This is a genomic window from Xenorhabdus sp. TH1 (assembly GCF_037260955.1).
In the GTDB taxonomy this organism is placed as follows: domain Bacteria; phylum Pseudomonadota; class Gammaproteobacteria; order Enterobacterales; family Enterobacteriaceae; genus Xenorhabdus; species Xenorhabdus griffiniae.
Map to the genome: position 1 here is coordinate 1,817,365 of NZ_CP147734.1, position 57,671 is coordinate 1,875,035.

47 protein-coding genes, 2 tRNA genes and 2 pseudogenes (2 of these 51 only partly in view) are annotated in these 57,671 nt (G+C 42.3%); 31 read left to right on the forward strand and 20 right to left on the reverse strand.

The window, feature by feature from the left end; genetic code table 11:
- The 3 genes from prmC to kdsA all read left to right on the forward strand — a co-directional run.
- Nucleotides 1–134 carry the final stretch of a peptide chain release factor N(5)-glutamine methyltransferase gene (prmC, locus tag WDV74_RS08110; RefSeq protein WP_338885454.1) on the forward strand. 727 nt of this gene lie to the left of the window's left edge, so the window shows 134 of its 861 coding nt (coding positions 728–861); its start codon lies off the left edge, out of view; the stop codon is at nucleotides 132–134.
- Nucleotides 118–927 carry an invasion regulator SirB1 gene (sirB1, locus tag WDV74_RS08115; RefSeq protein ID WP_338885455.1) on the forward strand — a complete coding sequence of 270 codons (810 nt, stop codon included), beginning with the start codon at nucleotides 118–120 and terminating at the stop codon, nucleotides 925–927. The genes prmC and sirB1 overlap by 17 nt, the downstream gene beginning before the upstream one ends.
- Before the next feature lie 190 nt (nucleotides 928–1,117).
- Nucleotides 1,118–1,972, forward strand: a complete 855-nt coding sequence (gene kdsA / locus WDV74_RS08120; RefSeq protein ID WP_273570881.1) for a 3-deoxy-8-phosphooctulonate synthase — start codon at nucleotides 1,118–1,120, stop codon at nucleotides 1,970–1,972.
- Nucleotides 1,973–2,038: 66 nt separating this feature from the next.
- Here the strand turns inward: kdsA and WDV74_RS08125 are convergent, their stop codons facing one another.
- Both WDV74_RS08125 and dauA read right to left on the reverse strand, forming a co-directional pair.
- Entirely contained in the window at nucleotides 2,039–2,866 is an 828-nt protein-coding gene (locus WDV74_RS08125; RefSeq protein ID WP_338885456.1) for a hypothetical protein, read from the reverse strand.
- 211 nt (nucleotides 2,867–3,077) lie between these two features.
- Nucleotides 3,078–4,766: a C4-dicarboxylic acid transporter DauA gene (dauA, locus tag WDV74_RS08130; protein WP_338885457.1), complete on the reverse strand. Its 1,689-nt coding sequence runs from the start codon at nucleotides 4,764–4,766 to the stop codon at nucleotides 3,078–3,080.
- A 254-nt stretch (nucleotides 4,767–5,020) separates the two neighbouring features.
- Between dauA and WDV74_RS08135 the strand changes: the two genes are divergently transcribed.
- The 4 genes from WDV74_RS08135 (at nucleotide 5,021) to WDV74_RS08150 (ending at nucleotide 7,052) form a co-directional block, all read left to right on the forward strand.
- Complete coding sequence (locus WDV74_RS08135; protein WP_338885458.1) at nucleotides 5,021–5,713, forward strand: YafY family protein; 693 nt, start codon at nucleotides 5,021–5,023, stop codon at nucleotides 5,711–5,713.
- Nucleotides 5,714–5,790: 77 nt separating this feature from the next.
- On the forward strand, nucleotides 5,791–6,180 hold the full coding sequence (locus tag WDV74_RS08140; RefSeq protein ID WP_338885459.1) for a VOC family protein: 390 nt from the start codon (nucleotides 5,791–5,793) through the stop codon (nucleotides 6,178–6,180).
- A gap of 100 nt (nucleotides 6,181–6,280) precedes the next feature.
- On the forward strand, nucleotides 6,281–6,577 hold the full coding sequence (locus WDV74_RS08145) for a putative quinol monooxygenase (RefSeq protein WP_338885460.1): 297 nt from the start codon (nucleotides 6,281–6,283) through the stop codon (nucleotides 6,575–6,577).
- Nucleotides 6,578–6,785: 208 nt separating this feature from the next.
- On the forward strand, nucleotides 6,786–7,052 hold the full coding sequence (locus tag WDV74_RS08150) for a tail fiber assembly protein (protein ID WP_338885461.1): 267 nt from the start codon (nucleotides 6,786–6,788) through the stop codon (nucleotides 7,050–7,052).
- On the opposite strand, the gene WDV74_RS08155 is transcribed toward WDV74_RS08150, so the two are convergent.
- Together WDV74_RS08155 and WDV74_RS08160 are read right to left on the reverse strand one after the other, a co-directional pair.
- Nucleotides 7,053–7,961 carry a DUF1266 domain-containing protein gene (locus WDV74_RS08155; protein WP_338885462.1) on the reverse strand — a complete coding sequence of 303 codons (909 nt, stop codon included), beginning with the start codon at nucleotides 7,959–7,961 and terminating at the stop codon, nucleotides 7,053–7,055. It lies immediately after the preceding gene.
- Nucleotides 7,962–8,339: 378 nt separating this feature from the next.
- Nucleotides 8,340–8,936 (reverse strand): hypothetical protein, encoded by a 597-nt coding sequence (locus WDV74_RS08160; RefSeq protein ID WP_338885463.1) that lies wholly within the window; start codon nucleotides 8,934–8,936, stop codon nucleotides 8,340–8,342.
- Nucleotides 8,937–9,206: 270 nt separating this feature from the next.
- Between WDV74_RS08160 and WDV74_RS08165 the strand changes: the two genes are divergently transcribed.
- Together WDV74_RS08165 and WDV74_RS08170 are read left to right on the forward strand one after the other, a co-directional pair.
- Nucleotides 9,207–9,716, forward strand: coding sequence for a DUF6622 family protein (locus tag WDV74_RS08165; RefSeq protein WP_338885464.1), 510 nt, complete (start codon nucleotides 9,207–9,209; stop codon nucleotides 9,714–9,716).
- 80 nt (nucleotides 9,717–9,796) lie between these two features.
- Nucleotides 9,797–10,801 carry an NAD(P)H-quinone oxidoreductase gene (locus WDV74_RS08170; protein WP_338885465.1) on the forward strand — a complete coding sequence of 335 codons (1,005 nt, stop codon included), beginning with the start codon at nucleotides 9,797–9,799 and terminating at the stop codon, nucleotides 10,799–10,801.
- Between the two features lie 67 nt (nucleotides 10,802–10,868).
- On the opposite strand, the gene WDV74_RS08175 is transcribed toward WDV74_RS08170, so the two are convergent.
- Together WDV74_RS08175 and WDV74_RS08180 are read right to left on the reverse strand one after the other, a co-directional pair.
- Nucleotides 10,869–10,958: transfer RNA gene (locus tag WDV74_RS08175), tRNA-Ser, on the reverse strand.
- A 129-nt stretch (nucleotides 10,959–11,087) separates the two neighbouring features.
- A tRNA-Ser gene (locus tag WDV74_RS08180) sits at nucleotides 11,088–11,177 on the reverse strand.
- Between the two features lie 317 nt (nucleotides 11,178–11,494).
- Here WDV74_RS08180 and ghrA point away from each other — a divergent pair.
- Complete coding sequence (gene ghrA, locus WDV74_RS08185) at nucleotides 11,495–12,442, forward strand: glyoxylate/hydroxypyruvate reductase GhrA (protein ID WP_338885466.1); 948 nt, start codon at nucleotides 11,495–11,497, stop codon at nucleotides 12,440–12,442.
- A gap of 84 nt (nucleotides 12,443–12,526) precedes the next feature.
- The gene (locus WDV74_RS08190; protein ID WP_338885467.1) at nucleotides 12,527–13,069 is read left to right on the forward strand and encodes a molecular chaperone; all 543 of its coding nucleotides are present in this window, start codon (nucleotides 12,527–12,529) and stop codon (nucleotides 13,067–13,069) included.
- Between the two features lie 93 nt (nucleotides 13,070–13,162).
- Here the strand turns inward: WDV74_RS08190 and WDV74_RS08195 are convergent, their stop codons facing one another.
- Together WDV74_RS08195 and mdtH are read right to left on the reverse strand one after the other, a co-directional pair.
- The gene (locus WDV74_RS08195; RefSeq protein WP_338885468.1) at nucleotides 13,163–13,726 is read right to left on the reverse strand and encodes a lipoprotein; all 564 of its coding nucleotides are present in this window, start codon (nucleotides 13,724–13,726) and stop codon (nucleotides 13,163–13,165) included.
- 68 nt (nucleotides 13,727–13,794) lie between these two features.
- Nucleotides 13,795–15,000 (reverse strand): multidrug efflux MFS transporter MdtH, encoded by a 1,206-nt coding sequence (gene mdtH, locus WDV74_RS08200; protein WP_338885469.1) that lies wholly within the window; start codon nucleotides 14,998–15,000, stop codon nucleotides 13,795–13,797.
- Nucleotides 15,001–15,175: 175 nt separating this feature from the next.
- Here mdtH and rimJ point away from each other — a divergent pair, with 175 nt between their 5' ends.
- Nucleotides 15,176–15,754 (forward strand): ribosomal protein S5-alanine N-acetyltransferase, encoded by a 579-nt coding sequence (gene rimJ / locus WDV74_RS08205; RefSeq protein WP_338885470.1) that lies wholly within the window; start codon nucleotides 15,176–15,178, stop codon nucleotides 15,752–15,754.
- On the opposite strand, the gene WDV74_RS08210 is transcribed toward rimJ, so the two are convergent.
- Together WDV74_RS08210 and WDV74_RS08215 are read right to left on the reverse strand one after the other, a co-directional pair.
- Nucleotides 15,749–16,663, reverse strand: coding sequence for a protein kinase (locus WDV74_RS08210; RefSeq protein ID WP_338885471.1), 915 nt, complete (start codon nucleotides 16,661–16,663; stop codon nucleotides 15,749–15,751). The genes rimJ and WDV74_RS08210 overlap by 6 nt on opposite strands.
- 128 nt (nucleotides 16,664–16,791) lie before the next feature.
- A pseudogene (locus WDV74_RS08215) lies at nucleotides 16,792–17,251 on the reverse strand (IS6 family transposase); the annotation flags it as partial.
- A 677-nt stretch (nucleotides 17,252–17,928) separates the two neighbouring features.
- Between WDV74_RS08215 and murJ the strand changes: the two are divergent.
- The gene (murJ, locus tag WDV74_RS08220; RefSeq protein ID WP_338885472.1) at nucleotides 17,929–19,467 is read left to right on the forward strand and encodes a murein biosynthesis integral membrane protein MurJ; all 1,539 of its coding nucleotides are present in this window, start codon (nucleotides 17,929–17,931) and stop codon (nucleotides 19,465–19,467) included.
- 76 nt (nucleotides 19,468–19,543) lie between these two features.
- Here murJ and WDV74_RS08225 read toward each other — a convergent pair whose 3' ends face one another.
- From WDV74_RS08225 to WDV74_RS08250, 6 genes and pseudogenes are all read right to left on the reverse strand, one after another.
- Nucleotides 19,544–19,741: an IS1 family transposase gene (locus tag WDV74_RS08225; RefSeq protein ID WP_338885473.1), complete on the reverse strand. Its 198-nt coding sequence runs from the start codon at nucleotides 19,739–19,741 to the stop codon at nucleotides 19,544–19,546.
- Between the two features lie 281 nt (nucleotides 19,742–20,022).
- Nucleotides 20,023–20,664 (reverse strand): hypothetical protein, encoded by a 642-nt coding sequence (locus WDV74_RS08230; protein WP_338885474.1) that lies wholly within the window; start codon nucleotides 20,662–20,664, stop codon nucleotides 20,023–20,025.
- Between the two features lie 32 nt (nucleotides 20,665–20,696).
- A complete protein-coding gene (locus WDV74_RS08235; RefSeq protein ID WP_338885475.1) occupies nucleotides 20,697–21,374 on the reverse strand; it encodes a hypothetical protein in 678 nt (225 codons plus the stop codon).
- A gap of 6 nt (nucleotides 21,375–21,380) precedes the next feature.
- Nucleotides 21,381–21,983, reverse strand: a complete 603-nt coding sequence (locus tag WDV74_RS08240; RefSeq protein WP_338885476.1) for a hypothetical protein — start codon at nucleotides 21,981–21,983, stop codon at nucleotides 21,381–21,383.
- Nucleotides 21,984–22,239: 256 nt separating this feature from the next.
- A complete protein-coding gene (locus WDV74_RS08245; RefSeq protein WP_338885477.1) occupies nucleotides 22,240–23,697 on the reverse strand; it encodes a hypothetical protein in 1,458 nt (485 codons plus the stop codon).
- Between the two features lie 473 nt (nucleotides 23,698–24,170).
- Nucleotides 24,171–24,866 (reverse strand): annotated as a pseudogene (locus WDV74_RS08250) (IS1 family transposase).
- A 291-nt stretch (nucleotides 24,867–25,157) separates the two neighbouring features.
- Here WDV74_RS08250 and WDV74_RS08255 point away from each other — a divergent pair.
- Complete coding sequence (locus WDV74_RS08255) at nucleotides 25,158–30,281, forward strand: inverse autotransporter beta domain-containing protein (protein WP_338885478.1); 5,124 nt, start codon at nucleotides 25,158–25,160, stop codon at nucleotides 30,279–30,281.
- Between the two features lie 56 nt (nucleotides 30,282–30,337).
- Here WDV74_RS08255 and argS read toward each other — a convergent pair whose 3' ends face one another.
- Nucleotides 30,338–32,068 carry an arginine--tRNA ligase gene (argS, locus tag WDV74_RS08260; protein WP_338885479.1) on the reverse strand — a complete coding sequence of 577 codons (1,731 nt, stop codon included), beginning with the start codon at nucleotides 32,066–32,068 and terminating at the stop codon, nucleotides 30,338–30,340.
- Nucleotides 32,069–32,262: 194 nt separating this feature from the next.
- Here argS and WDV74_RS08265 point away from each other — a divergent pair, with 194 nt between their 5' ends.
- The 6 genes from WDV74_RS08265 to cutC all read left to right on the forward strand — a co-directional run bounded on the left by WDV74_RS08265 (nucleotide 32,263) and on the right by cutC (nucleotide 37,823).
- Complete coding sequence (locus WDV74_RS08265) at nucleotides 32,263–32,811, forward strand: VOC family protein (RefSeq protein ID WP_338885480.1); 549 nt, start codon at nucleotides 32,263–32,265, stop codon at nucleotides 32,809–32,811.
- A 207-nt stretch (nucleotides 32,812–33,018) separates the two neighbouring features.
- Nucleotides 33,019–33,930 carry a 2-dehydro-3-deoxygalactonokinase gene (locus tag WDV74_RS08270; protein WP_338885481.1) on the forward strand — a complete coding sequence of 304 codons (912 nt, stop codon included), beginning with the start codon at nucleotides 33,019–33,021 and terminating at the stop codon, nucleotides 33,928–33,930.
- Entirely contained in the window at nucleotides 33,881–34,498 is a 618-nt protein-coding gene (locus tag WDV74_RS08275; RefSeq protein ID WP_338885482.1) for a 2-dehydro-3-deoxy-6-phosphogalactonate aldolase, read from the forward strand. The genes WDV74_RS08270 and WDV74_RS08275 overlap by 50 nt, the downstream gene beginning before the upstream one ends.
- Entirely contained in the window at nucleotides 34,495–35,643 is a 1,149-nt protein-coding gene (gene dgoD / locus WDV74_RS08280) for a galactonate dehydratase (protein ID WP_338885483.1), read from the forward strand. The genes WDV74_RS08275 and dgoD overlap by 4 nt, the downstream gene beginning before the upstream one ends.
- Nucleotides 35,644–35,749: 106 nt before the next feature.
- Nucleotides 35,750–37,042, forward strand: coding sequence for an MFS transporter (locus tag WDV74_RS08285; protein WP_338885484.1), 1,293 nt, complete (start codon nucleotides 35,750–35,752; stop codon nucleotides 37,040–37,042).
- Between the two features lie 28 nt (nucleotides 37,043–37,070).
- Complete coding sequence (gene cutC / locus WDV74_RS08290; RefSeq protein ID WP_338885485.1) at nucleotides 37,071–37,823, forward strand: copper homeostasis protein CutC; 753 nt, start codon at nucleotides 37,071–37,073, stop codon at nucleotides 37,821–37,823.
- A gap of 91 nt (nucleotides 37,824–37,914) precedes the next feature.
- Here the strand turns inward: cutC and cmoB are convergent, their stop codons facing one another.
- The 3 genes from cmoB to WDV74_RS08305 all read right to left on the reverse strand — a co-directional run bounded on the left by cmoB (nucleotide 37,915) and on the right by WDV74_RS08305 (nucleotide 40,283).
- Nucleotides 37,915–38,886, reverse strand: coding sequence for a tRNA 5-methoxyuridine(34)/uridine 5-oxyacetic acid(34) synthase CmoB (gene cmoB / locus WDV74_RS08295; RefSeq protein ID WP_338885486.1), 972 nt, complete (start codon nucleotides 38,884–38,886; stop codon nucleotides 37,915–37,917).
- A complete protein-coding gene (gene cmoA, locus WDV74_RS08300) occupies nucleotides 38,883–39,668 on the reverse strand; it encodes a carboxy-S-adenosyl-L-methionine synthase CmoA (protein WP_338885487.1) in 786 nt (261 codons plus the stop codon). Before cmoA ends, cmoB begins: the two co-directional genes overlap by 4 nt.
- 216 nt (nucleotides 39,669–39,884) lie before the next feature.
- Complete coding sequence (locus tag WDV74_RS08305) at nucleotides 39,885–40,283, reverse strand: MAPEG family protein (RefSeq protein ID WP_338885488.1); 399 nt, start codon at nucleotides 40,281–40,283, stop codon at nucleotides 39,885–39,887.
- A gap of 269 nt (nucleotides 40,284–40,552) precedes the next feature.
- Here WDV74_RS08305 and aspS point away from each other — a divergent pair, with 269 nt between their 5' ends.
- From aspS to WDV74_RS08360, 11 genes are all read left to right on the forward strand, one after another.
- Nucleotides 40,553–42,322, forward strand: a complete 1,770-nt coding sequence (aspS, locus tag WDV74_RS08310) for an aspartate--tRNA ligase (protein WP_338885489.1) — start codon at nucleotides 40,553–40,555, stop codon at nucleotides 42,320–42,322.
- On the forward strand, nucleotides 42,322–42,756 hold the full coding sequence (gene nudB / locus WDV74_RS08315; protein WP_189759477.1) for a dihydroneopterin triphosphate diphosphatase: 435 nt from the start codon (nucleotides 42,322–42,324) through the stop codon (nucleotides 42,754–42,756). The genes aspS and nudB overlap by 1 nt, the downstream gene beginning before the upstream one ends.
- Before the next feature lie 30 nt (nucleotides 42,757–42,786).
- Nucleotides 42,787–43,530 (forward strand): YebC/PmpR family DNA-binding transcriptional regulator, encoded by a 744-nt coding sequence (locus WDV74_RS08320; protein WP_273559027.1) that lies wholly within the window; start codon nucleotides 42,787–42,789, stop codon nucleotides 43,528–43,530.
- 108 nt (nucleotides 43,531–43,638) lie between these two features.
- Nucleotides 43,639–44,160: a crossover junction endodeoxyribonuclease RuvC gene (ruvC, locus tag WDV74_RS08325; RefSeq protein ID WP_273559025.1), complete on the forward strand. Its 522-nt coding sequence runs from the start codon at nucleotides 43,639–43,641 to the stop codon at nucleotides 44,158–44,160.
- 78 nt (nucleotides 44,161–44,238) lie between these two features.
- On the forward strand, nucleotides 44,239–44,856 hold the full coding sequence (ruvA, locus tag WDV74_RS08330) for a Holliday junction branch migration protein RuvA (protein ID WP_273559023.1): 618 nt from the start codon (nucleotides 44,239–44,241) through the stop codon (nucleotides 44,854–44,856).
- Nucleotides 44,857–44,872: 16 nt separating this feature from the next.
- Nucleotides 44,873–45,880 carry a Holliday junction branch migration DNA helicase RuvB gene (gene ruvB / locus WDV74_RS08335; RefSeq protein ID WP_338885490.1) on the forward strand — a complete coding sequence of 336 codons (1,008 nt, stop codon included), beginning with the start codon at nucleotides 44,873–44,875 and terminating at the stop codon, nucleotides 45,878–45,880.
- A gap of 668 nt (nucleotides 45,881–46,548) precedes the next feature.
- On the forward strand, nucleotides 46,549–47,727 hold the full coding sequence (blsG, locus tag WDV74_RS08340; protein WP_338885491.1) for an arginine 2,3-aminomutase: 1,179 nt from the start codon (nucleotides 46,549–46,551) through the stop codon (nucleotides 47,725–47,727).
- 34 nt (nucleotides 47,728–47,761) lie between these two features.
- On the forward strand, nucleotides 47,762–48,931 hold the full coding sequence (locus WDV74_RS08345; protein WP_273559021.1) for a pyridoxal phosphate-dependent aminotransferase: 1,170 nt from the start codon (nucleotides 47,762–47,764) through the stop codon (nucleotides 48,929–48,931).
- Nucleotides 48,932–48,956: 25 nt separating this feature from the next.
- A complete protein-coding gene (locus WDV74_RS08350) occupies nucleotides 48,957–49,919 on the forward strand; it encodes a TauD/TfdA family dioxygenase (RefSeq protein WP_273559020.1) in 963 nt (320 codons plus the stop codon).
- Nucleotides 49,920–50,054: 135 nt separating this feature from the next.
- Nucleotides 50,055–54,983, forward strand: coding sequence for a beta-ketoacyl synthase N-terminal-like domain-containing protein (locus WDV74_RS08355; RefSeq protein WP_338885492.1), 4,929 nt, complete (start codon nucleotides 50,055–50,057; stop codon nucleotides 54,981–54,983).
- A 4-nt stretch (nucleotides 54,984–54,987) separates the two neighbouring features.
- On the forward strand, nucleotides 54,988–57,671 hold the 5' portion of the coding sequence (locus tag WDV74_RS08360) for an aminotransferase class III-fold pyridoxal phosphate-dependent enzyme (protein WP_338885493.1). Its footprint extends 2,830 nt past the window's final position; the window shows 2,684 of its 5,514 coding nt (coding positions 1–2,684); its start codon is at nucleotides 54,988–54,990; its stop codon lies beyond the right edge, outside the window.

Sequence of the window (57,671 nt, forward strand, 5' to 3'; positions counted from 1 at the left end):
GCTGGAAACAGGGAATCGTTGTCAGAAACCTATTTTTGGAAAAAGGTTATCAACAGATAGCAACTTTTCAGGATTATGGTGGTAACGAACGTATCACGGTAGGTCAATGGAATAAAAATGAAAACCATAGTTAATTATGAATTCAATAATGCTTCCCTGATAGATGGTATTATTCTGGTAACACGGGCCATTCGTCCTGATTTCCCCCACACAATGGTGACTGAGCAATTAACGGTATTGGTTGAAGAAGCGCGCCAAAAACTTACCTCTATTACTGACACCAAAGCAAAATTACACGCATTATTGATGCTGTTTTATCGAGAATGGAAATTTGGTGGCGCGAATGGGGTGTATTGTTTATCTGATACCTTGTGGTTGGATAATGTATTGCGTTCACGCCAAGGCGCTCCCGTCACATTGGGAACGATATTTACCCATATAGCTCAGGCGCTGGCATTGCCCGTACAGCCTGTTATATTCCCGACACAGTTAATCTTACGGATTGATTTGGCTGATGAGCCGACATGGTTTATTAACCCGATGAATGGCGATACGCTCAACGAACATATCCTTGATGTCTGGCTGAAATGTAATATTGGCCTGATGGTTCGTTTAGAAAATAAGGACTTACAGGAAGCCGATAATAACAGCATTGTGCGAAAAGTGACTGATATTATCAAAATTTCCTTAATGGAAGAGAAAAAAATGGAATTGGCGTTAAAAGCCAGCGAAGTCGTGCTGATGTTCGATCCCGAAGACCCATATGAAATTCGCGACCGAGGGCTAATTTATGCGCAACTCGATTGTAATCACATTGCTGTTTCAGATTTGAGTTATTTTGTCGAACATTGCCCTGAGGATCCGATCTCAGAAATGATAAAAATGCAGATTAACACCATTGATCAGAGAGCGATCATTCTCCATTAAAGGTGTTATATCAATCCAACGTCAAGTTGCAGCTTGCAAATCAATGTGATTGTTTATATCTCCCCGCTACGTGGAGAGATATAAGACGCATCTTGAAAGACGATTGGTATATAAGGCAGCATTTCCTTGCTCCTTATTTATTTTTATGGATACAGCAAATTATTTGTCCTTAACAAGAGAAGGTATAAACATGCAACAGAAAGTGGTTAATATTGGTGACATCAAGGTCGCAAATGATCTGCCTTTTGTACTGTTTGGTGGAATGAATGTCCTTGAGTCACGGGATTTGGCCATGCGTATTTGTGAACACTATGTGACCGTAACGCAAAAACTGGGCATTCCTTATGTTTTTAAGGCGTCTTTTGATAAGGCTAACCGTTCTTCGATCCACTCCTATCGCGGGCCTGGTCTGGAAGAGGGGATGAGGATCTTTCAGGAGCTGAAACAGACTTTTGGCGTGAAAATCATCACGGATGTACATGAACCCGCCCAAGCCCAAGTTGTTGCAGAGGTGGTTGATGTTATCCAGCTTCCTGCTTTCCTTGCCCGCCAGACTGATTTGGTTGAGGCGATGGCAAAAACGGGCGCAGTTATCAATGTCAAAAAACCGCAGTTCGTTAGCCCAGGGCAGATGGGAAATATTGTTGAAAAATTTAAAGAGGGTGGTAACGATCAGGTAATACTGTGTGATCGCGGCAGTAATTTTGGTTACGACAACCTGGTCGTCGATATGTTGGGCTTCGGTGTCATGAAACAGGCAACCCAGGGTTCGCCAGTGATTTTTGATGTTACTCACTCATTACAGTGCCGTGATCCATTGGGTGCGGCTTCCGGCGGTCGTCGTGCGCAAGTGTCAGAACTGGCTCGTGCTGGTATGGCGGTAGGAATTGCCGGTTTGTTCCTTGAAGCTCATCCTGATCCAGAAAATGCAAAATGTGATGGCCCATCAGCATTACCATTGGCAAAACTGGAGCCATTCCTGATGCAGATGAAAGCCATTGACGATGTAGTGAAAAGTTTCCCAGAGCTGGATACCAGCAAATAATCACGGGATCTGTTTGGTTTTTTGATAATGCGGTTGCAGAAATATTGCCCTGTGACCGCTTATTTTTTACGCATTATCTTTAATAAATAATCTCTTGCCGGGAAAATCAATTAATACTGCATATTGATTGAAGAAGTTATTTCCAATGAGTCCATCCGCATTGAACTGATTAAAATCCCCATCAACCAGCATTGAATTCAGTTTTATGTCTTTAGTGCCTGCCTCATCAAGTTGAAATGCCGATACAGTACATTTTTCATTGGCCAGCTCTTTTATTAATGCCCCGCAGGGAAGAATAACGGGAGGTGATTGCAGCCTTTTTTGCCAAAAAACGGAAGCTGTTGCACCAGTATCCAGGATCATGTTGTAACTCTTGGTGTTTTGTGAAACTTTGACAACAATACCTTCATGCGTGAGCCTCAGCGGTAATTCGCGCCAACCATCAACCACATTGACGCCCAATGCTTGCAAATGGTCAGAAACTGACAATCGTTGTTTTTTGTAATCAATAATAATAACTTTATCTTTGAATAAACCAAGGCCCATTACCATCGAAGTGGGAAGTTTCTTTTCTTTACCTAACAAGGTCACTCCCCATGGTTTTAGCGAAACGCCGGTAATATCCTTAAATACCATTCCGTTTATCGAAAGTTTGGGAATGTTAAATTGGTCATTAAAATAAACTTTGCCAGTAATGTCAGTAGAGCGTGCTTTTTCCGGCGTTATCACTAAGCCTGAGATTTTCGACATAACCTCTTTCGTTAAATGGAATCCTCGAGATGATCCCGTGTCGAACATTAAGTTTTGCTTTTTTCCATCAATTTCGAGATTTGCTATTGGCATAGAAAATTCATCAAACTGAAAATCTATATACATGACTTCTTCAGCAGCCATGGAGTTTGTGACAAACAATGGCGTAATGGAAGAAAAAATGGTAAGTGCAATTATCGTGAGACGTTTATTGAATGAAAAAAGCATGAAAATTCTCCCTATCTGCGTTTAGATTTAAGTCAAACTTTGGGGTGAAAAATGGGCTTCTCTTGAGATTTGCAATAAGAATATTAGACCAAAAAAAGCATCCAATATTCTTATCTGGGGATTTAGATTAATCTATTTCTTTCAGTGCTTTGGATAAAGTGGCATAAAAACTCAATTGTCCTTTAATTGGCTCGACTTTGGCTCGTGCCAGCGTTTTCAAAGGCTGGAAGGAGATATCGCACACAACGAGATGTTTCTCTTTTCCCATTTCCCGAACGAATGCTTGAAAAGCATGTAGCCCACCTGCATCCAGAACCGGAACAGCGTCCCACTGCATAATAATGGTGTGATAATCGGTGCCTTGTTCTTTCAGTTCAGTAAAAATACGCTCTGCGGCTGCGAAAAACAGGGGGCCATTAATTCGCACAACCAATAAACCGGCATCATGATTCGTTGCGGGAGAAATGCTGATTCGTGTCATATTGGCAATTTTGCGCATAAACAGCAGTGAAGCCAGCACAATGCCTATCGTGATTGCCACTACCATATCAAACAGCACCGTTAATGACATACACAGCAACATCACGATGATATCGTCTTTGGGGGCACGGCGGATGAGATCCACAACCTTATGGGCTTCGCTCATATTCCACGCCACAATCAACAAAATGGCTGACATAGCGGCAAGCGGTAAATAAGAAAGTATTGGGGCAAGAACCAGCAGGACCAACAATACCAGCAGGGAGTGAACGACAGCGGCAATGGGTGAGGTTGCCCCTGCCCGCACATTGGCGGCTGAACGCGCGATAGCCGCAGTTGCGGTGATCCCACCAAAGAAGGGGGCGACAATATTACCCATTCCCTGACCGATCAATTCACTGTTGGAATGATGTTTTTTTCCGGTCATGCCATCAAGAATAACGGCGCACAACAGGGATTCAATTGCGCCTAACATTGCCATAGAAAATGCAGCGGGCAGTAATGCTGATATTGTATTCCAGCTAATATCAAGAGAATGAGTGTCAGGCAATTGCCACGGCAGGACAAATTGGGGAAGAATGGGGGGAATACCTTGGCCTTGTGTACCTTCTTCCAGCGTATAGCTAAATGATGAACCAATTGTTGCCACATCATGACCTAACAGATGCATGATCCCCATGATACCTGTACCTGCTATTAAAGCGGGTAAGTGACCTGGTAACTTTATCCTGAGTTTTGGCCAGAAAATCAAGACCAGCAGGGTTGTTAAACCAATAAGGGTATCGCTCAGTTGTAATGAAGGAAACGCTTGGGAGAGGGCAATCACCTTATTAATATAATTTTCCGGTACATGGTCTAATTTCAGGCCGAAGAAATTTTGCACTTGCATGGTAGCGATGGTAATGGCAATACCAGAAGTGAATCCAAGCGTAACAGAGAGTGGAATATACTCAATCAATCGGCCTAATCGCGCTAATCCCATGATAAGCAAGATAATGCCTGACATGAGCGTGGCAATGAGCAAACCACTGAGGCCAAATTGTTGCGATACAGGATAGAGTATCACCACAAAAGCAGCTGTTGGGCCGGAAACGCTATAGCGTGATCCTCCGGTCACAGCAATAATCATGCCGGCAATAGCCGCAGTATACAGGCCGTATTGTGGTGCAACACCACTGCCGATTGCCAGAGCCATTGCTAGTGGAATAGCAATGATTCCCACGGTGATCCCAGCAATTATATCTTTGATAAAACGGTGAAAAGAGTAAGTTTCTTTCCAACAAGCGTCAATAAGCGCACTAAATGGACGTATTCCCTTAATTTTACGAGTGTTCATTTAATTGAGAACCCAGAAATAAGATAGCAGATGATGAGCTGATAAAAGTGATATTAGCATATCGCTTTTATCAGCTCAGAAAAGTGTTATATGTCAAAAAGTTAACTAACGTGCCTATTTCACCTTGAGTGAATCGTCGTATAAAATTGATATCAGTGACAGATTTACTGCTATTATGCAGTTTAAAAGCCATTATGGAATGATGATTATAAAATATATATAAATCAATTTGTTAAAGCTAAGGATATGATAAATTGTCTAGAGCACAACGTTTGCTAACTCTGATGGAAATATTACGTAGTTATCACTTTCCCATACAGGGCAAAGTATTGGCGCAGAAATTGAAGATTAGTTTAAGGACACTTTATCGGGATATTGCGACCTTGCAGGTTCAAGGGGCAAATATCGAGGGAGAAGCGGGTATTGGTTATGTCTTACGGCCGGGATTTGTCTTACCTCCATTAATGTTAACGCAAAATGAGATAGAAGCCCTGGCATTAGGGGCCAGTTGGGTGACTAGGCGCGCTGATTCACAATTGAAAGCATCTGCCAATAGTGCAATCAATAAAATTGCCGCCGTGATCCCAACAGAACTCAAACAATATCTTGAGGAAAATGCACTATTAATTGGGCCTGCCGCTACGAAAATTACGCCTTCCGTTGATATTTCGCAAATACGGCAAGCGATCAGTCATCGGCATAAAATTACTTTCACTTATTTAGATCTGAAAAACAATCAATCAACCAGAACAATATGGCCATTTGCATTGGGATATTTTGAGAATATCAGTATTGTTATTGGTTGGTGTGAATTAAGAAAAACATTTCGTCATTTCAGATCGGATAGAATGCGTCATTTGAAGATAGAACAACGATGTTATCCCCGTTCAAGACTGTCTTTACTTAAAGAATGGCGGGAAACGGAAAAATATCGTGTTAGCTGCTGACAAAAACTGTCACACGGGTTTGTTACTTTGGGGGTTCTTAATGTACTGAATCCGTTATCTGACTGTTGGAGTTTTTTATGTTAACCTTGACACATTCAAAGCTTAAGTTAAGTCCTAATCTTCAACTGATTTATGTCTCTGATATCAAACGTTCTACAGCTTTTTATTCAACTATTTTTAATGCTGAACCGGTTTTTTCCAGCCCGCGTTATGTCGCATTTACTGCGGGTAAAGAAGCTATTTTTGCTATTTGGAGTGGAGGAACAAAGCCAGACAATACCGTGCCGAGATTTTCAGAAATGGGTATTATGTTGCCCACTTGCGAAGAGGTTGATCAACTTTTTGAGAAATGGCAACAAAATCCCAATATTGATATTCAGCAGGAACCCTACACTGATGTTTTTGGCCGCACTTTTCTCGTGAAAGATCCCGATGGTCATATGATTCGGGTTTGTCCTTTGGATTAAGGGAATGATAAAGGTGGTTGCTAATAACAATAACTATTAGCAGGCCACATATTCTGGTGAGCTGTATCATCGTTTTTGACATAACATTGAGAGAGCAGAAATGTTAAAAGTAATTGCAGAAGATTTCATCCATATTGATGCTATAGATATTGTTCTTCCTCTTTATCGTGAATTAGTTGAAGCAACCAAGCGTGAACCTCTTTGTATTGCTTACGACTTGTATGTTGATCAGAACGATGCGGGACATTTTATCTTTATAGAAGAATGGCCTGACCAGGCTGCTTTGGATGCTCATTGTGCGAGTGAGCATTTTCAGCGTCTTGTCCCCATGATTAATAAATATAAGCGAAAAGAGCCTACCTTCATATTCATGGACAGTGCATTAGCTAAAGCATAAATACCATATTGTTTTACATGTTCAATATAAAACGTTTTAAAATCACGATAATGGCTCATATGGAATAAAATGGGAAATCATCATGACCTCACTGAGAAAGTGGAAGCTTCACGGTGGCGTTTGAGTAATCTGTTTTCAATGAGCTGTTGATGCCAGAGAGTCCAAAATTTTTGGTAACAGTTATCGACGCAGTTCTTCTAAATTATACATGCCTGAGGATCTCTGCGATTTTGTTTTCTTTAGCAAAAATGTTGATCGTGCCTCAGGCATTTTAGTTCTCTTCTTAAGCAAATCTCAGGTTATCTGTCAGGATGCAATTAATCTAAATATCGTAACCGATGCCGAAAAATCCGTATTAATTGCCTGGCGAAAATACCGAGTGCTGCTCAAACGGGGGATTGCCCCACCGCATCCGATATCCCATGATCTGGGCAGCCGGAATAACCATGACCCCTGTTCATTGTCGAGGCGATAATTAATTGGTATCTGTGATATTCAGATATAGTTGGAGAATTTTATTCACTTCGTCAGTACTGACAATCTCACCATTCTCATCTTTTAATTGCAAGCTGGCAACAGCCTTAGCAAAGGGTAAAGTGTCAGTAGAAGAAAGTTGCGCATCCCACGAGATCATATTTGCGGGGCTGTCTTTTTCCTTTAATAAATTATCAATAATGTCACTGATGTTTGACTGATTCTGCATCCACGCTTTGTCCTGAGCAGCCCAAAACCAACGGCTAATGAGAAAAGTGTGCCACAAGTCAGCCCAGTTACGATATGTTTTACGCAAACGTGGTGCAAGCATACGCGTCCACGTTTTGGCTTCGTCCGGTGTTATATATTTTAGGCGGCTACCTTCCAGGCAGAGCATGCTGAATCTAACATAATCCCAGACCCAATAGTCCATATTTTGAATATTCTGAGTATTGTTATACATCATTTTATATTGCCAGATAATTTCTTGTTTTTTAGTCTCATCTTCCTGACTTTGTTCAATATCAGCAAGTAGTTTGTCGAATTCATTTTTAGTCATGCCTGCCAGTTCGTTTTTCATATCATAAAAAACACGAGTAGGGCCACCCATAGAAAGCCAAAATAACTGATGAATTAAATCCTGTCTGTTTTTTATCTTCCATGAAGATGTTAAACCATTATCTTCTGCTGTTTCGGGGGCATAGTCGTTGACTGCATGATCATTTAAATGCGCATAAGGTGCCCCTACAATGATCCCCCAATCGTCGTTCGTCACGGGTGGGAGGGTGTTTTGTGAGAAGGTAACTGCTTCTCCATTCATATTGTTAGCCATACTATTAATATGAGTATAAAGGTTATAACCAATCATCAGCAGAACGAGGAATAATCCAGCTGTACGTAATTTGCTCATAAAATATCCCTTTATTTGTGGTTTGAAGGGGGTTGATAAAAAGATTTTTAATAAGTTATAAAATGGAAAGAGAACGGATTAATTTCAGGTTATCAATGTAATATCTCTGGCGTAAGACGGGGTTTGGGTTGGATAATTCACGTTATTCACTCTGGCCTTAGGTTTCCTGCATCAAACACGACATACAATGGTGACTTAACTAATTTTAATGAATTTATACCAATCTAATTTCAAGATGCGTGTGATGTCTCCCCGCGAAGCGGGGAGACATCAATTTTCATATCGTGTTGTCAATTGCAACTTGAAGTTTAATGCGTATAGTTAATATTCATTGGGCTAAATAACAAAAATTTGCCTGACAAGAAAATTAATTGTGTCTCAGGTATGTTTATTTTTTAACTTGTTAATTATTACAGATAGCGTTCTTTGGCGGATAAATCCACTGGCTGGTCTAATTATAAACCAGTAAAAAGTAAATTTTTTCTTAACACTATCACTAGGGCAAAAAATAAATGTTTCGGTCACTAGTGAGTGATAACCATCAAGATGTTCCTTGACTAAAAAGCGCAGTACCAATTTAGCTGATTTATGATCATCAAAACTGATAAATGATGCTAGGTCAGGTTGGGGTATAATACCTAAATCTGCTTGCCAAAATCTGCCCGTTAATCCCATTGATATTTCATGACTATTTTCATTAAGTGAAGTAAAAGTTTTTAAGCCAAATTCTTGGTCATTGTTTTTTCTTCCTAATTTATTCAGTAAATAAGTTGGCAGATTTCTCATTTTGGACAAAGTTTTAATAAATAAATCATCGGTCATTTCAAAGTCTTTTACAGCCTGGATTATTTCTTGCGCTGGTATCTTTATCGATTCTGATTCATGGATTTCATGAAAATGAAAGCAAGGGAGAAAAGGTGTTGGGTGTTTCCATGTCTTATATTCTTTACTATTGACTATTCCTAAAAATGTCACTGCTTATCTCCTGTATTGTAGTAAAGATATGAAATTTTAATTTTTCATAGAGTTACTGGTAATGTCAATCAAAGTGTAATTGGTTTATCTTTGATATTGTTTCTATCTGTTACTTTTACCCTTGCCTGTTATCAGTAACTGATGCTGACATAATGATTCTGTCCATATCATATTAAGAATTGACCGCTTAATGATGAATAAATATGGAGGATGGACTATTTTATTTAAAATGTAAAGGGCTTAATGCTCAATGTAATAAGGATGAGTAATATGTCAATTTTAGCCATTATTAAAGGTACTCCTATTTGGGTTTGGATTTTATTTGTTTTTCTGATTAAACGGGGTATCAATGCGTTATATGACAGGGAAATGCGTATTGATCGGCTGTTTTTTATGCCGGTTTTGTTTTTAATATGGGCAGTTTACAGTGTATTAAATGAAACGACATTTCCAAATTCGGCATTCCTGGCGCTTATTGTCGGTATTGTTGTGGGAGGGGGTATCGGATGGGGCTTATGGCGTAGTCAACCAAGATTAAGAAAAGGTAATGAAGATGGCTCAATCATTCGTTCAGGAACGCCTTTGAATTTGAGTCTGATCCTTACTGTTTTTATAGTGAAGTTTATTATTTCTGCCATGATGAGTATTAACTCTAATTTGTTATATTCTTTCAATTTTAATTTAATGTTTGGTTTTATTTGTGGGTTATCGGATGGTGTTTTTTGGGGAGGAACGCTTAATTTATTTATTCACTATGTAAAAAATAATAAAAAGGAATAAGGTGAAACTATTTTATATTTTATTTTAATAAAAATGGCTGTCTGATAGTCATACCCATATGATCGAATAAGGAGAAATAAATGTCAGTATATTCGTTTGATAAGGAAATGGTTGCGGTTGAGATTAGCCAGCCAGGAGAGCCTAATGTTTTAACACTGATAAAAATGCCTATTCCTGAACTTATCGAAGGGGAAATATTGGTTAAAGTGGCAGCCGCAGGTGTCAATCGCCCCGATGTGGCACAGCGACGTGGATATTATCCCCCACCAGCGGGGGCTTCTGAAATTCCAGGTTTGGAAGTTTCAGGGACAGTTGTTGCTGTTGATCCAGCTGTAACGCGCTATGCTGTTGGTGATCAGGTATGTGCATTAATTGCAGGGGGAGGGTACGCTGAATATTGCAAAGTACATGAGAGTAACGCATTACCAATCCCTAAAGGTTATAGTTTGTTGGAAGCTGCGGCATTACCGGAAACATTTTTTACGGTATGGGTGAATCTATTTCAACGTGGCAAGTTGAAAGCAGGTGAAACGGTTTTAGTCCACGGCGGCACTTCGGGTATTGGCACTGTTGCTACTTTACTGGCAAAAACATTTGGTGCTTATGTGATTACCACTGTAGGTTCTGAAGAGAAACGTCAAGCCAGTTTGGCGTTAGGGGCTGATGTCTCTATCAACTATAAAACGGAGGACTTTGTCGAACTCACTTCACAAGCGACTAATGGACACGGTGCAGATGTGATTGTTGATCTTATCGCTGGTGATTATGTGGCAAAAAATTTTCAGGCGGCAGCTACAGAGGGCAGAATTATTCAAATAGGTGTGCAGCATGGAAAGGCGAACGCACTTAATTTGATGCCATTACTGCAAAAACGTCTCACAATCACAGGTTCTACACTGCGTTCTCGTAGTGTTGAAGATAAAGCCAATATTGCTCGTGATCTACGTGAAAAAGTTTGGCCTTTATTAGAGCAAGGGAAAATTAAGCCACAGATATTTAAAACGTTCCCACTCAGCCAGGCATCAAAGGCGCACGCACTGATGGAAAGCAGTGAACATATTGGGAAAATTATGCTGGTGGTATAGGCGATTTTATTGGGTGTTTGGGATGGAAAAACAGCCTGAATATCAATTCAGGCTGTTTCGTAGAAAATGGCGGTGAGGGAGGGATTCGAACCCTCGATACGTTTTCACGTATACACACTTTCCAGGCGTGCTCCTTCAGCCTCTCGGACACCTCACCGAATTTTGTTTTTTTGCATTCAATAAGAATGCACTATTGTAATCGCTTACTAATAAGACTAACTATTTATTATTAAATGTTAGGCATTAAAAAAGCCTGCGCATTTTGTTCAGGCTCTTTCATAGAAAATGGCGGTGAGGGAGGGATTCGAACCCTCGATACGTTTTCACGTATACACACTTTCCAGGCGTGCTCCTTCAGCCTCTCGGACACCTCACCGTATTTCATATTGCAGTGATTTCTCTTGAGTTCGTCGCTGCAACGGGGCGCTACTATAGGGAAAAGCAGGGCAGGCGTCAACAGGCTTATGACGATTTTTTCAGGCTTTTTGACCAATTAGACAAATAAAAAACAATTTGTGTGGTGGATAGCCAATTACGGGGAGTAAAGATGCTTTTTTTGTTGCAACAGATTATGGCAAATTTGTTAACCAGATAACATTATCATTATTTTTATTCCTGTCTTCCTTATAGGAGGCTTGCAACCTTTCAGCAATAAGTTAACCCTATTAGAAAAACAAAAAGGAATGAGATTTTATGAACATCATCTTCTTTCACTCTTCCCCTAATTTTAATGGTGATGAATGGATCCAGGGAATACAAGCTCGATTACCTGAAGCTAACATCCGGCAATGGATTAGTGGTGATAATGCCCCGGCTGATTATGCATTAGTTTGGTTACCTCCCTATGAAATGTTAGCTAACCGTCAGGATATCAAAGGCATATTTTCACTTGGGGCTGGAGTGGATGCCATCCTTCAGCAAGAATTAGCCAATCCAGGGACATTGCCTAAAGGGATCCCGCTAATACGTCTTGAAGATACGGGCATGGCACAGCAAATGCAGGAATATGCGGTTTCCTCAGTTTTATACTATTTTCGCCGCATGGATGAATATAAACAATATCAAGAACAGCGTCTTTGGAACCCCATTCCTGCCCATAATCGAGAAGAGTTTGTTATTGGTGTCCTGGGGGCAGGCATTTTGGGGCGTAGCGTTATTGAAAAATTGAAAGAATTTGATTTCAATGTTCGCTGCTGGAGCCGAACACCAAAACAAATTGATCATGTCGAGAGTTTTTATGGGAAAACGCAACTGAATGATTTCCTTTCTGAATGTAAGGTATTGATTAATATTCTGCCGGATACGCCAGAAACGCGTGGTCTCTTAAATCTTGCACTATTCAGGCAGTTAAAATCTGGCTCATATGTGATTAATATTGCACGAGGTGCCCAATTGGTAGAGCAAGATTTGCTGACAGCCATTGATAAAGGATATGTGGCTGGCGCAACCCTGGATGTATTTGTTGAAGAACCGCTATCAAATTTGCACCCTTTCTGGACTCACCCACGCATTAATATCACGCCACATATCGCGGCCAAGACTATTCTTGATGAAGCTATGGATATGATTTGTGACAATATTCGACGAATGGAAAAAGGTGAATCACCCATTGGCCTCGTGGATATGACCCTTGGTTATTAACAACTCGCTTTACAGCAAGGCAGACGATTAGGGACAATAACAGATATTTATTATTTAGATAAGTTATTGGAGGTGAATTAAACCATGAACGAATTTTCTATTGTCTGCCGCATCTTGGGAACATTGTTTAACCGAGCACCACAAGATCCTGTTTTGCAACCGGTAATCACCCTGATTGCTGAGGGAAAATTGAAACCATTGTGGCCTTTGGAGCAAGATGAGTTATTGGATAGGTTGCAGAAAAGCAGTGAATTATCGGTAATTGAAGCCGATTATCATGCCTTATTTACTGGAGAATCTGCGGGCGTTGCAGTCTGCCGCTCTGATTATACTGATAAGGATGAAAGTGAAGTACGCCAGTTTTTGGTGGAGCGAGGTATGCCTTTGACTGATATCCCTGCTGATCAATTTGGTTCCTTATTGTTAGCTGCATCATGGTTGGAAGATCAGGCCGCAGAGGATGAGATCCAGGCTCAGATTAAGTTATTTGATGAATATTTGTTGCCTTGGTGTGGACAATTTCTTGGTAAAGTTGAAGCCCATGCGACCAGTGGCTTTTATCGGACGTTGGCGATGATGACTCGAGAGGCATTGCAAGCGTTACGTGAAGAGCTGGAAGTAGAGTGACAACACTATAGATAAGCCAATCGGTAACTAGCGACAATAAGTAAGAGCGGCTTATTTAATAACCCGCTCTTACTATTTCATCGACAATGGAAATTACTTATCAACCAAATCAATGACCAATTTACCGGGTTGAATTTTTAATCTTTTAGCTAATTTTAAAGCAGCGGCTTCAGATTTACTTTTTTCCGGATTTAAGACATATACCGGATGGTCATCAAAAAACTCACTTAAAGACACATTTAAATAAGGGAGCAACGTTTTAATTGGCGTGGCGACTTTTTCTGGTGTGGTTTGGTAGTCTACGATTTCCAACCCGTTAATGAAAATAGCCCCTTTTTCCGCATCAAATATCGGTTTAGCCCTAATAGTCAGTTTCATATCAGCATGAACCGTCCCCAGCAAGGTCACTAATTGAACTTTTGCCAGAGTTGATAATTCAATTTTTTCTGGATCTTGGCGGCCAATTTGGCTGGTCAAATTTCCCAGTGTGATATTAGCTTCGGTAGCCACGGGCAGGTTAATTTGCTTTTGATAATGAACTCTTTTTAGTAAATAATCATTCAGCAAACCTTCATTGATACTGACTTCCTTAAATTGATCACAGCCGCTGACTAATCCTACCAGTAGCAAGATAGTCCCTAAGAAAAATCTTCTCATTGTTGTCTCCTTTTGTTTTCAATGAGCAGATCTTACACTAATTAATACTTAATTAGCTCATTATATGATTAATGCTTGTTAATAATGATAGGTTCAATTTTCTTCTGGTTGAATTGGTGATGCAGGGCATAAATGGTCACTAAGCCCACCAATCCTAGCAGGAGCCACGGTAATTGCGGTATATTTAAGGCATGGCCTGTATCATAAAGCCACCCACCGCCGGTATAGCCCAACATGCCTCCTAATGCCAGCCCCAGTCGGCTGAATCCCATGTAACTGCCGCGCGCCCGTGGATCAGCCAGTGAAGCACTCAGGGTTTCACGTGCTGGCTCTGCTATTACCAGGCCGAGATAGAACAGACAAATCAGGCCAAAGATAAGATGCAATTGATTGACCCAACCGATTGGAAACATGCAAAGACTCATTAAAAACAGGCCTGCTATTAGGCGTTGTTCCAGCCGAAAATATTTCTCACTCCAGCGGGCGATGGGGTAGAGCAGTGTCAGGGAGATGACAGCCTCAATGGCATACATCCACTTAACGGCGGTAGCTGTACCGGAAATTTCATGGATTATAATAGGAAACATTAACATAACTTGAACTGACAAGATAAAATAACCCGCTAATGTCAGTACATAGTAAAAGAATCGACGATCTTTGATTACACGTCCCAGACCTTCCTTGATGGGGGTGCGAATTGTTGAGATACGGTATGCCGGCAGAAACAAAGCGTTAAATAGAGCGGCTAAGACAAAGATTGTTGCGCCAATCCAGCAGACAATATTGAAATTATATTGCAGCAACCAGCTTCCTATCAGTGCGCCAATGACGGCACCAGCACTATCTTGCATTAATAAAAGCGAATAGAAACGGTTACGTTCATGAGGGCGAGTTAATTTTATGACTAATGCAGCCCTTGGCGGATCGAACAATGTCCCCCCCAAGCCAGATAAAATGCAGGAAAGGAGTAATATCCAGGGTTCAACTGCCACAGCCATCAAGGCAAATCCTACAGCCCGTAGTAACATACCTGTGACAATCATGGGCTTAGCACCGAACTTATCGGCTATAGCACCACCAAAGATACCTAACCCTTGTTGTACCAGTTGGCGCAAACCAAGTGCCAAACCGACAATAACGGCAGCCCAGCCAAGTTGTTCGACGAAACGAATAGAAATTAGGGGAAAAACAACAAAAAACCCTAAAATAACGAGCAGATTATCAAATAAAAGAAAATATTTACCCAAGCTACGCGCTTGTGAAACTAATGACATTTTGCACCATTGGAGTACGAAAAGATAAATGTGAATACTTTGTTATTTTGGACTTAATTTGAGTATTAAGATAGAGAAATATAGATGATATTTTTTTATCGTCAGAGGGTGATTAAAAATGCCGTAAGCGCTAAATTACTTAATAAATTTCCCAGGGTAAATATCAGGAGAAAATATGTTTGGTTATCGTTCTACATCTCCCAAGATTCGCTTTATTACGAATAGAATGGTTATTCGTGTGGTATATGAACGGGATACTTATAGATTGGCTGAATATTATTCAGAAAATAAAGATTTTCTTAAGCCATGGGAACCGACAAGAGATGGTAGTTTTTATCAACCTTCTGGGTGGACAAACAGGCTGAATTATATTGCAGAATTACAGCGGCAGGGTTCGGCATTTAATTTCTTGTTATTAGATCCTAATGAAAATGAAGTGATGGGGATTGCTAACTTCACTAATGTTGTACGGGGAGCGTTTTATTCCTGTTACCTTGGTTATTCTTTGGGCGAGAAATGGCAAGGCCAAGGGTTAATGTATGAAGCTTTGCAACCGACAATCCGTTATATGCAACGCCATCAAAAAATGCACCGAATTATGGCTAATTACATGCCACATAATCATCGCAGTGGAAATTTACTGAAGAAATTAGGTTTTGAACGAGAAGGCTATGCTAGGAACTATTTAATGATTGACGGTGTTTGGCAGGATCATGTGTTGACATCATTGATTGATGATTCTTGGGGGTTATAAATGTGTTGAAAAAATAGTAATGAATTCGGATATAGACGGTGGCCGTCTTGAGGGCTGTATTGCCAGAGCAGAGTCAATGGCAAGCAGAAACGGTAAGGAATATCCCGCTGGCCGCAGTTTGACCAGCGGCTGATAATTATCTTCAAGATTGCGTACGATGCTGACCGGAGGGGGGTTACCTACAATCAAGGTATAGAGTACTGCTCCTAACGCATAAAGATCTGTCCAGGGGCCTTGTTGGTTTTCTTCATTGGCAGTGTATTGTTCAACAGGAGTAAAGCCTGATCGGATGGTTATTTCTGTATCATCAGACAAGCGTGTTGTTGTTTGGCGGGTAGATCCTAAATCCAGCAATATGGGTGATTGATTCTCTTGGATCAAAATATTGTCCAAGGAAATATCACCATGTAAATAATTCCTTTGATGGAGCGTATCAAGAACATTTAACAAAGGAAACAGTATCTGACGAAACCAATTTTCATTGATGAAATGTGGATTTTTTATCCTCAATTTATTTAATGTCATCCCTTTGTAAAAGGACGCGGCTATATACGCTGTGCAGTTTTGCTGCCAAAAACGCAGAAAATGGGGAAGACAGGGGTGTTCGAAACAGGACATTAAGTGGGCTTCACGGATAAAGTCTTGCAACCCAGCATAAAAGCGTTTTTCCAACTTTTTTCCTCGTAAATTGAGTTTCATATTTTGATTGCGTGTAGCAAAAGAGTGGGGCGTGTATTCTTTGATAGCAATAGATTGTTTGAGATGATGATCCCAAACACGATAAACAATACTGCCCCTACTTTTGCCAATGACTTCTTCGATTTCAAATTCATTAAGGCAGTACCCAATTGGAAGTGGGTAAATAAAACCAATGTTGTCATCGATATGTGTTCTCTGAAAATTTTGCAAATGGATAGCCTCTCAGTTATCTGCTTAGTTTGTGAATTGACATTGAAACTCACCTTGTTCGAGATAAAGTTGAAGGGTTCTGTCGTATTAACAGAGAAAATCTGAGTCAATGTGGGGTTGGTTGTATTTTATGCAGCTAATCGATAAAACATTTCTGCCGGTGACAATGCTTTATCTTCTGATTGTGAAGATTGTCCTTTAAGCAGCATGAAACGAGTTCTATCCCCGCTAAAATCGTTTGAACCCGACGAAACGATTAAAACCTAACAGCGGCCGTATCCGACGTTTGATATTACGGTGATCTTGTTCCACCAAGTTGTTAAAGTATTTACTTTGTCGGATAGTGATGGTTTCCTCTTTGGGTCTATCGGCGTTGAGCGTTGCCAGTGCAGTGGTATTCGCTCCACTTTTATCAAGGGTTACGATCTCAGGCTCACCGTGATGGCGGATCGCCTTGCGAAAGAAGGGCAACGCGGCGGGAGCATCCCGCTTGGCCGTCAGCGGAAAGTCGATAGTTTGCCCGGTTGTATCGACGGCTTGGTACAAATATTTCCATTGTCTTTTGATTTTAATATAGGTTTCGTCCATGCTGTTTATGAGTTAAGCATAATGTTTACTGTTTGCAATCTATAGGTGTAATTCTGTTGATGATATATATAAGTTTATTTTATTATTTAATTAAAACTCATCACTATGCCTGTCTATATGTTTGTTAATATTTAAAAACCACAAGTTTAATTAACGCTATAAATAGCTCAGGTAGGTTGGTGAAAATTTATTGGCTAAAGTTTTAATGTATAACCTATTAATTATTATATGTATTTAAAAACAGGATGAATTGGCTGGTTAATCTTGAATGTCTTATCAGAAAGATTATTTTTTTAATTTGGTTAACATAGTTCTATTAGGAAAGTCTGCTTTGATATTAGTGACTGAAATAAATCTAAAATTTAGGCTTTTTAAATCAGTAACTGCTTTTTTCTATTAGAGATATAAATTTATTTTTTTTATGATGTTGCCTTTTTTTGCTAAAAAACATGGATGAGAGATACCTGCTATGCTATGAATAGAAAAGGCGTTAACATTTTTGAAGCAATAAATTAACATTTAGGAGCCGCTTAGCGGTATGTAAATTGTTTGTTATGTTTTCCAACCTTGAAATGAAAGGAATTTATTAATATTCGATAATATTATCTTGATTTCTTTGAGCTAATCGCTTTACATCTTTTATGCTCATTTCATAAAAATTAATCTTAGAAAATACCATGAATTTATTGAAATCACTGGCAGCGGTTAGCTCAATGACGATGTTCTCCCGCGTTCTGGGCTTTATTCGTGATGCCATCATTGCTCGTATATTTGGTGCTGGCGTGGCGACGGATGCCTTTTTCGTTGCTTTTAAACTGCCTAACTTACTGCGTCGTATTTTTGCTGAGGGCGCTTTTTCACAAGCGTTTGTGCCCATACTTGCTGAGTATAAAAATCAGCAAGGGGATGAAGCGACACGCACTTTTATTGCCTATATATCAGGAATGTTGACGTTGATTTTGGCAATAGTCACCGTGATAGGGGTGATAGCCGCTCCTTGGGTCATCTATGTGACGGCACCAGGTTTTACAGATACGCCGGATAAATTCACTTTAACCCGTGATTTACTCAGAATTACTTTCCCTTACATTTTCTTGATATCGTTGGCTTCGTTAGCAGGAGCGATTCTCAATACATGGAATCGCTTTTCTGTGCCCGCTTTTGCACCAACATTGCTTAATATCAGCATGATCATTTTCTCGCTGTTTGTGGCTCCTTACTGTGATCCACCTGTGATGGCATTAGGTTGGGCCGTGATTGCTGGTGGTATTTTGCAACTGGCTTATCAGCTTCCGCACCTGAAAAAAATAGGAATGCTGGTATTGCCACGAATTTCCTTTCGTGACAGCGGGGTGTGGCGGGTTATTCGCCAGATGGGGCCGGCTATTTTGGGGGTTTCTGTCAGTCAAATTTCATTGATCATCAACACCATTTTTGCTTCATTTCTGGTTTCTGGCTCGGTTTCGTGGATGTATTACGCTGATCGTTTAATGGAATTACCTTCGGGTGTGCTGGGAGTGGCATTGGGTACGATCCTTCTGCCTTCACTGGCAAAGAGTTTTTCCAACGGGGATCACCAGGAATATAGAAAATTAATGGATTGGGGATTGCGCCTTTGCTTTTTGTTGGCATTACCTTGCGCGGTGGCGTTGGGTATTCTGGCAGAGCCTTTAACCGTGTCACTCTTTCAATACGGCAATTTTTCTGCCTTTGATGCAGAAATGACACAACGCGCGTTAATTGCGTACTGCTTTGGCTTGATGGGATTGATTGTGGTTAAAGTCCTTGCTCCGGGTTTTTACTCCCGTCAGGATATTAAAACCCCAGTCAAGATTGCGATTGCAACCCTGATTTTGACTCAGTTAATGAACCTTGCTTTTATTGGTCCATTAAAACATGCGGGATTGGCGCTTTCTATCGGTTTGGCTGCCTGTTTCAATGCCAGTATGCTTTATTGGCAATTGCGCAAGCGTGAGATTTTTAAACCGCTGGCAGGATGGGGGCTATTCTTATTGAAGTTGGCGGTGGCAATTGCCGTTATGGTTGGGGTATTACTGATAATATTGTGGTTTATGCCTGCCTGGGATCAGGGCAATATGGCATTGCGCCTGCTACGATTGATGGGGGTTGTGATTGCGGGAGCAGGGAGTTATTTTGCCGCATTGGCTTTGATGGGGTTCCGATTGAAGGATTTTGCCCAACGAGGCTCAATGTAACTATACGCATTAAACTTCAAGTTGCAATTTACAACACGCTATGAAACCTGATTTTTCCCCGCTTCGCGGGGAGAAATTACATGCATCTATTTATCGCCATATCAGTGATCTGCTCTTTCATACTGGGTTTGTAGGTTTGATAGGTGTAATTCAATTGAAAGGTTTTTCGGCAGGCATAACAGTGATAACGTTGATGTCCATTGCTTCCTTTTCCATGTACTTTTACATCCTCTGTTTTGTGATAATAACGACAAACCACATCAACTTTAGCCATATCTCACCAATAATAAAAAATCGTGAGTTTATCACAACATCCAATTATTGGGAGCGTGACCCGTGTTTCGGATAAGAGACATCGTCAGAATACTCAATCAGAACACGATATATTACCCGAGCACTGCTTAATGCGATAGAATCTAAATTACTGGTCATTCTCAATGTAATGATAAAAACAAATAAACCGTGGGATGAATCTTTCCACACGGTTTAAAGAGAAAGACAGTTGCTCATTACCCCACAAAGATATTTCTTAAGGTAGTAGCTACTCAATTTTCATCAAGGATCAAAACGGGGATCTTTGGTGTTGTCATTCAAACCAAAAAGAATATAGGCCCAGTTATAGGCTATTGGATTACTTTCGTCATTTTCATCAAAGAGATAACTAATTTGCTGGAAATATAGGGGTTGAAGAGGGGAATCACCTATTTGCCCCATTATTCCTTGATAATCTAAGGTCAGGACATTACAGACTGGTGCTGGCATATCGGGCAGTTCGCCAATACCACTTCCTGAACGATAAGCCATATTAGAAGCGCTAGCGATATATAACTCAATATCTTGTGGTGTGTAATTAACTTCGACATCGTTTGAGTTTATCCACCAAGACGCAAAAATATTTATCAAACGCGTTGCACTGTGTGTTTGATTAGGGTCGGAAAAAGAATAGCTTAGCTTTTGAAATTGTAGCGGTTTATAGACGGCTAAGGAAACAGATCCTTCTGGGGTATTCAGGGGTCTGATTTTATTTCCGATTTTTTTGCTAATCGCAATGGATAGGGGGTTGACAGCAGAACCATTCCCAGTAATGGGGTACTGCGTTTGTATAGCATAATAGCCATTTAAGGCGGTATAATTTTGGTCTTCTCCCTCAGAGGTTTGTTGTCCATTATAGAATACGACTGGTTTTGAGAGTTCCATTTTTTTTCCTTAATGATATTTATACAGCAGAGTTAATACCACATATTTTGTAATAGAATGGGATTAAAGTAATTGATATTTAACATGTAGGGAATTGTAGTGGGTACTTCTGTTGGCAGAACAGGTTTCGCGGAAAAAAGATGTTGTACGATAATGAGTTCATCCTGATATAGAGATTGATCAGCTTTCTCTGGATCAAGAAATGTGACACGGGGAGAGCTAACAAAAATAGCATTATTGTTTTCATCATAATAAGTAGACTGATAATAAATATTCCAATACATATAATATGTTTCCATTTCACTAATATTTATTTTATTATGAAGTTGAGAGTTAATATTATTTAATTCCCTATCAATTTCACTAAGATGGAACGATTCTTCAAAATAAAAATATGGTGCTCCCGGTATTGTTTTTATTTTCGCAGTGGATAAATCCACATGACGAAAGATAGAAATGGTTTGCATATCTGGCACATGCATCCCACGAATTTGAGAGTTAACTTTATCTTTAAAATAATCTATATCTAAGTTTCCATTTGCAATATCTGCATCCCGAGTCATTTGTGTTTCCACACCTTGAACGGTATTTTTTAATGTTTTGTTATCGCAGTGTAGCTCGATATTATCATTGTCGTTATTCTGTAAATTATTTATTGGCAAATGTATCCCAGAGGTATCCCGAAAAATTGGAGAGTAATATTTAGTCATTTTAAATTAATCCTCTATTGTATAATAAAATAAAATATTAAAATAAAAACAATCAGGTGAGTGATCACGACCAGTGGGTAAATAATGAACCCAATATGACGGTTTTTTCACAATTAAAAATTCAATACTAAATTGGTCAATTTGATCCCAATGTACACTGGTTACACAAAAAGGAATTGCATTCTCATTGAGATTTTCGGGGGACGATGGGGGGGCTGTATAAAGTCGCGTTTGAGCCAGCCATGAAAAGGTTATAATTTTAGATTGTAAAGGTAGAGTATTTTTCCATGATGATAAATCAAGTGAATTGCTGATTAGCATTTGCCCTTTATTATCTGTTTTTACTGCTTGAGAACCACTGGCTACGTTGATCTTTTGGATAAACATTTTGGTTGTAGCAGGGCCACTGTAAAGTCCATCGCCCAAAACTTTAAGACGATTTGTCTGGTTTGGTAACGATAGTATAGGGAGAGTTAGCGGTTTTGCTGAGGAACCATCACCGAGTAGGGTATTTGATTTTGTAGTGATTTGAATAAATTCATCTTTTTCGATAGGAGCATGTTGATTGTTTTTCAATACAACGGGAATCCTGTTTTGATTGTCTGTCATCGAAATTTCTCCGAGAGACCTCGCTTTGTGAGCGGGGGAGCGGTCACCCTTTTATTTTTATGGTCAGGGTGGCCTGTTGTGGGTATAAGCCGGAATTATCCAAAATTTTGTTAGCTTAATTTAAGGCCTTCAAATATGGTATCCAGTTCAATTTTCTTCCTACCTTGTTAAAGGTGTAATGGCTACAAACCTATTCATAAAAGCAACATAAGCTTGATCCAGACTTCAATTAATGTTGACTTATCATGGTTATTCCTTAGGCTTTCTTAAATGCCGGAATTACATAATCACCTGCCGTAAACCATGCATCTGGTGTGCCTAATAACATGGTTCGATCGCCAAAAAATGTGGTAGGAATGCCTGTTCCTGATGTAGTAGCCGGTGCTTGACCACCCGAAGTCAGTCCCGTATCACCACCGGCACCCATCTGCACATGGCTCATATCAACAGTCAGAGGTGTTGTATCTCCGTTGCTATAAGTCACGGTTAATGTCATGGTTTTATTGGCTTGATCATAAGCAACATTAGTAATTGATTTGATCTCAATTTCTTTAGTCGCTTTCTTGATCTTTTCATCCACCACATCGCAGGTCGCAATTTTATCTTCGGGTTTTAATGGATTTCCATCACACCCGGTTAAGTTGGTGACGATTTGTGGATTGGCGATAGTAGCTTTCTTTATCTTGTCATCCACTACATCACAAGTGGCAACTTTATCGGTTGGTTTTAATGGATTTCCATCACACCCGGTTAAGTTGGTGACGATTTGTGGATTGGCGATAGTAGCTTTCTTTATCTTGTCATCCACTACATCACAAGTGGCAACTTTATCGGTTGGTTTTAATGGGTTTCCATCACACCCGGTTAAGTTGGTGACGATTTGAGGATTAGCAACAGTGGCTTTCTTGATCTTGTCATCTACCACATCACAGGTAGCAAGTTTATCGGTAGCTTTTAATGGTGCTCCATCACAGCCTGCCATATTTTTAGGAATAATTGATGTCGTTGATAAATAATTGTCCACCTCATTTTGTATACAGGGATATAATTGCGAACATATATCCGTCAGCGCTGTAGTATCCAGCGTTAAATGTCCTGCAATATTAGTTTCTTCAATTAATTGAGTTGCTGAGAAAGCATTATTTTTCCCAGTATTATTGCTTATATCATTACTGGTAATTACTGTATTTTCTGATATTAAACCACCACTTATTGTCGCTTGATTTATGGTAGGCTTGTTCAATAAGGTTTTGTATATTAATGGGATAGTTTGATCATCTAGGGGTGCTTTTAATTGTTGCAATAACGCTGCTAAAGCATTTGAATCTAATGTGATGGAATCCCGTATGGTAGGAGAATCTAAAGTACTTTTTAATAAAAGCAGCGATTCCAGTTTTGCTCCGTTTAACTGTTTGAGTAGTGATGTCAGTGCATCAGTATCTAATATCAGGCTTTTATTTATTGTCGGATTAGTCAGAATAGCATCAGACAGTTTCACACCTGAAATTTCTGATTTTGTTAAAGCAGCGAGAATACAGTTAGTTAACTCATCACAAATTTGTTGTGCCAGACTGCTTTTGGTTGCTTCATCAGCGAGTGTCAGGTTTGCAACGGTCAAATTCTTTGCACTAGTGTCATTGAGAATAGAATTCTGCAATGTAGTTTTTTGTAAAAAATTGCCAGTAATATCTGTATCATAATCATTGTTTTTCATATATTAATATCCTTTAGAAAAAATAAACAATATGAATAAAATGAATGGAGATATGTTTTCTACATCAACTTTTATTTGAATTAAAAAATGAAAGGTGGTTAATTTAATGCTTAAGTTTATTAGCTGACGAAATAAATCTTACTATATAGCTTTTGTTTTTTAAATCCAGATATTTATCTTATTTCCTTGAGCTTTGGTTAATTATGCTAAAAAATAAATTTTATTAGCATCTTCGTATTAATTTAAAACTTTAACTCTATTTAATGCGAGTGAAACGCTTATTGTTTATGATATTAAAGTGATTATTTATTTGTTGTATTTATCTAATAAATACCTTTCCATTATGGAAAGGTATTTTGATGAAATATTTCATATTATTTTAAATAAGTTTTTTAATTTTGATGTTTTTTAGTTAATTTGAATTACTTATTATGAGCTTCGATTCGGTCATGTATTCAATTCGTTGATTATGGTTAAATATAATATTTTCGCTCAATGAACGTACCAATGACTTTATCATGCATTATAGGAGACTTTGAGTAACCCAGTGTTTTACGGTTCAATCGTTTAATGCGAATACGGAGAGTCCGGTTTTCACGCTCAATACGCTGTGTAAAGGTTTTTCCGATGAGGTGCTTATTTGTCGGTAACATGTTGTAAGCACTGAAATTATCAGTGCACCCAAAAAACGACATTAAATAGGGATAATTTTTTGAGCAGTTTCCTCAGTGTGTTCTTACTCCGATCACCGAAAACATGGGCAATAATGCGCTTCATTCGAGGCTCCCAAGCGTACTATAACCAACGTGGCCGCTTTTTATTTCCAACAAATGACCACATCTCGTCAACTTCACAGATGAGCTGAATTTCCAAATTATCCAGTGGTAGTGCAGTTACACCCCGTGGGTTGAGTTTTTTAAAGCGCGAACGACAGCATTAATGCTGATATGTAATACCCGTGCGGTATCACGGATACCGGCATTATTCATGGTGAGATCAACAACTTGTTCTTTTATGCCTGTCTGGCCTACTTTATAGGTGTATTCAAGTTGAAAGGTTCGTTTGCAGGATAAACAACGGTAACGTTGATGGCCAGCATCGCCTTTACCGTGTTTTTTGACAAATTCAGTTCGTTGACAAAATCGACACTTGACTTCAAGGGTTGCCATTTAATTTTCCCGGAAAAATAGCGATTATACACGAGCATCAACGGATTGAATACATGACCCACTACCTCTGTTTTTTTACTTTTCATGTGTAATTCATGCCAATACTTAACTTAAATTATCATCGTATTAAATTATTGCGTTATTAAAAACAGTTATCACATGATAACTGTTTTTAATAACGCAAAAATAGAATAAATAACTAGTATCATAATAGGCGTAGATCTGAATTATTTTATGGATAAGAGTAACTAAAAAAGTGAGTTAATATCAAAACTTATAAGGTGTTTATATATGTTATCGTATATTGGCAAAGGCACTGTTTTATTCTTTTTCCTTTACACATTATTAGTACCCTATACGATCACAAACTCCTTTGCCGATAGTTATTTGGCATCTGAAAAAAAAGAGAGCGTTAAAAAAAACAATCCTCCTCCACCCAGTGTGATTACTAAAAATATCCAAATGGCAGGCAATATCCTGTCATCCTCACCTTCAGAACTGGCAGAACAAGCTAAATCCTACGCGATAGGGCAATTTAACAGTGCAGTCGCTTCCGGTGCACAAAAATGGTTATCACAGTTTGGTACTGTCAGAATTAATTTTGGGCTGGATAGAAAGGGAACGCTAAAAAACAATTCATTCGATCTGTTACTGCCCATTTATGATAATCAAGCAGACTGGTTGTTCTTTTCTCAACTAGGTTATCGTAATAAAGACAGCCGGAATACTATGAATCTGGGGTTAGGTGGTCGTTATTTTTATCAGGACTGGATGTATGGTCTGAATATCTTTTATGACTATGACCTGACGGGGAAAAATCAACGCCCTGGGCTGGGCGGAGAAATAGTGGGAGATTATATTAAATTGTCCGCTAACACCTATTATCGCTTGAGTAACTGGAAAAACTCACGGAATTTTGCCGGTTATTACGAACGCCCAGCCAATGGTTATGATATTAATGGAGAGTTTTTCTTACCTGTTTATCCTCATTTGGGCGCCAAACTGTCTTATCAGCAGTATTTTGGCGATGACGTGACCTTATTCAATCGTGACACAAAACAGAAAAACCCCGTTCTGGCGACATTGGGACTGTCTTACACTCCGGTTCCACTGTTTACCTTGGGGGTGGATTATAAACAAGGGGGAAGTGGGCACAGCGAAACACAGTTTTTGGCGAATTTTAACTATAAACTGGGTGTTCCCCTAAGTATGCAGTTATCGCCAGAAAATGTGGCGGCGGCAAGGGCATTAGCGGGTAGCCGTTATGATTTGGTAGAAAGAAACAATCATATTGTGCTTGAGCACCAGAAAAAACCGATTGTCCAATTGTCGTTACCGGAAACGATTGTTGGATACAGTCAGGAACAGCGCGAGATTACCGTCAAATTATCGTCTAATGATTTTGTTAAGCAGATCTACTGGACAACGAACAAAGATTTTGAAAAAAACGGCGGGAAACTTTCTTCCCGTGTCGGTCACACCATAAAAGTCACCCTGCCAACCTATTTATCCGGCGATAACCCGCATAACAATTACCCCATCTATGCCCTGGCTGAATTGGACGATGGTCAAAAATCAGCGCCGGTTGCGATGCACGTGATTGTCAGGCCCTTTATGCTGAAAAAACAGGAAGGGGCTTATTTTACCCCTGCGGGGCCATTGCCTGCGACGGGAAATAAAAAGGATGGCTATACGTTTAACCCGGTGATCACGTTTAATACGGTTAATGGTGCACCGATAAAAAATGCCACTATTAGCCATGTTCAGTGGATAACCGATCCAAAAACCGGACCGGATACAGGGTTGCAATGGATTGATTGGGAAGCATCAGGTTCTGTAGCATTGGATGAAAACGGATATTTCAAACGCAAACCTGTCTTAATCAGTTCCCAGCCCCATAAAGACGTCAAAGTGTACCTGCAACTGAATAGCCAGCCGCCACAATTAGTAGGGGAGGTCAGCTTTGATGAAAATCAGGCCAGTTTCCACGTCGATAAAGTTAAGGTTTCACCGCTAGTACCGTCACGGATAGCCAACGGTTCCCTGGCTTATACCTACAGTGCGGTGGTGTTAAATGATGATAACAATCCGGTGAAAAACCAGAAAATCGCCAATGTAAATTGGAGTAAGGATAGGAACCAGAATGGGCTGATTTGGAACCCATCAAATGGTGACGTCACAACGGATAGGGAAGGAAAATTAACGGCCACCTTGGCCAGTACAGAGGCAATAAAGGATATCACGGTTTCACTCGCCATTGGTAACCACAAACCTGTGCCGACAGAACAACCCGTCTCTTTTACTGCGGATACGTCGAAATATCATATTAAAGTGGTGGGTGTTGGGCAGCCAGGTAAAGGTCCTTTGGTTGCGAACGGCCAGGATACGTATACCTATACGGCTGTCATCGTTGATAGGCATAATAATAATGTGAATAATCAAAAAATTACCGACGTGAAGTGGAGTGTTAAGACAAAGGATGGTCATGATTTGAGTGCCAATCCGAACCTCAAATTGACGAATGACGGGGATACAACGGGTAAGCAGGGGGAATTAGTTGCCTACCTGAAAAGCATTGAGGCAATACAAGATGTGGTGGTTTCACTGTCCATTGAAGGCCAACAGCCTGTTCTTGCAAAACCTCCGGTGACCTTTACTGAGGATACGTCGAAATATCATATTAAAGTAGTGGGTGTTGGGCAGCCAGGTAAAGGTCCTTTGGTTGCGAACGGCCAGGATACGTATACCTATACGGCTGTCATCGTTGATAGGCATAATAATAATGTGAATAATCAAAAAATTACCGACGTGAAGTGGAGTGTTAAGACAAAGGATGGTCATGATTTGAGTGCCAATCCGAACCTCAAATTGACGAATGACGGGGATACAACGGGTAAGCAGGGGGAATTAGTTGCCTACCTGAAAAGCATTGAGGCAATACAAGATGTGGTGGTTTCACTGTCCATTGAAGGCCAACAGCCTGTTCTTGCAAAACCTCCGGTGACCTTTACTGAGGATACGTCGAAATATCATATTAAAGTAGTGGGTGTTGGGCAGCCAGGTAAAGGTCCTTTGGTTGCGAACGGCCAGGATACGTATACCTATACGGCTGTCATCGTTGATAGGCATAATAATAATGTGAATAATCAAAAAATTACCGACGTGAAGTGGAGTGTTAAGACAAAGGATGGTCATGATTTGAGTGCCAATCCGAACCTCAAATTGACGAATGACGGGGATACAACGAGTAAGCAGGGGGAATTAGTTGCCTACCTGAAAAGCATTGAGGCAATACAAGATGTGGTGGTTTCACTGTCCATTGAAGGCCAACAGCCTGTTCCTGCAAAACCTCCGGTGACCTTTACTGAGGATACCCAAGATTATAAGGTTAAAGGGGATATTCAGGTCAAGCCGTCAGGAGGGATAGTCACGGCAGATGGTGTCCAGAAATATACCTATACGGCGATTATCGTAGGTCTTGATGGAAACCCTGTTTCCAAGAAAAACATTTCGAATGCGACGTGGAAGATAGAACATCCCGACAATATGCCTGAACTCACGCTAGATCAATCAGATAAGACAACCGATGACAAAGGACAATTAACGGCAACCTTAACCAGTACTAAGGCAGTCAATGGGGTTGTCGTTTCACTCACGGTGGGAAAACAACAGCCGATTCAGGCAAAGCCACCTGTAGATTTCGAACCGGAACAGGTGTCAATAACACCGACACCATCAAGCCCCATATTGGTGGGTAACAATTATACCCTGACCGTTAACGTTAAGGATGCTACGGGTAAAAATTCGGAGCCTAATAAGCAAGTTAACTGGACCTTAAAAAATCCCAATCAAAAAGGAGTAACACTGAGTCCAACAAGCAGCACAACTCAGGGTGATGGGAGTGCTACCACAACATTAACCAGTACGCAGGCGCAAATAGTGACGGTAGAAGCTTCTGTCGAAGGCGTTGAAACAGCGGCGTCAGTGGATGTGGAATTCAAATGGCCAACCATTCAGAAACCCGCCGTTGCCGAAAAAACCGGCACCGTTCCGGCGGATGGAGATAAAGATCCGCAACACGCTTATCACTATACTGCGCATGTGGTTGGTGCTGATGGTAAAACACCTTATACCGGGCAAGAGATTAAATTTAAGTGGCGGTTAAAAGGTACTCCACAAAATACCTGGTTATCAGAGAAGGGAGAAGTGACTGCTCAATCTGATGGCACATTAAAAGTTCAACTGCGGAGCAGTGAGAAAAATCCGGTAGCGACAGGCGTTATCGTGTGTCTTTCTGCTGTTGATGAAAACTCTGTTGAGATTTCTGAAACAGAACAGTGTGCTGATGCTGTGGATTTTGACATGGAAAATTTAAAGATAGACAGCCTTGATGTTGCGTTTGATCCTAAACATCCAATAACGGGGGGAAGTGGTGGACATTATACTTATACGGCGAAAGTGGTTAACGCTGACGGTACTGCGCTACCTGATGGGTATAAGGTAGAAGAGGCTAAATGGACTCTGGACCCTGCCCCTGGAACCTATAACGGTCAGGCTGAATGGGAAATTAAAGGTGACAATGACAATATAGTCACAAATGGTCAAATTACGGCCACCCTAAGCAGCCAGGTGGGTATTGGTGATATTAGTAATGGTCAAGTTACTGACGGTCTGACGGTAAAATTAGAAGTACCGGCAGGAAGGGGGAAAACAACTTCCAGTCAGGCAAATCAACAAGTTGCTTTTGAAGCACCGACGTTGAACGCTGGGCTGCATGTATTCAGTGATAAATATCCAATAGGAAAAATATTTAAAGAGCAGAATAAACCCTACAATACATTTCAGAACCTGAAGGGCGAATTAGTGGATGCTTCTACAGGAAAACCGATTGCCGAAAATAGCAAGAGCGTGAACTATGATGCGAATCCTAAAGTAATAGATTCTGGTGGTACATCGATTGGTGATACATCTACTAATAGTCGATGGGATAAGGGAATAATTTCATTTAACTTTATATCTACAGCTGTTTCTAACTTAAAAGTGATAACAACGGTTAAAAAGACGAATAATGCCAAATATATATATGCCTATGAATTTAACGTAAAAAGGTATTTTTTTGGCTCCCCCGATGGGTTAATTACCATTCCAAATGATTTTAATTGCGCTACGGACACGGGTGCTACACAAAAAATGACAGATTATGAACTCTATAGGGGATCTGGATCTGATATTGATCTTATAACAGAGTTTGGCGATATTTCTAAATATGGAATAGTCGGTAATCCTGAATTTATTATTGGTGTTGGTCAGTCTCAAAATAAGGGACAGAATTTTATATATGACCTAAAAAATAACACCCATTCATTTAGTGATGACACGACTCAAGGATATGCTATGTGTGTCGATCACGGTTAATTTTAGCCCTGATTAAAAACTGGCATGGTTTAGTCATGCCAGTTTGGGACAGGTAATTACATCCGCTCTACCGTCTCGATACCCAAGGTATCCAAACCTTGCTTCAAGGTCTTCGCTGTCAGCAGGGCTAATTTCAGGCGGCTCTGACGCACTTCTTCGCTATCCGCGCTCAGGATTGGGCAATGTTCGTAGAAACCAGAAAACAGGCCAGCCAGATCATAGAGGTAAGCACACATCACGTGAGGAGTGCCTTCGCGGGCAACAGTTGTGATGGTTTCTTCAAATTGCAACAGGCGCGTTGCCAGAGCTTGTTCACGTTCTTCGTTCAGAAGCATCGGGTGGATCAGGCTGCTTTCATCAATTTCTGCACGCTTGAAGATAGAATTTACGCGGGTATAGGCATACTGCATATAAGGTGCGGTATTACCTTCAAAGGCGAGCATGTTATCCCAATCAAATACATAGTCGGTAGTGCGGTTTTTGGAAAGATCGGCATATTTCACCGCGCCAATACCGACGGCGTTGACAACTTTTTTCAGTTCGTCTTCCGGCATATTTGGGTTTTTCTCACGGATCAGGGCATCTGCGCGTTCGATGGCCTCATCCAACAAATCAGACAATCTGACTGTTCCCCCCGCACGGGTTTTGAATGGCTTGCCATCTTTGCCTAACATCATGCCGAACATATGGTGTTCGAGTGACATCGACTCAGGAATGTAACCCGCCTTGCGTACGATTGTCCAAGCCTGCATCAGGTGTTGGTGTTGGCGTGAATCGATGTAGTAGAGAACCCGATCAGCGTGCAGGACTTCATGACGGTACTTGGCACAGGCAATATCCGTGGTGGTATAAAGGTAGCCGCCATCTTTTTTCTGGATGATGACCCCCATTGGTTCGCCTTCTTTGTTCTTATACTCATCAAGGTAAACCACGATAGCCCCATCACTCTCGACGGCAAGTCCACGTTGTTTTAGGTCGGCAACAACGCCAGGCAGCATATCGTTATACAAACTTTCACCCATGACATCTTTTTTTGTCAATGTCACGTTCAGGCGATGATAGGTTTCCTGATTCTGCGACATGGTGATATCAACCAGTTTGCGCCACATGGTACGGCAGTATTCATCACCGCCTTGCAGTTTTACGACGTAGCTACGGGCACGAGCCGCAAATTCTTCATCTTCATCGTAAGTTTTCTTCGCTTCACGATAGAAGGCTTCCAAATCGGCTAATGCCATATCACTGGCATCTTCGTTCTGGACTTTCTCCAGATAAGCAATCAGCATTCCGAACTGAGTACCCCAGTCACCAACGTGATTGGCTCGAATGACTTTGTGCCCCAAAAACTCCATAGTACGGGCTGCGGCATCGCCAATGATCGTGGAGCGAATGTGCCCAATATGCATTTGTTTTGCCACATTCGGTGCAGAATAGTCGATAACGATGGTTTGTGGCGCGACCGGCGTGATGCCCAGTTTTTCATCTTTCAGCGCAGTTTCGAGATTGGCAGCAACCCACGTTTTATCCAGAAAGATATTGATAAAACCAGGACCGGCAATCTCAACTTTGCTGGCAATTCCTTGCAGATCCAGCAAACTGACGACTTTTTCTGCCAATTGTCGGGGTGGCATACCCACTTTTTTCGCTGCTGCCATGACACCATTTGCCTGGTAGTCACCAAACTGAGCTTTTGCAGATTGACGAACGTGAGCTTCACTGTCGGCTGGAGCACCAGCAGCAATCAGCGCATGGCTGATTTTTTCTGAAAGAATGGCCTGAATATTCACCGTAGTACCTTAAATTACGCACAAAAGCCCTTGCATTTGAATTATGCAAATACTTTTAAGCGTGTGAGTTATGAGAAAATAACGGGTTTTATACCATATTCATTATCCTGCATGCTACTATCAGCCGCCGCTTGCGGTATGACTTTGGGTTTTTTAGCTCGCCTTTCAGGTGATAGTTTTTTGCTGGGGGAAAGATGACACACTTTGCAACAATTCCTGAATTACAGGATTTGGTGGTTGATTTATATCAGTTTGAACAAAAGCTAAAACAGTTTGGTGAATATCTTGGCCTGGAACTTACACAGTATGCAGCGGATCATATTTCCCTGCGTTGTAATGATATTTCAATCGCTGATCGCTGGCGTCAAGGTTTTCTGCAATGTGGTCAATTGATGTCTGAGAGCATGATCAATGGCCGGCCGATCTGCTTATTTGAGTTAGAACAGACAATCACTTTACTTGGCTGGCAAATTGACTGTGTCGAATTACCTTATCCGGGTAAAAAGCAATATCTTCACGCAGGCTGGGAACACGTCGAATTTGTCCTGCCTGTGCCACCAGAACAACTGATTCGCGAAGCCTATAAATTACTGCCTGATCCGCTGCCCGCTGTTTTTCGTACGAAAGAGAGTCAGCCGAAAGGGGATAGTGAAAGATTACCCAATCCAACGTTAGCGGTAACAAATGGTGAAATCACCATCAAATTTCACCCTTTTTCTCTCAAAGAGATTATCAAAAATTAAACATACCGTGTTCTTTTTGTGATCTTTATCGTAGCACTGCAACTCCGTGTAGCGATAAGCTCGCCTGAATGAGTGATATTTGAACGAATCTGAGTGGGCGACTAAAAAATAAAGCGCTGTTTGATACGATAGTATCAGGGCGGGAATGCAGCGGAGCAGGCTGCATTTGCCATGATTGCCAGCCAATAGAAGGCTTAAGGAAGTCACATGACAGCACGCTACATCACGATTGATTGGGGATCGACCAATTTACGCGCCTGGCTATATCAGGGCGATGAATGTCTGGAAAGCAGGCAATCGGTAGCGGGAGTCACCCGCCTTAATGGAAAATCGCCACAGGTAGTGTTAGCAGAAATGACCCAAGGCTGGCGAAATGACAAAACGCCGATTGTCATGGCAGGGATGATCGGTAGCAACTTAGGCTGGAAAACCGTTCCATATCTGTCGGTTCCCATTCAGTTCTCTGCAATCGGCGAGCAATTAACCCCAGTCGCCGATAATGTCTGGATTATTCCTGGATTGTGTGTTTCACGTGAAGATAACCACAACGTGATGCGAGGCGAAGAGACACAATTATTAGGCGCTCACCAGCTTTTCCCTTCTTCCCTTTATGTCATGCCCGGCACTCACTGTAAATGGGTATCCGCTGATGACCAACAAATCCACGATTTCCGTACTGTGATGACCGGTGAACTCCACCATTTACTTTTGCATCATTCACTGGTGGGCGCGGGATTGCCCGAACAAGCAGTCTGTCCCGAAGTTTTTAACGCTGGTCTTAAACGGGGAATAGATTCTCCGGTGCTTTTGCCTTTTTTATTCGAAGTTCGCGCTTCGCACATACTGGGTACTCTGCCGCGCGAATATGTCAGTGAATTTTTATCCGGCCTGTTGATTGGTGCAGAAGTGGCGAGCATGAGTCACTATTTTGCTGATCAACAGACTATCACACTCGTCGCCGGACTTTCGTTAGCTGCCCGTTATCAGCAGGCGTTTAACGCTATCGGACGAAATATCTCTTTGGCAGACGGCGATACCGTTTTTCAGGCAGGTATAAGGAGTATCGCAAATGCTGTGGCAAGCCAATCTCCCGCTTATCGCTATTCTTCGCGGTATTAGACCCGACGAAGCGCTTGAACACATCGCGGCGGTCATTGACGCTGGGTTCAATATAGTAGAGATCCCGCTTAACTCTCCTCAGTGGGAACAGAGTATTCCAGCCATTGTGCAAGCGTTTGGCCGTAAAGCACTGATTGGGGCGGGAACTGTACTGAAACCAGAGCAGGTAGATGTGTTGGCGGAAATGGGGTGTAAATTGATTGTCACGCCTAATATCCGCTGCGAAGTGATCCGCAAAGCAGTTGCTTATGGTATGGCAGTATGTCCAGGTTGCGCGACAGCGACAGAAGCGTTTACCGCGCTGGAAGCTGGAGCACAGTCATTAAAAATTTTTCCAGCATCGGCATTCGGCCCGAACTATATCAAGGCATTGAAAGCGGTGTTACCACCAGACATACCTGTTTTCGCTGTGGGGGGTGTAACGCCAGATAATCTGTCTCAATGGATTAACGCAGGTTGTATAGGAGCCGGCTTAGGCAGTGATCTTTATCGTGCCGGTCAATCGGTTGATCGTACTGTACGGCAAGCAACCTTATTTGTTAACGCGTACCAAGAGGCCATACGATGAAAATAATTAAATTCACGACTTATCGTGTACCTCCACGCTGGATGTTCCTGAAAATTGACACAGATGAAGGTGTTGCAGGCTGGGGAGAACCGGTAATTGAAGGCCGTGCCCGTACAGTGGAAACGGCAGTGCACGAGCTAAGTGAATATTTAATTGGACGGGAGCCAGCCCGTATCAATGACTTATGGCAGGTGATGTACCGCGCAGGTTTTTATCGTGGCGGGCCTGTTTTGATGAGTGCCATAGCGGGCATCGATCAGGCTTTATGGGATATCAAAGGTAAGGTCTTGAATGCACCCGTGTGGCAGCTGATGGGGGGATTGGTGCGCGACAAGATCAAAGCTTATAGCTGGGTGGGAGGTGATCGTCCTTCGGAGGTGATTGACGGTATTAAAACCTTACGGAAGATTGGTTTTGATACATTCAAATTAAATGGTTGTGAAGAACTGTGCATCATTGAGGATTCGAGAAAAATCGATACTGCTGTCAATACGGTAGCGCAGATCCGTGAAACGTTCGGCCATGAAATTGAATTTGGGCTTGATTTCCATGGCCGTGTCAGCGCACCAATGGCGAAAGTATTAATCAAGGCGTTAGAACCGTATCGGCCTTTATTTATTGAAGAACCGGTGCTGGCGGAGCAGGCGGAATATTATCCACGTCTGGCGGCGCAGACCCATATTCCCATTGCGGCAGGCGAGCGGATGTTTTCCCGTTTTGAATTTAAACGTGTACTGGAAGTGGGTGGTCTGGCAATTATCCAGCCAGACTTATCGCATGCGGGAGGTATTACTGAATGCCATAAAATTGCAGGTATGGCTGAAGCTTATGATGTCGCACTGGCACCGCATTGTCCACTGGGACCGATTGCGCTGGCCGCTTGCCTGCATATCGATTTCATATCACGTAATGCGGTATTCCAGGAGCAGAGCATGGGCATTCATTACAATAAAGGAGCGGAGTTACTTGATTTTGTGAAAAATAAAGAAGATTTCAGTATGGAAGGTGGTTTCTTTAAACCTTTAATGAAACCCGGTCTGGGTGTTGAAATTGACGAAGCACAGGTCATTGAGCGCAGCAAAAATGTATCGGACTGGCGAAATCCAATATGGCGACATAAAGATGGTTCCGTTGCTGAATGGTAATTGCCCCTTATTAACTAACTAAATCAATGCGTTCTTTTACACCTTCTGTTAACCACAGGGCAAGGTGGAGGGTTTCACTGTGCCCAAAATCTGGAGACAGATTGAGATGAATATTTCAGTAACAACGACGAAAATTGGGCGTCGGCGCTATCTGACGTTGATAATGATCTTTATTACGGTCGTCATTTGTTATGTTGATCGAGCTAATCTTGCGGTTGCATCAGCCAATATCCAGAAAGAGTTTGGGGTCACAAAAACGGAAATGGGTTACATCTTTTCTGCTTTCTCTTGGTCTTATACCTTATGTCAAATTCCCGGTGGTTGGTTTCTTGATCGCGTTGGTTCACGCTTGACCTATTTTATTGCTATTCTTGGCTGGTCGGTGGCGACCCTATTACAGGGTGTTGCAACCGGTCTGATATCACTCATAGGCTTACGTTCCATTACTGGTATTTTTGAAGCCCCGACATTCCCCACCAATAACCGGATGGTAACAAGTTGGTTCCCTGAACATGAACGTGCCTCTGCCGTTGGGTTTTACACATCAGGCCAGTTTGTGGGGCTTGCTTTTCTGACGCCGCTTCTCATAGGGCTCCAGGAATTAAGTAACTGGCGCTGGGTTTTTTTCGTAACAGGGGGCATTGGGTTTATTTGGTCACTGATCTGGATTAACGTTTATCGACAGCCACGATCAACAAAAAATATGGGTCACGCAGAGCTTGAGTATATCCGCAGTGGAGGAGGGATAGTCGATGGTGATTCGCCAGTTAAGAAAGCGGTTCGACAGCCTCTTACTATCGCGGACTGGAAGCTGGTGTTCCACCCTAAGCTGGTGGGCGTCTATCTGGGGCAATTTGCAGTCGCTTCAACACTGTGGTTTTTTTTGACCTGGTTCCCAAATTATTTGACCCAAGAGAAGGGAATTAGCGCCCTAAAAGCGGGTTTCATGACGACCGTTCCCTTTCTGGCCGCATTTTTAGGTGTACTGCTCTCTGGCTGGTTGGCTGATAACATGGTGCGTAGGGGGTTCTCTTTGGGAGCGGCACGTAAGACCCCGATTATTTGTGGTTTGATAATTTCCGCCTGTATTATGGGAGCCAACTACACTAACAATCCAATATGGATCATGGTGTTGATGGCGCTGGCGTTTTTTGGTAACGGTTTTGCGTCTATTACCTGGTCACTGGTTTCTTCACTGGCACCGATGCATTTGATTGGTTTGATCGGTGGCATTTTTAATTTTGTCGGTGGGTTGGGTGGGATCTCTGTACCACTGGTGATTGGTTATTTGGCTCAGCGCTATGGTTTTTCTCCAGCACTGGTTTACATTTCTGTCGTCACATTGATTGGTGCTCTCTCCTATATCTTTCTTGTGGGAGAGGTGAAACGTGTAGGCTAATTGGGCGTTTATATCCGAGGGGCTTTGAATGATAAAGCTGGAAATTTGTTGTTATAGCATAAACTGTGCTTTGGTTGCACAACAGGCAGGAGCTGATCGCATTGAATTGTGTGCAAGCCCATCGGAAGGTGGGGTAACACCGAGTTTCGGTGCATTGCAGCATGCACGACAGCATTTATCAATTCCTGTACATCCCATTGTCCGGCCAAGAGGAGGAGACTTCTGTTACAGCAACACTGATTTTGAAGTAATGAAAAATGATGTCGCTCGTATCCGTGATATGGGATTTCCTGGCGTTGTTTTTGGCGTGTTAAATGGAGAAGGTCATATTGATCGGCTTCGCATGAGGCAATTGATGTCATTGGCAGCGAATATGAAAGTTACGTTCCATCGTGCCTTTGATATGTGTTTCAATCCACATGTTGCATTAGAACAACTGACAGAGCTTGGTGTGCAGCGTATTTTAACTTCAGGGCAGCAACAAAGTGCTGAATTGGGATTACCCTTGTTAAAAGAATTGTTACAGGCAAGCCAGGGGCCGATTATTATGCCTGGGGCGGGTGTCAGAATAAGTAATATCTGTAAGTTTCTGGAAATTGGGGTAACAGAAGTTCACAGTTCGGCAGGTAAAATGGTGCATTCTGCTATGAAATATCGAAAAGTCGGCGTGACGATGAGTTCTGATGACAGAGAGGTAGATGAATATGCTTACCATTGTGTTGATGGGCAATTGGTTGAGTCGATGAAGGGAATGATCAGTTTGGTTCAACGGAAAAAATAAAATAGCTTGTGTTTCATCGGAAATTCCCCGTTACATAGTCAACTATGTAACGGGGATAGCCAGTAAGCTACAAACTAAAAGAAGAAAAAGACTATGGCTTACGGGCAATAAGGACAGCCCGTAGTGGTGCTGGGTAGCCTTCTATTGTTTTACTGTTATCGTCTGGATGAAGAAAATCGATCAGCGATTCATGTTGCATCCATTCTGTCCGGCGTTGTTCATCCAGTGTTGTGGCCGCATGATCAACAATGCGAACATCAATAAAACCACATTTTTCTAACCAAATTTTTAGCATCTTGGCCGACGGAATAAAGTAGACATTCCGCATTTGTGCATAACGTTCACCTGGAATGAGGCATTGATATTCGTCACCCTCAATAACCAGGCTTTCCAGAACTAATTCACCGCCGGAAACCAACTGGTTTTTCAGTTGCCATAAGTGGTCGAGGGGGGAACGGCGATGGTAAAGCACGCCCATTGAAAACACCGTATCGAAGGCTTTTAGCTCTGGTAATTGTTCAATGCCCAAAGGCAGAAGGTGGGCGCGTTGGTCGTTACCCAGTAATTTTCTGATGGCTTCAAATTGGCAAAGAAAAAGTTGGGTTGGATCAATTCCCACAACGAGCTGAGCACCTTCCCCCACCATACGCCACATGTGGTAACCGCTGCCACAGCCGACATCAAGAACCGTTCTGCCTGCTAAAGGCGAAATATGCGGAAGGACGCGATCCCATTTCCAGTCAGAACGCCACTCGGTATCAATTTCTACACCGTACAGTGAAAAAGGTCCTTTACGCCACGGCATGAATAGTTTCAGGATATTTTGAATACGGGCTTTTTCACCGTTTGATAACTCGGGTTCATGGTTCGCAATCACACCATTTTTCAGATCAAGTTGGGTGGGATTTATGTCAGGCAGGTTCTCCAGAATTTTGACCCATGAGCTGAATTGGCCATGCAATGAGGTTTGCTGCCAATGGCTTAATTGTGCGGGCAGGCATTCCAGCCAATGACTTAAGTGGTTTTTGGCGATCAAGTGATAAAAGTTACTGAAATCAATCATTGTCCAGTTCCTTTTACTGCCAGCAATGAGCCAAAGTTAAAACATTGGAACCAGACTTCAACGTGCTGGAATCCGGCTTGTTTGAGGCGTGATTTGTGCGTTTCAACTGGATCTGTCCGCATAACATTTTCCAGCATACTGCGTTTTTGGCTGATCTCCAGTTCGCTGTAACCATTGGCGCGCTTGAAATCATAGTGCATATTGAAGAGCAACTCGCCAATCTGCTCATCGTCAAAATTGAATTTTTCAGACAGTACCAAAACGCCCCCAGGCTTTAAACCGGCATAGATTTTATCCAGCATTTTCTGGCGATCATCAGGGTGCAAGAACTGTAATGTGAAATTCAAAACGACCATTGATGCATTGCGAATGTCGGTATCAAGAATATCCTGTTTGATGATTTCAACGGGGATGTTGGCCTTGAAAGAGTCAATATGGCGACGGCAGCGTTCGATCATTGCCGGTGAGTTATCGACGGCGATAATACGGCAACCCTCTGTATGGGAATGGACACTATTATTTTCGGCGCTAATAGCACGGCGGATTGATAACGTGGCTGCACCAAGGGAACACCCAAGATCATAAATTTGACTATTTGGCGTGACAAAACGTTCTGCCAGCATACCTATCATGGAAATGATATTGGAATAACCGGGAATTGAGCGTTTCACCATATCGGGAAAGACTTCGGCAACGCGTTCATCGAAATTCCAGTCACCTAAATTGGCAATTGGGGCAGAGAACAGGCTATCCCGTTGATTATGAGATTCTTGATTTGACATAACAGCATTGATTTTGGAAACAATAAGAAGCGGTTATTCTAACAGAATGCAGGAAAAGGCAGAAAGGGGATCATCAATGGATGACCCCTCAGGCGGTAATGCACCGCCTTGGGTATCACTCTAATCACCTATGCTGACAAGGTTTTTGCCATCGAGCTACAACGCAACATACGCAGAAAAGATGTGGGGAACTATCTATATAAGAAATAGCTCTATTTATGTGTAGAGAGAAAAGATCTGCTCCCACGGCAAATAGTAAATGTTATTGACAATCATTATTATCATTGAGATGTAGGTTGCCGCCATGCCCATACGCCGCCAGCGTATTTCTCGATGACGTAAGCCAAAGTAGTGTAGGAGCCTGCCTGAAAGTAATACTAATCCACAAATGTGCAGCATCCAAACGGGGGCGCCATTCATCTCCATTACAATCAATAACAACATTGAAATTGGAATGTATTCAACTGCATTACCATGAACCCGAATGGCGGTTTGCAATTCATAAAAACCGCCATCGCCATAAGCGACCCGATATTGCGTTCTTAATTTGACTACATCCAGAGACAGCTTAATTAACAGTAGTGCGCCCAGTACGATATAAAGCGAGCTAACCATTTCTTAACTCCAATTGCCCAACCCAAAAACGGCTAAATGATGATAAACCGCAAAAAGAAAACTGTCGCTATAAATCATAGTATTTAATAATAAATTCTATGAATGTTAGCGGATAGCAAAAAATTGTCTTGTCAAGAACGGCGTTATGGCCTTATCTCCGGTCAGAATTTCCAGTATAATAGTGACCTTTTTTGCAATTCTTCCTTAGAAAGAACAATGCCAAAATTTCCGCAGCAGAAAGCATAACGAGCTGAGTAAAAGGATATTGTATGCGTACTAATTATTGTGGGCAGTTGAACCTGGCCCATGAAGGCCAAAAAGTGACTCTTTGTGGGTGGGTAAATCGTCGCCGTGATTTAGGTGGCTTGATCTTTATTGATATGCGAGATCGCGAGGGTATCGTTCAGGTATTTTTTGACCCAGACCAGAAAGAGGTCTTTGCTCAGGCTTCTGAACTGCGTAATGAATTTTGTATTCAAATTACGGGGATTGTGCGTGCGCGCCCTGATAACCAAATCAATAAAGATATGGCAACCGGCGAAATTGAAGTTTTCGCAGAAAACCTGATGGTTTTCAACCGCTCGGAGCCATTGCCACTGGACAGCAACCAGAATAACAGTGAAGAGCAGCGCCTGAAATACCGCTATCTTGATCTGCGTCGCACTGAGATGTCGCAGCGTCTGAAAACCCGTGCCAAGATCACCAGTTTTGTGCGTCGTTTTATGGATGATGCGGGTTTCATTGATGTTGAAACGCCAATGCTGACTAAAGCAACACCAGAAGGTGCGCGTGACTATTTAGTGCCAAGCCGTGTGCATAAAGGCGAATTTTATGCACTGCCGCAGTCCCCACAGCTTTTCAAACAGTTGTTGATGATGTCTGGCTTTGACCGTTATTACCAGATTGTAAAGTGCTTCCGCGATGAAGACCTGCGCGCCGATCGTCAGCCTGAATTTACCCAGATCGACGTTGAAACCTCGTTTATGACCGCTGAACAAGTTCGCGAAATCATGGAAAAAATGATCCGTGAACTGTGGCTGGATGTGAAAGGTGTCGATTTGGGCGGCTTCCCCATTATGACATTTGAAGAAGCCATGCGTCGTTTTGGTTCAGATAAACCAGACTTGCGTAACCCTCTGGAATTGGTGGATATTGCCGATCTGGTTAAAGACGTAGAATTCTCTGTCTTTGCTGAACCTGCAAACAATCCAAAAGGCCGTGTTGCGGCTATTCGCGTTCCCGGCGGGGCAGAGTTAAGCCGTAAGCAAATTGATGAGTATGGTAAATTTGTTGGCATTTATGGCGCGAAGGGGCTGGCATGGATGAAAGTGAATAACCGTGCTACCGGCTTAGAAGGCGTGCAAAGCCCGATAGCTAAGTTCCTGTCTGCGGAAGTGGTTGAAGACCTGTTGTCCCGTACCAATGTTCAGGATGGTGATATCCTGTTCTTTGGCGCTGACAAGAAAAATGTTGTCACTGATGCTATGGGAGCACTGCGTCTGAAACTGGGCCGCGACTTGAATATTACCGATCTGGCAAGCTGGAAACCGCTTTGGGTTATTGATTTCCCCATGTTCGAAGACAATGGCGCAGGTGGTTTGACGGCAATGCATCATCCATTTACTTCTCCGCGTGATATGTCGGCGGCTGAATTGGAAAATAACCCAGAATCCGCTATCGCGAACGCTTACGATATGGTGATCAATGGCTATGAAGTCGGGGGTGGTTCTGTCCGTATCCATCGTAACGAAATGCAGCAGGCGGTATTCCGCATTCTGGGTATTCATGAGCAGGAACAGCAGGAGAAATTTGGTTTCTTACTGAATGCCCTGAAATACGGTACACCGCCACATGCTGGTTTGGCTTTCGGCTTAGATCGCCTCGTTATGTTGTTGACTGATACAGATAATATTCGTGATGTGATCGCTTTCCCGAAAACAACGGCAGCGGCATGTTTGATGACGGATGCACCAAGTCCGGCGAATTCAGCCGCGTTGGAAGAATTGGCTATTTCAGTCGTTAAAAAAGAGAACGAATAATGGCTTATAAGCGCCCTGAATCTGTACTGGTTATGATTTATGCCGTTGACAGCAAAAGGGTGCTGATGCTACAGCGACGGGACGATCCTGAGTTTTGGCAATCTGTGACAGGTAGCCTTGAGAAGGACGAAAAACCGTGGGAGGCGGCGTTACGTGAAGTACAGGAAGAGATAGGTATTGATATTATCAATGAAAATCTTGAACTGAAAGATTGTCAACGCTGTCTTTATTATGAGATTTTCTCGCACCTACGATATCGATATGCTCCTGGGGTCACGCGGAATAAAGAACATTGGTTCTCTCTGGCATTACCTGAGGAGCGAGAAATTTTGTTGACCGAACACTTGGCTTATCAATGGCTGGCGGCGGAAGAAGCGGCCACATTGACGAAGTCGTGGAGCAATCGGCAAGCAATTGAAGAATTTGTCATTTAGTCTATAAGACGTTTTATCGGAGATATTTGCATGGCAGGTCATAGTAAATGGGCCAATACGAAACACCGCAAAGCTGCACAGGATGCGAAACGCGGTAAGATTTTTACAAAAATTATCCGTGAATTGGTAACGGCTGCACGATTGGGCGGTGGTGATCCCGATTCCAACCCACGTTTGCGAGCTGCCGTCGATAAAGCGCTGTCCAACAACATGACTCGTGATACGTTGAATCGTGCAATTGCCCGTGGTGTTGGTAACGACGAATCAGATAACATGGAAACCATCATTTATGAAGGCTACGGCCCTGGTGGTACAGCAGTCATGGTTGAATGCCTGAGCGATAACCGTAACCGTACTGTTTCTGAAGTTCGTCATGCATTCACCAAAGCAGGCGGCAACTTGGGGACTGACGGTTCTGTTTCTTATCTGTTCACCAAAAAAGGGGTTATTTCCTACGCACCAGGCCTGGATGAAGATGCGGTAATGGAAGCCGCATTGGAAGCAGGCGCTGACGATGTTGAAACTTATGATGATGGTGCGATTGACGTCTATACTACTCCAGAGTCTTTTGGCGAAGTTAAAGATGCATTGGATGCAGCCGGTTTCAAGGCAGATTCCGCAGAAGTTTCTATGATCCCGTCAACGAAAGCAGAACTGGATGCAGAAACTGCGCCTAAATTACTGCGTCTGATCGATATGCTTGAAGATTCTGACGATGTGCAAGAAGTTTATCATAATGGTGAAATTTCTGATGAGGTTGCAGCACTGCTGTAATTGGCATTAGGGTTCACAGCGTAGAGAAAGTGTTCCTCAAATCAGGGCACTTTCTCTAACGTTTTTATCCCATATCACAGGCAAACCGATTTAGGCGAATAATTCGATATGGCGATTATTCTTGGTATTGACCCTGGCTCCAGAGTCACGGGATATGGCGTTATTCGCCAGCAGGGACGGCAACTTATCTATCTCGGCAGCGGTTGTATTCGGACAAAAGTCGATGACTTACCCAGTCGTTTGCAGAAGATTTACGCCGGAGTTACTGAAATCATCACTCAATTCCAGCCCAATGCTTTTGCAATAGAGCAAGTTTTCATGGCAAAAAATGCAGACTCAGCCTTGAAATTGGGACAGGCGCGTGGAGTCGCAATTGTTGCAGCCTCTAACCAATCCATACCGGTATTTGAATATGCAGCCCGTCAGGTTAAACAGACGGTGGTTGGTACGGGGGCGGCCGAAAAGAGCCAGATTCAGCACATGGTACGTTCGATGTTGAAATTGTCTGCTAATCCACAGGCCGATGCCGCTGATGCGTTGGCTATTGCTATTACACATTGTCATCTCAGTCAAAATTTGCTGCGGGTGGGTGATGCGCGGTTAAATTTAACGCGTGGTCGTCTGAAATAGTTGATGCTGGATATACGTCCAGCTTTTTTTGTGCTATAAGCTAGAGGAACGATTTATTTTATTTTCAGGGGGTAAACAGTGATAGGGCGTTTGAGAGGAACCGTGTTGGAAAAACAGCCACCGTTGGTTTTATTGGAAACTCACGGTGTCGGTTATGAAGTTCATATGCCAATGACCTGTTTTTATGAACTGCCTGAAATTGGTCAGGAAGCGATTTTATTTACACAATTTATTGTGCGTGAAGATGCTCAGTTATTATACGGTTTTAATGATAAACAAGAGCGTGCACTGTTCCGTGAACTGATTAAAGTCAATGGTGTTGGGCCTAAATTAGCGCTGGCAATTCTCTCGGGCATGTCTGCCCAGCAATTCGTTACAGCGATAGAACAAGAAGCTATTGCTTCATTGGTTAAGTTGCCGGGTGTTGGCAAAAAAACGGCTGAAAGGCTGGTTGTAGAGATGAAAGATCGCTTTAAGGGGCTTAATGGTGATCTATTTAACCAAAGTAGTGATGTTAATTTGCCGGCTGTCAGCAAACAAGCGAATTCCGCTGCCGAGATTGAAGCAGAAGCCGCAGCGGCACTGGTTTCTCTGGGATATAAACCACAGGAGGCCAGCCGGATGGTGAGCAAGGTAGCTAAACCAGGTGCAGATTGTGAAACCCTTATTCGAGAAGCACTTCGTGCGGCTCTGTAATCACAGGAGTTAAGTGATGATTGAAGCTGACCGTCTAGTTTCAGCAGGCGTTCTGCAAGATGATGAAGCGATTGATCGTGCTATTCGGCCGAAATTTCTGTCTGAATATGTTGGACAACCCCATGTTTGTGAACAGATGGAAATTTTTATCCAAGCGGCACGTCAGCGTGGTGATGCACTGGATCACTTATTGATTTTTGGCCCCCCTGGATTAGGTAAGACCACGTTGGCAAATATTGTGGCAAATGAAATGGGGGTTAATCTTCGTACTACATCTGGGCCAGTATTGGAGAAGGCAGGGGATCTTGCCGCTATGCTCACTAATCTGGAACCACACGATGTCTTGTTTATAGATGAAATTCACCGTTTATCGCCGGTTGTGGAAGAGATCCTTTATCCGGCAATGGAAGATTACCAACTGGATATTATGATTGGTGAAGGGCCAGCCGCCCGCTCCATCAAGATTGATCTTCCCCCCTTTACTTTGATTGGTGCGACCACTCGTGCAGGCTCTTTAACTTCACCATTACGTGATCGATTTGGTATCGTACAGCGTCTTGAATTTTACAATGTTGATGATTTGCAGAGCATCGTTTCCCGTAGTGCACGCTATATGGGATTAGGCATTTCAGATGATGGTGCAAGACAAATCGCGATGCGTTCTCGTGGCACTCCCCGTATTACGAATCGATTACTACGTCGTGTGCGTGATTTTGCTCAGGTGAAAGGTAATGGCACGGTTGATAGTCATATTGCATCTCAGGCGCTGGATATGCTGAATGTCGATTCGGCCGGATTTGATTACCTTGATCGTAAGTTGCTGATTGCCATTATTGATAAATTTATGGGTGGCCCCGTTGGGTTGGATAATTTGGCCGCGGCGATTGGTGAAGAACGAGAAACGATTGAAGATGTACTGGAACCTTTCCTGATCCAACAAGGATTTATCCAACGAACGCCACGCGGGCGTATTGCAACCCATCATGCTTACCGGCATTTTGGATTGAGCAAGGAAGACGAATAATAATCATTCTGACATACCAGCTCCGGTTAATTACCAGGGGCTGGATATATTTCTTATATTGTAAAAAATCAATCTATTTTCCTCTTAAATAGGTTTTCATAATACTGAGAATATCAGATGTTGACGTTCCTTACCCCGCGCGGAGCGCGGGGTAAGGAACACTCCTATCATTTTGAAACGCTATTTAAAAGGAATGCCATTTTTTAATGGTTGTATTTAATATTTTAAATTAACCTTTATTTTTGATAAGGATGTTTTCCTTTTAATATATTTTTTATTTTAAAGGGTGACATTTACCTTTAAAAATTTTCTTGATTTTAAATTGTATGATTTGTTTTTTAAAATAATACTTATTTTTAACAGAGGTATCTATTTTAAAGGTTACAAATGTGTAAGATTTATTTACATTGTCATCTATAGCTATTATAAATTCTATACCGATTTAACTTCAAGATGCGTGTGATTTCTCCCCGCGAAGCGGGGGATAAATCGGGTTTCATATCGTGTTGTAAATTGCAACTTGAAGTTTAATGCGTATAGTTGGAAATTGATTAAGAGGTTGCAGAAATACACAGTATCATGCCTTCCTGTAAATCAATGTGCATGTTTTAATTCTAATTTAGAACCCACATCCCAAAGAGTATTCAAAAGCATATGAGGAAGATGATATGTTCTTAAGTAAAGAATCGTTCAGTCATGAGGAGTGGAATGACCCAAAATTTCAATTACGTAACTTAATTAAAACATCTGAGGATTTAGGTAAATGGATTGCATTAACAGATGGAGAAAAGAAAGCGATTGAGGCTGTGAAAGGAAAATACTTATGGCAGAGCACGCCTTATTATGCTTCGCTTATGGATAAATATGACGAGAATTGTCCCATTCGATTGCAAACTATTCCTCACTTAAGAGAGATGAAAATAGAGTACAATTCTGATAATGATCCGGTAGGCGATACTTCAAACCTTAAAACAGCCAGAGTGATCCATAAATACCCTAACCGAATTGTTTTACTTGTTTCCGATACTTGCCCTGTTTATTGTCGCCATTGTACACGTAAATTTCATACGACAGATGTTAACGGAACCTATTTTGGGGCCGATATTGCTGCATCATATGAAGAAGATTTTGCTTATATTGAGAGCCATCCCGAAATTGATGATGTCCTCCTGACTGGCGGTGATCCCTTAATACATTATGATAAATTTCTTGAAGCCATTATTAAGAGACTAAGAAGCATCAAACATATTAATATCATTCGTATTGGAACCCGTTATCCTGTGTTTGCTCCCCAGCGAGTGACAGAAAAATTCTGCCAAATGTTGGAAAAGTATCATCCTATCTGGGTTAACACACATTTCAATCATCCTAAAGAAGTGACCGAAGAGGCGGCTGCTGCTTGTGACCGATTGCTGCGACATGGCATTCCAGTGCAGAACCAGTCTGTTTTGTTAAAGGGTATCAATGATGATGTGGAAACGATGCGCTCATTGCTGAAGGCTCTCTTGAGAATTAGGGTTCGTCCTTATTATTTGTACCATTGCGATAATGTATCTGGTGTTTCTCATTTCATGACGACGCTGGAGAAAGGGCAGGAGATTATGGATGCACTGGTAGGATTCGAAACAGGTTTTAGTGTACCTCAGTATGTCGTCACAACCACATTAGGCAAGTTGGCTGTTAACCGAAAATATATTAACACGCATGAAAATGGTCGCATTATTGCGAGGAATTATAAACAAGAATATTTAGATATTACTGAATATATTAAACCTCCCTCTGTATTGAGTTATGGCGCCGAAGCACATAGTAATGGTGAAATTATTCCCTTCAAGGCTGTCGATTGATTAATTTAAATGTAAATTAATAGAGATATTCATAATGATGCAAGAGAGAAATTTCTCAACCCGCATTGCAAGTAGATCAAAAAATATTAATGCCTCAGTAACAGTAGGGTTGGCAGATATCGTTGCTAAACTAAAAAGTGAAGGTCGTGATATTATTGGATTGAATGAGGGTGAGTTGGATTTTAATACCAGTGCCACTGTTGTCAATGAAACTATTCGTGCATTGATAGATGGCAAGACACGTTATAGTTGGCTTGATGGTGAACCTAAATTAAAAGAGAGGATTTGCCATAAAATATTTGAAGATAACCGAATTAAAGCGACACCTGAAAATATCATAGTGACCAATGGATCAAAGCAAATTATTTATGAAATACTACAGATATTAATTGAAGAAGGTGATGAAGTTATTATTCCTGTTCCCTGTTGGGCAACCTATTTAGAAGCGGTGAAATTAGCGGGTGGAAAAGCAGTTTTAATTGAAAATATTGGTGTGGATCTGGATATAGAAAAAATCAGACAGGCAGTGACTGACAAGACCAAACTTATCATTATCAATACACCGAATAATCCGACAGGGGCTGTTTACTCAAAATCAGCGTTACAAACATTGTGTCAATTGATTAAAGAAAAACAGATTTTCGTGTTATCTGATGAAGCCTATGAACAAATTGTATTTGATGTTGAACACCACAGCTTAGCTGCAATTGATGACAACGAATACATTATAACGGTACAAACATTTTCCAAAAGTTTTGCCATGACGGGATACCGCATTGGCTATATGGTTGCCCATCCTGAGTTAGTTAGCAGGGTTTCTGACCTGCACGGCCATATGACTGACAACGTTTGTACGTTTGCACAATATGGCGCTATTGCTGCACTTGAGATGCCAAAGGATTTATATCAAGAGCGGCTGGAAATACTGAAACAGAGACGGGATCTGTCATACCGATATGCCCGCGAACTTTTTGAGTGTGAATTACCTAATGGCGCATTTTATCTGTTCCCGAATGTCAAAAAATACCTCAACGGTCGTCATCGCGACGCAACTCAATTATGTGAATATTTGCTCATTCATGCAGGGGTCGCGCTAATTCCCGCAGAAGCCTGTCTTTATCATGGACATATACGTATCTCTTTTGCTGCATCAATGGATGCTATTGAACAGGGATTTGAAAGGATAGCAACTGCATTGCGGTAACTTATGACAATGAGGATTAATAACCATGAACCAATCTATATATTCAATTGAATTGTCAACTTCAGAAATTGATGAAATTCAAGCCCTCATCGGGCAATTGCAAAAACGTTATCACTCGACTGATGATCAAGATTTTGTTAGCACCTTGCCAGAGTGGGTAGAATCATTACCAACCCGATTGCGTATTGAATTGAAGAGATTCCGTAATCAGGGTTATCCACTGGCTGTAATAAAGGGATACCCTGATATGTCAGGGACTATAGGGCCAACTCCCAATCATTGGAAGGATGTCTACAATACGAATAGTAACTATGACTATTATTGTTGTTTGATGTCGAGCCTGTGTGGCGATGTGGTGGGTTTTTCTGATTTGCAGGAAGGAAAACTGGTTCAGGAAATATTCCCAATCAAAAAGGATGCCGGTAAGCAATTGGGTACAGGCTCGGTAAACCTATTACTGCATACTGAAGATACTTCCCTAGGCTATCGGGCGGATTATCTCGGTTTTATGTGTATCCGTAACAACTATCGAATCCCAACTTGTGTATCAATACCGGATTTTTCCAAATTGAGTGAAAAAACGGTCACCATCCTCAAAAGAAATAAATTCCGTATTTTTAATGACCGACCTTGCCTGTCGAAAGAAGAGCGTGACGAAAATTATACCATCTGTCCCATTCTTACCGGCGGTGGCGATAATATCCATATGCGTTATGACCCACTGTATCTGGATAAAGAAGCCTTGGATGACGAAGAGCGTGAAGCTGTGGCCGAACTAGAGGAATTAACTGAGGCAGCGGTATTTGATTTGGTTTTAAGCCCAGGTGAAGTTGCCTTTATTGATAATTATCGTTGTGCTCATGGCCGCAAGGCGTATCAACCTAAATACGACGGAACTGACCGTTGGTTAAAGCGCACCCAAATATTAACGAGGTTGCGTGATTTCAAGCACATGCTGCTACCCGGACGCATTAACGTATTGCCTTAAATCTAAGCATAGGGATTAGGCTTTTGCTTTCTTTAAACCATGAATTGCCAGGTTGATAAATGAAACAAAAGCCTGTGCGGATTGTATCTATGTCATCTTTTTTATTTGGCTTATTTTTTATTTGGCTTAATAGTTATGCATAAACAAAATAAAAATGCAGAGAATGAGCGTTTTATCGAGCAATGGCAAGCCTGCTTACAGGGGCTTGATACGGATAATATCCTTATTCTGGCGTTATTGAAAAAAGCACTTGGCGATGTTGATGCAATACGATTTAACGACATGCAATCTAAGCGTCAGCTAAGTTGGCGCCAATTACTGTGCAGCATTGTCCGCGTTTATCGTTACTTATGTGAGCTGGAGGTTGCACGTGGCCAACGGGTAGTGACAATTTCACATAATCGCTGGGAGTTATTGGCCATTGAGTTTGCTTGCCAGATTAAAGGGGCGATTTATACCCCACTGTATGCCAGTTATCCTGAAGAAATTATTGCCTATTGCCTGTCACTGACAGAACCCATTTTAGTTATTACTGAAACCGCGGAGCATGTGCAATCCTTGCCGCGGAATTCTTCGTGGCATGTCATTACATTGGAACCTTCCAACGTTTTTACCGATTTTTCCACTATTGATAGCGATATTCACCAAGTTACCGTGGATAAGACGGTCAGTGATAAGGGGATTGGGGCAGAGTTGCACAGTTCGCTGATTACAGATTTACGGGCGACACAGGCAGAGCAAGCTTTTTGCCTGATGTTCACTTCAGGCTCCAGTGGGAAACCCAAGGGGGTATTGCTTAGTCAGGCCAATATTCTTTCACAACAACAAGCTCTGAAAGAGTTATGGCATTTCGATGGCCCGCAATCTTTTCTCAGTTATTTACCGTGGCACCATAGTTTTGGTGGCTTATTTGAAAAATATACAGCTATTTTTAGTCAGGCCGTATTACATATTGATAACAGCCGGGGGGTGGATATTGCGCGGTTGTGCGCCAACCTAAGCCAGCTAAAGCCGACGCGGTTTTTCAGTGTACCGAAAATACTGACCGCGGTTGCCAATAAGATGAGGGATTCAGCGAATTTTTACCACGAGGTGGCTCCTTCATTGCAAATGATCTTTTCTGCGGCTTCCAAACTGTCTGCGGACATTGAAGATTATTTCAACCGTTGTGACATTCAGGTCGTTGAGGGTTGGGGGCTGACTGAGACAAGCCCTTGCCTGACACTCAAGGGATTAGACAGTAAAGAACCGAACAGTGTAGGCCGCCCTTTACCTAATGTGACACTCCGTATTGATGAAGAAACTGGGGAGATTTTGGCTAAGGGGCCGAATGTTATGCTGGGTTATTATGCTGATGAAGCTGCGACCCAGCGCTGTTTCAAGCAACAATGGTTCAGGACTGGCGATCTCGGCAAAATGGTTAATGGAGAACTGGTGCTATTGGGGCGGTTAGATGCAGTCAGGAAACTGTCCAATGGTGAAAAGGTTTCCAGTGATACTATCGAACAGAGTTTGTTTGCTAAGACCGATATTATTAGCCATGCCATTATTGAGATTGAGCAAAGGCCATACGCCACAGCGTTATTGTTTATCAATCCTGAGCTTCGTCGCCAGACGTTAAGAGAGGATTGTACACTCCAGCATTCAACACGTTTGCGGGAATATATCTTACAGATCTTGCAGCAACACAATCGTCAGGTGACGGAAATTTCCCACAAGTTGATAGCGGTTGCGATCACCGAAACACCGCTGTCTGCTGATAAAGGTGAAATCACGCCATCATTTAAAGTCTCCCAGCGTACCGTGCGGGAAAATTACCGTGTTGTGTTTGATGCACTATATGACACTGATAGATCTTTCAATTTAAATCCGGCATGTCGTTCATTTTTGAAAGTTTCAGAAAATCACCTTGTTTCGCCCATTATTTTCCAAGATAACCTACTGACAGGCTCTATTAATTGGGAAGGGTTTATACACATCATTGGTCAAGTCAGAGGACAAAATCTGTCAGATGATGATACTCAGAGATCCTTGCTTGACCTTGGTTATAATTCATTGACGATAGTTCAATTGGCGGAGAGTTTAAGCCAGGCGAGCGGTCGAGTCGTCACAGAAATAGAGCTGTTCTCCAGTTCGTCAATCCATCAACTTTGGCAAAGATTAGTGACACGGACGACGGGGAAAACTTTCTGCCATGCCAATACCACAGAACAGATGCTGTCAGGACAGGATCAGGCCGATGTGGCGATTATCGGCTATGCAGGGCGTTTTCCCGGCGCTGAGGATTGTGAGCAGTTATGGGAAAACTTGCTTGCAGGCAAAAGTATGTTTAGTCGTTGCCCTGACGATCGCCCCTTTATGGCTACGTTGCTGGCAGAATTTGCAGCCAAAGGCATCCAATTAAGTGGGGCATTTTGCAATAACATCCGTCAATTTAACCATCGCTTTTTTCAAATAAATCCCAAAGACGCCCGATTGATGGATCCCCAACATCGGTTATTGTTGATGGTGACATGGGAAGCTATTGAACAGGCTAATCTGAGCCTGGATGATTTGAAGGAGAGCCGAACAGGTGTATTTATCGGTATCAGCCAAAATGGCTATCGGCAATTGTTACATGATTACCAGGCCGAGACGGGGGAAGAGGGTTATCCGAGTAGTGCAATTAACAATCAGAATAGTATATGCGCCAATCGATTGTCATATTTTCTGGATTTAAGGGGACCTTCATTAGTTGTTGATACCTTGTGCTCATCATCATTGGTGGCATTGCATCAAGCGCGTTTGAGTATTGAAAGGGGAGAATGTGATACTGCCATTGTCGGAGGAGTGCACCTGCAATTGGATATGGCTCATTTTAGGGAAATGAACCAGTTGGAAGTGTTATCCAGTGATGGAATGTGCCGTCCTTTTGATGCCGAGGCGAACGGAACTGTGCTGGGTGAGGGCGCAGGGGTGGTGATCCTTAAACGCCATGATCTTGCCATGCGTGATAAAAATGATGTCAAGGCAATCCTGCTGGCTTCCGAGGTTTATCATGGTGGCCGTAGTAACGGTATTACAGCACCAGATCCACTTTCACAACAAAAGTTATTGGAGCGGTGTTGGACGAACGCAGGCATAAGAGCGAGTGATATCGCTTATTTCGAAACACATGGCACTGGCACACGTTTGGGTGATCCTATCGAGCTGGCTGGAATTAGTGCTTGTTTTCATGACCAAAAAATGCAGGCTCCCTGTTATCTTGGGGCTATCAAAGCCAATATTGGCCACCTTGAAGCCGCCGCAGGTATTACCGGGCTGATCAAATTACTCTTGATTGACCAGCACAGAATAGCGCCACCAGTGGCAGCATTTAGCCAATTGAATCCCCGGATCTCGCTGGCCGAAGGGCAACTGGAGATCCCTACGACAATACAACCGTTACCTGCTGAAAAAAGTTGTTTGGCTGTCAGTGCTTTTGGTATGGGAGGAACGGGTGCGCATGTAGTCATTAAAAGTAATGGCAACCGCCCTTTTTCTGATGCGGAACAAATAAGCGAAACGTTGCCTTGTGTGTTGAGTGGATGTGATCAAGCTCATCTCCAGGCTGTTGCCACCAGTTTATTAACTTATGTGCAACAGCAAGTGATGCAACAAAAATTTGTCCTAATGCATTTTTGTCAGGCGCTGGCTCAACGCACGGTGCTACCGGTTGTTTGTACTTTGGGGGTAAATAATACTGAACAATTGATTGAACAGTTATCTGCAATAGCCAGCGGGGAGCTTGTTGGTTATCGTGCCAGTGCAGCCGATAGCCAGGATAATACGACAACCCTGGCATTGGTTTTTGCCGGACAGGGAACCCAATCAGTGGCAATGGCGGAACAGTTGTATCGTCATAATGTGCAATTTGCACAGTGGCTCGATCACATCGATCAATTGTGTTCTGAAATAGCGCATGAAAGCGGGCAGCCAAAGGTGGAGGTAAAACATCTGCTGACTGAGCAGGTGGATGAACAGACGATCCATCGTACCGAATTTGCACAGGTGATTTTATTTGCTTTCGAGTATGCACTGTACCAATGCCTGCGCCCCGCTATCGGGCATGTCGATATTCTGCTTGGCCATAGTCTTGGCGAATATGTCGCGGCCTGTATAGCCAATGTATTTTCATTGAAAGAGGGGCTTAGGATCATCATTAAACGCGCCCAACTGATGGAGGCGAGTGATCCCAATGGTGCCATGATGATGGTGAACTGTTCAGCAGAGCAACTTGGCACCTTCATGGCGGCGGTTAAAACCGACAATGGCGTGGAGGGGGGCGCTGGCCTGACTATTGCTGTTGAAAATAGTGAAACCAATACAATTATCAGTGGCTCACGTAGTGTACTTGATCATTTCCAGTCGCAATTAGAGCGGCATGGTTTCCATTCTCGCTTTATCAGTACCAATAGGGCGTTCCATTCTCCGATGATGGCAAATGCAGCCCACGAATTTGGAGTATTTCTCGCCAATATCCTCCTTAAGGCAGCAGATATACCCATTTTGTCTAATCTGACGGGGCAACCGGAAACAGATTGTTTCGCTACGGCAGAATATTGGCAACAGCATATGTTAGGTCGTGTACTGTTCCGTCATAACCTGAATAAATTAACTGCCATGGTTGGGCTGAAGATCATTGAGATTGGCCCCAAAAGTATGATCGGCGCGTTGCTCGATGAAGCTCCGCAACATCATCTGGCTTTAGCGTATTGTCCTGCGCAGAAAAACCAGCAGCTCAATTATGGTGATTTAGTAGCAGTGTTAGCCAGTGAGCATTTATCTGGTTCACCAAGAGATTGGCTGGCAATGTATGCGCCATTCACGCCGAAACCTGCCTTATTACCAGCAAGAAAATTATTGACAGAAGATTACTGGTTTACGGGAACTGCCATTGCGCCTTCATTGAATGGGGCAAGGCAACAAAAACCTGACGAACATTTCAACCTGACTGAGCGTGAGCCTCTCGCCATCATGCAACAACAAATTGACTGTATGAACGCTATCTTCCAGGCCCAATCAGAAATTATGAAGGGAATGTAACATAATGACTCAATTGCCAAATGAAATTAAACACTCTCTGCAAAGTTGGTTACAGTCAGAATTAGCAAGTGAACATGTGCCTACCGATACTGACTTTTTGGCACTGGGTATTGAATCTCTCACATTGATTAGACTGAAAAACAATATTAAATCTCAATATGGTGTTGATATCGGTATTGGAAAGTTTTTTAAAGGATTATCGACTATTGATAAGGTCGCTAATTTTGTTAGTAAGCAGGCACAACCCGCCTCGATTGATAACTTGAGCAATAAACCACAGACAGTATCTGTGTCGATACCGCCAATAGCAGAGCCGGAGGCACAAGCGCATGTTCTAACGCCTCCAACAATATCGTTATCACCCTCTGTATCTCCTTCGGCGATGATGTCTAACAAACAGATTGTTACTAGCCGCGAAAACCAGACTGTTATTAGCAATAGCCCAGGCATGGAGATCAAACACGGCATTATGGCTGCCCAATTAAACGCCATGCAGCAATTATTCCAACAGCAGTTGGCAGTGTTGCAATATCTTGGGGGAGGAAGCGCTGTTCCGACGACTGGTGACCAGCCACCCGCCGCCGTTCAGCGACCAGATCCCACTTTAATTTCAGCATCAAGCAACCTTTCATCTAAAGAGAGTGTTGTTAGCGAGCCATTAGTGACATCTGGTGAAAAAGCCAAATTTACCTACAAACCCGTTGATACTGCCGAGCCTGTACAGTGTGATGCTGAAACGACGGCATTTATTCAGCATTACAACGCGAAAACCAGTGCATCAAAAGCGGCTATCCAGAAATATCGGAGGGTGCTCTGTGATAACCGCAACTCGATTCAGTTCAACAGTAAGCTCAAAGAATTGTGTTATCCGATTGTGGGAAAAACCGCAAAAGGAGCACATTTTACTGATCTGAACGGCAATGTCTTTATTGATATTGCGATGGGGTTTGGCGTCAACTTTTTTGGGCATAATCCTGATTTTATCCAACAGGCTTTACAAAAAAGGCTCCAACGTGGTTTTCATCTCGGGCCGCTTGATGAGTCTGGTATGGTTGTTGCGGATTTAATCGCTGAAATCACGGGTGTTGAGCGAGTGGCTTTCACTAATTCAGGCACCGAGGCAATTATGCTTGCCTGTCGCGTAGCCAGGGCTGCTAGCGGGAAAAGGAAGATCGTTATCTTCAATAATGCCTACCATGGTCACTATACGGAAATCCTCTTTATGGGAGGAATGAGAGAGGGAGAGATATTCCCTCAATCTAGCGGCATTCCTGAAGATTTGGGGCGGGATATAGTGATACTCAATTATGGCGAACAACAAAGCCTGGACTATATTACCGCTCACGGAAATGAAATTGCTATGGTCATGGTTGAACCCGTCCAATCGCGCAATATCAACCTACGGCCTAAATCTTTTATTCAGACGTTACGAAAAATCACGGCACAGCAGAATGTGGTATTGCTATTCGATGAAATCATTACTGGTTTTCGTTATCACCCAAAAGGGGCGCAACATTACTATCAGGTCAAGGCTGATTTGGTGACATATGGCAAAGTCATCGGGGGTGGTATGCCTATCGGTGTTTTGGCTGGCGATGCGGCAATAATGGATTACCTTGATGGTGGTTTCTGGCAATTTGGTGACGCGTCTTATCCACCCAATGAGACCACTTTTTTTGCCGGAACGTTTTGTAAACATCCGCTGGCGATGGCCGCAGCTGAGGCAACGTTATTACATATGAAAACGATGGGGTCTGCATTACAAACTGATTTGAATGACAGAACCTCAGGCTTTGTTGAGCGGCTCAATGCGTTGTTCACTACAGCAAATTGCGGTATAGAAGTTGCGAACTTTGGCTCATTATTCAAGTTCAGTCAGAAAAAAACACACGAACTATTTTTCCATAACTTGTTAATGAATGGGGTTTATACTTGGGAAGGGCGTACCTGTTTCCTCTCTACAGCTCATGATGATAACGTGTTAAATGAATGTTTCGATGCTTTTGAAAAAACCATCGAGAAGATTTCTGCCAAACCCCGCTTGCTGAACGTACCTGTAGAATCAAAAGTGCCAGTGAACGTTGTCGTACCCGAATTTAAGATGCAGAAGAATTTGGCGATGTCCAGTTGGTACGATCCGGCGGCATCAAAATCTTACAATGAATTCGTTCAGTATGTGATCACTGATGGATTGCAGCTGCATCGTTTAAACAGCACTATTGAGTATTTGTTCAATCGTCACCAACAATTGCGCCAGGTTTTTTGTCCTGAAACCTTTAAAACGGTGACCGGCCAATTTGATCACCATGCCGCAATACGGACTGAACCGGCGATCATGGATTCACCAGAACAGTTTTTACCATGGCGGCAAAGTTGTCTGGATGAGGAGTTTGCGCTTGATCGTGGACCGATGTTTAGAGTGCATGTAGCACAGATTGATTTAGCTCTGCCATTATGGAGTGAAACACCTTTAGCACAACATGCACTTAACTATAGCCGTGTGGATATGATTTTTTTGGTTGCCCACCATGCTATTGTTGATGGTGTCTCTTTGGATGTATTAATTGATGAGCTGGTGGCTGTTTATCATGGCGCCGGCGATTTGCCACCAGCCTGTCAGTATCATGATTATTTGGAGCGTCTGGCTGCATTCAAAAAGACCCCGGATTTTATTCACCAGAAATCATT

What these genes read in the sequence shown, in the direction of transcription:
- WDV74_RS08190 (WP_338885467.1), top strand. Translation starts at nt 12,527, where the DNA reads ATGAACGAATTTTCTATTGTCTGCCGCATCTTGGGAACATTGTTTAAC.
- WDV74_RS08265 (WP_338885480.1), top strand. Translation starts at nt 32,263, where the DNA reads ATGACACACTTTGCAACAATTCCTGAATTACAGGATTTGGTGGTTGAT.
- WDV74_RS08350 (WP_273559020.1), top strand. Translation starts at nt 48,957, where the DNA reads ATGAACCAATCTATATATTCAATTGAATTGTCAACTTCAGAAATTGAT.
- WDV74_RS08170 (WP_338885465.1), top strand. Translation starts at nt 9,797, where the DNA reads ATGTCAGTATATTCGTTTGATAAGGAAATGGTTGCGGTTGAGATTAGC.
- WDV74_RS08230 (WP_338885474.1), bottom strand. Translation starts at nt 20,664, where the DNA reads ATGGAACTCTCAAAACCAGTCGTATTCTATAATGGACAACAAACCTCT.
- rimJ (WP_338885470.1), top strand. Translation starts at nt 15,176, where the DNA reads ATGTTTGGTTATCGTTCTACATCTCCCAAGATTCGCTTTATTACGAAT.
- WDV74_RS08255 (WP_338885478.1), top strand. Translation starts at nt 25,158, where the DNA reads ATGTTATCGTATATTGGCAAAGGCACTGTTTTATTCTTTTTCCTTTAC.
- blsG (WP_338885491.1), top strand. Translation starts at nt 46,549, where the DNA reads ATGTTCTTAAGTAAAGAATCGTTCAGTCATGAGGAGTGGAATGACCCA.
- WDV74_RS08345 (WP_273559021.1), top strand. Translation starts at nt 47,762, where the DNA reads ATGATGCAAGAGAGAAATTTCTCAACCCGCATTGCAAGTAGATCAAAA.
- WDV74_RS08145 (WP_338885460.1), top strand. Translation starts at nt 6,281, where the DNA reads ATGTTAAAAGTAATTGCAGAAGATTTCATCCATATTGATGCTATAGAT.
- cutC (WP_338885485.1), top strand. Translation starts at nt 37,071, where the DNA reads ATGATAAAGCTGGAAATTTGTTGTTATAGCATAAACTGTGCTTTGGTT.
- WDV74_RS08125 (WP_338885456.1), bottom strand. Translation starts at nt 2,866, where the DNA reads ATGGCTGCTGAAGAAGTCATGTATATAGATTTTCAGTTTGATGAATTT.
- kdsA (WP_273570881.1), top strand. Translation starts at nt 1,118, where the DNA reads ATGCAACAGAAAGTGGTTAATATTGGTGACATCAAGGTCGCAAATGAT.
- WDV74_RS08235 (WP_338885475.1), bottom strand. Translation starts at nt 21,374, where the DNA reads ATGACTAAATATTACTCTCCAATTTTTCGGGATACCTCTGGGATACAT.
- mdtH (WP_338885469.1), bottom strand. Translation starts at nt 15,000, where the DNA reads ATGTCATTAGTTTCACAAGCGCGTAGCTTGGGTAAATATTTTCTTTTA.
- ruvC (WP_273559025.1), top strand. Translation starts at nt 43,639, where the DNA reads ATGGCGATTATTCTTGGTATTGACCCTGGCTCCAGAGTCACGGGATAT.
- WDV74_RS08155 (WP_338885462.1), bottom strand. Translation starts at nt 7,961, where the DNA reads ATGAGCAAATTACGTACAGCTGGATTATTCCTCGTTCTGCTGATGATT.
- ghrA (WP_338885466.1), top strand. Translation starts at nt 11,495, where the DNA reads ATGAACATCATCTTCTTTCACTCTTCCCCTAATTTTAATGGTGATGAA.
- WDV74_RS08140 (WP_338885459.1), top strand. Translation starts at nt 5,791, where the DNA reads ATGTTAACCTTGACACATTCAAAGCTTAAGTTAAGTCCTAATCTTCAA.
- WDV74_RS08305 (WP_338885488.1), bottom strand. Translation starts at nt 40,283, where the DNA reads ATGGTTAGCTCGCTTTATATCGTACTGGGCGCACTACTGTTAATTAAG.
- dgoD (WP_338885483.1), top strand. Translation starts at nt 34,495, where the DNA reads ATGAAAATAATTAAATTCACGACTTATCGTGTACCTCCACGCTGGATG.
- sirB1 (WP_338885455.1), top strand. Translation starts at nt 118, where the DNA reads ATGAAAACCATAGTTAATTATGAATTCAATAATGCTTCCCTGATAGAT.
- ruvB (WP_338885490.1), top strand. Translation starts at nt 44,873, where the DNA reads ATGATTGAAGCTGACCGTCTAGTTTCAGCAGGCGTTCTGCAAGATGAT.
- WDV74_RS08285 (WP_338885484.1), top strand. Translation starts at nt 35,750, where the DNA reads ATGAATATTTCAGTAACAACGACGAAAATTGGGCGTCGGCGCTATCTG.
- WDV74_RS08225 (WP_338885473.1), bottom strand. Translation starts at nt 19,741, where the DNA reads ATGGCTAAAGTTGATGTGGTTTGTCGTTATTATCACAAAACAGAGGAT.
- WDV74_RS08165 (WP_338885464.1), top strand. Translation starts at nt 9,207, where the DNA reads ATGTCAATTTTAGCCATTATTAAAGGTACTCCTATTTGGGTTTGGATT.
- WDV74_RS08320 (WP_273559027.1), top strand. Translation starts at nt 42,787, where the DNA reads ATGGCAGGTCATAGTAAATGGGCCAATACGAAACACCGCAAAGCTGCA.
- cmoB (WP_338885486.1), bottom strand. Translation starts at nt 38,886, where the DNA reads ATGATTGATTTCAGTAACTTTTATCACTTGATCGCCAAAAACCACTTA.
- aspS (WP_338885489.1), top strand. Translation starts at nt 40,553, where the DNA reads ATGCGTACTAATTATTGTGGGCAGTTGAACCTGGCCCATGAAGGCCAA.
- murJ (WP_338885472.1), top strand. Translation starts at nt 17,929, where the DNA reads ATGAATTTATTGAAATCACTGGCAGCGGTTAGCTCAATGACGATGTTC.
- WDV74_RS08150 (WP_338885461.1), top strand. Translation starts at nt 6,786, where the DNA reads ATGCCTGAGGATCTCTGCGATTTTGTTTTCTTTAGCAAAAATGTTGAT.
- WDV74_RS08240 (WP_338885476.1), bottom strand. Translation starts at nt 21,983, where the DNA reads ATGACAGACAATCAAAACAGGATTCCCGTTGTATTGAAAAACAATCAA.
- WDV74_RS08195 (WP_338885468.1), bottom strand. Translation starts at nt 13,726, where the DNA reads ATGAGAAGATTTTTCTTAGGGACTATCTTGCTACTGGTAGGATTAGTC.
- cmoA (WP_338885487.1), bottom strand. Translation starts at nt 39,668, where the DNA reads ATGTCAAATCAAGAATCTCATAATCAACGGGATAGCCTGTTCTCTGCC.
- nudB (WP_189759477.1), top strand. Translation starts at nt 42,322, where the DNA reads ATGGCTTATAAGCGCCCTGAATCTGTACTGGTTATGATTTATGCCGTT.
- WDV74_RS08270 (WP_338885481.1), top strand. Translation starts at nt 33,019, where the DNA reads ATGACAGCACGCTACATCACGATTGATTGGGGATCGACCAATTTACGC.
- WDV74_RS08355 (WP_338885492.1), top strand. Translation starts at nt 50,055, where the DNA reads ATGCATAAACAAAATAAAAATGCAGAGAATGAGCGTTTTATCGAGCAA.
- WDV74_RS08275 (WP_338885482.1), top strand. Translation starts at nt 33,881, where the DNA reads ATGCTGTGGCAAGCCAATCTCCCGCTTATCGCTATTCTTCGCGGTATT.
- dauA (WP_338885457.1), bottom strand. Translation starts at nt 4,766, where the DNA reads ATGAACACTCGTAAAATTAAGGGAATACGTCCATTTAGTGCGCTTATT.
- WDV74_RS08245 (WP_338885477.1), bottom strand. Translation starts at nt 23,697, where the DNA reads ATGAAAAACAATGATTATGATACAGATATTACTGGCAATTTTTTACAA.